This is a genomic window from Halovulum marinum (assembly GCF_009697225.1).
GTDB lineage: Bacteria > Pseudomonadota > Alphaproteobacteria > Rhodobacterales > Rhodobacteraceae > Halovulum > Halovulum marinum.
Window position 1 is genome coordinate 56017 of record NZ_WIND01000009.1, and the last position, 56153, is coordinate 112169.

General features: G+C 70.7%; 51 protein-coding genes, 1 tRNA gene and 1 riboswitch (2 of these 53 only partly in view). Of the genes, 26 read left to right on the plus strand and 26 right to left on the minus strand.

Translation table 11 applies throughout. The features are described 5' to 3' along the window. The 3 genes in view from GE300_RS12555 to GE300_RS12565 are tightly spaced (at most 10 nt apart) and all read right to left on the minus strand, a layout consistent with a single transcriptional unit that may run on beyond the window. Window positions 1–2699, minus strand: the 5' portion of a protein-coding gene (locus GE300_RS12555; protein ID WP_154446921.1) for an efflux RND transporter permease subunit. Its footprint begins 355 nt before the window's first position; the window shows 2699 of its 3054 coding nt (coding positions 1–2699); its start codon is at window positions 2697–2699; the stop codon falls past the left edge of the window. 10 nt (window positions 2700–2709) lie between these two features. After that, the gene (locus GE300_RS12560) at window positions 2710–3747 is read right to left on the minus strand and encodes an efflux RND transporter periplasmic adaptor subunit (protein WP_154446922.1); all 1038 of its coding nucleotides are present in this window, start codon (window positions 3745–3747) and stop codon (window positions 2710–2712) included. Continuing rightward, entirely contained in the window at window positions 3735–4217 is a 483-nt protein-coding gene (locus tag GE300_RS12565; protein ID WP_325063218.1) for a MarR family winged helix-turn-helix transcriptional regulator, read from the minus strand. The genes GE300_RS12560 and GE300_RS12565 overlap by 13 nt, the downstream gene beginning before the upstream one ends. Window positions 4218–4390: 173 nt before the next feature. Here GE300_RS12565 and GE300_RS12570 point away from each other — a divergent pair, with 173 nt between their 5' ends. Then, window positions 4391–5683: a nickel-dependent lactate racemase family protein gene (locus GE300_RS12570; RefSeq protein ID WP_154446924.1), complete on the plus strand. Its 1293-nt coding sequence runs from the start codon at window positions 4391–4393 to the stop codon at window positions 5681–5683. Between the two features lie 118 nt (window positions 5684–5801). Continuing rightward, entirely contained in the window at window positions 5802–7286 is a 1485-nt protein-coding gene (locus GE300_RS12575) for an NAD-dependent succinate-semialdehyde dehydrogenase (protein WP_233416980.1), read from the plus strand. Between the two features lie 584 nt (window positions 7287–7870). Here GE300_RS12575 and GE300_RS12580 read toward each other — a convergent pair. From GE300_RS12580 to GE300_RS12590, 3 genes are all read right to left on the minus strand, one after another. Next, window positions 7871–8560 carry a helix-turn-helix domain-containing protein gene (locus GE300_RS12580; protein WP_154446925.1) on the minus strand — a complete coding sequence of 230 codons (690 nt, stop codon included), beginning with the start codon at window positions 8558–8560 and terminating at the stop codon, window positions 7871–7873. A 55-nt stretch (window positions 8561–8615) separates the two neighbouring features. Beyond that, window positions 8616–8930, minus strand: a complete 315-nt coding sequence (locus GE300_RS12585; protein WP_154446926.1) for a hypothetical protein — start codon at window positions 8928–8930, stop codon at window positions 8616–8618. 135 nt (window positions 8931–9065) lie between these two features. Further along, window positions 9066–9767 (minus strand): GntR family transcriptional regulator, encoded by a 702-nt coding sequence (locus tag GE300_RS12590; RefSeq protein ID WP_154446927.1) that lies wholly within the window; start codon window positions 9765–9767, stop codon window positions 9066–9068. Window positions 9768–9902: 135 nt separating this feature from the next. Here GE300_RS12590 and GE300_RS12595 point away from each other — a divergent pair, with 135 nt between their 5' ends. The 7 genes from GE300_RS12595 to GE300_RS12625 all read left to right on the plus strand — a co-directional run bounded on the left by GE300_RS12595 (window position 9903) and on the right by GE300_RS12625 (window position 17454). Beyond that, on the plus strand, window positions 9903–10190 hold the full coding sequence (locus GE300_RS12595) for a UxaA family hydrolase (protein WP_154446928.1): 288 nt from the start codon (window positions 9903–9905) through the stop codon (window positions 10188–10190). Between the two features lie 5 nt (window positions 10191–10195). Then, window positions 10196–11377, plus strand: coding sequence for a UxaA family hydrolase (locus GE300_RS12600; RefSeq protein WP_154446929.1), 1182 nt, complete (start codon window positions 10196–10198; stop codon window positions 11375–11377). Between the two features lie 3 nt (window positions 11378–11380). After that, window positions 11381–12310 (plus strand): hydroxyacid dehydrogenase, encoded by a 930-nt coding sequence (locus tag GE300_RS12605; RefSeq protein WP_154446930.1) that lies wholly within the window; start codon window positions 11381–11383, stop codon window positions 12308–12310. Beyond that, window positions 12303–13316 (plus strand): Ldh family oxidoreductase, encoded by a 1014-nt coding sequence (locus tag GE300_RS12610; protein WP_154446931.1) that lies wholly within the window; start codon window positions 12303–12305, stop codon window positions 13314–13316. The genes GE300_RS12605 and GE300_RS12610 overlap by 8 nt, the downstream gene beginning before the upstream one ends. Before the next feature lie 84 nt (window positions 13317–13400). After that, a complete protein-coding gene (locus tag GE300_RS12615; RefSeq protein WP_154446932.1) occupies window positions 13401–14348 on the plus strand; it encodes a Bug family tripartite tricarboxylate transporter substrate binding protein in 948 nt (315 codons plus the stop codon). A 95-nt stretch (window positions 14349–14443) separates the two neighbouring features. Next, window positions 14444–16420 (plus strand): tripartite tricarboxylate transporter permease, encoded by a 1977-nt coding sequence (locus GE300_RS12620; RefSeq protein WP_154446933.1) that lies wholly within the window; start codon window positions 14444–14446, stop codon window positions 16418–16420. A gap of 17 nt (window positions 16421–16437) precedes the next feature. Further along, complete coding sequence (locus GE300_RS12625) at window positions 16438–17454, plus strand: YeiH family protein (protein WP_154446934.1); 1017 nt, start codon at window positions 16438–16440, stop codon at window positions 17452–17454. 49 nt (window positions 17455–17503) lie between these two features. On the opposite strand, the gene GE300_RS12630 is transcribed toward GE300_RS12625, so the two are convergent. The 8 genes from GE300_RS12630 to leuC all read right to left on the minus strand — a co-directional run bounded on the left by GE300_RS12630 (window position 17504) and on the right by leuC (window position 25492). Further along, window positions 17504–17580: transfer RNA gene (locus GE300_RS12630), tRNA-Pro, on the minus strand. A 15-nt stretch (window positions 17581–17595) separates the two neighbouring features. Continuing rightward, window positions 17596–18621, minus strand: coding sequence for a DMT family transporter (locus GE300_RS12635; protein ID WP_154446935.1), 1026 nt, complete (start codon window positions 18619–18621; stop codon window positions 17596–17598). Then, window positions 18593–19687: a 3-isopropylmalate dehydrogenase gene (gene leuB, locus GE300_RS12640; protein ID WP_154446936.1), complete on the minus strand. Its 1095-nt coding sequence runs from the start codon at window positions 19685–19687 to the stop codon at window positions 18593–18595. Before leuB ends, GE300_RS12635 begins: the two co-directional genes overlap by 29 nt. Window positions 19688–19972: 285 nt before the next feature. Then, window positions 19973–21109 carry an endonuclease/exonuclease/phosphatase family protein gene (locus GE300_RS12645; protein WP_154446937.1) on the minus strand — a complete coding sequence of 379 codons (1137 nt, stop codon included), beginning with the start codon at window positions 21107–21109 and terminating at the stop codon, window positions 19973–19975. Continuing rightward, window positions 21106–21906, minus strand: a complete 801-nt coding sequence (locus GE300_RS12650; protein ID WP_154446938.1) for a hypothetical protein — start codon at window positions 21904–21906, stop codon at window positions 21106–21108. Before GE300_RS12650 ends, GE300_RS12645 begins: the two co-directional genes overlap by 4 nt. Before the next feature lie 42 nt (window positions 21907–21948). Continuing rightward, window positions 21949–22554, minus strand: coding sequence for a 3-isopropylmalate dehydratase small subunit (leuD, locus tag GE300_RS12655; protein WP_154446939.1), 606 nt, complete (start codon window positions 22552–22554; stop codon window positions 21949–21951). A gap of 127 nt (window positions 22555–22681) precedes the next feature. Further along, window positions 22682–23983 carry an SAM-dependent methyltransferase gene (locus GE300_RS12660; RefSeq protein WP_154446940.1) on the minus strand — a complete coding sequence of 434 codons (1302 nt, stop codon included), beginning with the start codon at window positions 23981–23983 and terminating at the stop codon, window positions 22682–22684. 102 nt (window positions 23984–24085) lie between these two features. Next, the gene (gene leuC / locus GE300_RS12665) at window positions 24086–25492 is read right to left on the minus strand and encodes a 3-isopropylmalate dehydratase large subunit (protein WP_154446941.1); all 1407 of its coding nucleotides are present in this window, start codon (window positions 25490–25492) and stop codon (window positions 24086–24088) included. A gap of 277 nt (window positions 25493–25769) precedes the next feature. On the opposite strand from leuC, the gene GE300_RS12670 reads away from it, so the two are divergent. The 3 genes from GE300_RS12670 (at window position 25770) to GE300_RS12680 (ending at window position 29793) form a co-directional block, all read left to right on the plus strand. Next, window positions 25770–28088 (plus strand): mechanosensitive ion channel domain-containing protein, encoded by a 2319-nt coding sequence (locus GE300_RS12670; RefSeq protein WP_154446942.1) that lies wholly within the window; start codon window positions 25770–25772, stop codon window positions 28086–28088. 306 nt (window positions 28089–28394) lie between these two features. After that, window positions 28395–28925: an invasion associated locus B family protein gene (locus tag GE300_RS12675; RefSeq protein WP_154446943.1), complete on the plus strand. Its 531-nt coding sequence runs from the start codon at window positions 28395–28397 to the stop codon at window positions 28923–28925. A gap of 7 nt (window positions 28926–28932) precedes the next feature. Continuing rightward, a complete protein-coding gene (locus tag GE300_RS12680; RefSeq protein ID WP_154446944.1) occupies window positions 28933–29793 on the plus strand; it encodes a heme-dependent oxidative N-demethylase family protein in 861 nt (286 codons plus the stop codon). Here GE300_RS12680 and GE300_RS12685 read toward each other — a convergent pair. Genes GE300_RS12685 through GE300_RS12695 form a run of 3 tightly spaced genes read right to left on the minus strand, consistent with a single transcriptional unit; the run spans window position 29772 to window position 32609 of the window. Next, on the minus strand, window positions 29772–31091 hold the full coding sequence (locus tag GE300_RS12685) for a cobyrinate a,c-diamide synthase (protein WP_154446945.1): 1320 nt from the start codon (window positions 31089–31091) through the stop codon (window positions 29772–29774). The two genes, GE300_RS12680 and GE300_RS12685, sit on opposite strands and share 22 nt — an antisense overlap. Continuing rightward, a complete protein-coding gene (gene cobA / locus GE300_RS12690; protein WP_154446946.1) occupies window positions 31091–31954 on the minus strand; it encodes a uroporphyrinogen-III C-methyltransferase in 864 nt (287 codons plus the stop codon). The genes GE300_RS12685 and cobA overlap by 1 nt, the downstream gene beginning before the upstream one ends. Window positions 31955–32006: 52 nt before the next feature. Beyond that, on the minus strand, window positions 32007–32609 hold the full coding sequence (locus GE300_RS12695; protein WP_233416981.1) for a hypothetical protein: 603 nt from the start codon (window positions 32607–32609) through the stop codon (window positions 32007–32009). A gap of 98 nt (window positions 32610–32707) precedes the next feature. On the opposite strand from GE300_RS12695, the gene GE300_RS12700 reads away from it, so the two are divergent. The 8 genes from GE300_RS12700 to GE300_RS12735 all read left to right on the plus strand — a co-directional run bounded on the left by GE300_RS12700 (window position 32708) and on the right by GE300_RS12735 (window position 42773). Further along, window positions 32708–33772 carry a cobalt-precorrin-5B (C(1))-methyltransferase gene (locus GE300_RS12700; RefSeq protein ID WP_154446947.1) on the plus strand — a complete coding sequence of 355 codons (1065 nt, stop codon included), beginning with the start codon at window positions 32708–32710 and terminating at the stop codon, window positions 33770–33772. Beyond that, window positions 33769–34509, plus strand: a complete 741-nt coding sequence (locus tag GE300_RS12705) for a precorrin-6A/cobalt-precorrin-6A reductase (protein ID WP_325063219.1) — start codon at window positions 33769–33771, stop codon at window positions 34507–34509. Before GE300_RS12700 ends, GE300_RS12705 begins: the two co-directional genes overlap by 4 nt. Before the next feature lie 17 nt (window positions 34510–34526). Further along, window positions 34527–34764: riboswitch (cobalamin riboswitch) on the plus strand. Between the two features lie 31 nt (window positions 34765–34795). Beyond that, complete coding sequence (locus GE300_RS12710; protein ID WP_154446948.1) at window positions 34796–34966, plus strand: CbtB domain-containing protein; 171 nt, start codon at window positions 34796–34798, stop codon at window positions 34964–34966. 3 nt (window positions 34967–34969) lie between these two features. Further along, entirely contained in the window at window positions 34970–35668 is a 699-nt protein-coding gene (locus GE300_RS12715) for a CbtA family protein (protein ID WP_154446949.1), read from the plus strand. 109 nt (window positions 35669–35777) lie between these two features. After that, window positions 35778–36869 (plus strand): cobalamin biosynthesis protein CobW, encoded by a 1092-nt coding sequence (gene cobW / locus GE300_RS12720; RefSeq protein ID WP_154446950.1) that lies wholly within the window; start codon window positions 35778–35780, stop codon window positions 36867–36869. Next, entirely contained in the window at window positions 36869–40567 is a 3699-nt protein-coding gene (gene cobN, locus GE300_RS12725; protein ID WP_154446951.1) for a cobaltochelatase subunit CobN, read from the plus strand. The genes cobW and cobN overlap by 1 nt, the downstream gene beginning before the upstream one ends. An 18-nt stretch (window positions 40568–40585) precedes the next feature. Next, entirely contained in the window at window positions 40586–41194 is a 609-nt protein-coding gene (cobO, locus tag GE300_RS12730) for a cob(I)yrinic acid a,c-diamide adenosyltransferase (RefSeq protein WP_154446952.1), read from the plus strand. A 145-nt stretch (window positions 41195–41339) separates the two neighbouring features. Next, window positions 41340–42773 carry a cobyric acid synthase gene (locus GE300_RS12735; protein ID WP_154446990.1) on the plus strand — a complete coding sequence of 478 codons (1434 nt, stop codon included), beginning with the start codon at window positions 41340–41342 and terminating at the stop codon, window positions 42771–42773. A gap of 3 nt (window positions 42774–42776) precedes the next feature. On the opposite strand, the gene cobD is transcribed toward GE300_RS12735, so the two are convergent. Genes cobD through cobT form a run of 4 tightly spaced genes read right to left on the minus strand, consistent with a single transcriptional unit; the run spans window position 42777 to window position 46612 of the window. Next, the gene (gene cobD / locus GE300_RS12740) at window positions 42777–43739 is read right to left on the minus strand and encodes a threonine-phosphate decarboxylase CobD (RefSeq protein ID WP_154446953.1); all 963 of its coding nucleotides are present in this window, start codon (window positions 43737–43739) and stop codon (window positions 42777–42779) included. 11 nt (window positions 43740–43750) lie between these two features. After that, window positions 43751–44674, minus strand: coding sequence for an adenosylcobinamide-phosphate synthase CbiB (gene cbiB, locus GE300_RS12745; protein WP_154446991.1), 924 nt, complete (start codon window positions 44672–44674; stop codon window positions 43751–43753). Between the two features lie 11 nt (window positions 44675–44685). Beyond that, complete coding sequence (locus GE300_RS12750) at window positions 44686–45537, minus strand: propanediol utilization protein (protein ID WP_154446954.1); 852 nt, start codon at window positions 45535–45537, stop codon at window positions 44686–44688. Continuing rightward, a complete protein-coding gene (cobT, locus tag GE300_RS12755) occupies window positions 45512–46612 on the minus strand; it encodes a nicotinate-nucleotide--dimethylbenzimidazole phosphoribosyltransferase (RefSeq protein ID WP_233416982.1) in 1101 nt (366 codons plus the stop codon). The genes GE300_RS12750 and cobT overlap by 26 nt, the downstream gene beginning before the upstream one ends. Before the next feature lie 86 nt (window positions 46613–46698). Between cobT and cobU the strand changes: the two genes are divergently transcribed. Next, window positions 46699–47202: a bifunctional adenosylcobinamide kinase/adenosylcobinamide-phosphate guanylyltransferase gene (gene cobU / locus GE300_RS12760; protein WP_325063220.1), complete on the plus strand. Its 504-nt coding sequence runs from the start codon at window positions 46699–46701 to the stop codon at window positions 47200–47202. Here the strand turns inward: cobU and GE300_RS12765 are convergent. From GE300_RS12765 to GE300_RS12775, 3 genes are all read right to left on the minus strand, one after another. Further along, complete coding sequence (locus GE300_RS12765; protein ID WP_154446955.1) at window positions 47199–47591, minus strand: DUF1636 family protein; 393 nt, start codon at window positions 47589–47591, stop codon at window positions 47199–47201. The genes cobU and GE300_RS12765 overlap by 4 nt on opposite strands. 137 nt (window positions 47592–47728) lie before the next feature. Continuing rightward, window positions 47729–48832: a site-specific DNA-methyltransferase gene (locus GE300_RS12770; protein WP_154446956.1), complete on the minus strand. Its 1104-nt coding sequence runs from the start codon at window positions 48830–48832 to the stop codon at window positions 47729–47731. A 78-nt stretch (window positions 48833–48910) separates the two neighbouring features. After that, window positions 48911–49510, minus strand: a complete 600-nt coding sequence (locus GE300_RS12775; RefSeq protein WP_154446957.1) for a ribonuclease HII — start codon at window positions 49508–49510, stop codon at window positions 48911–48913. 108 nt (window positions 49511–49618) lie between these two features. On the opposite strand from GE300_RS12775, the gene GE300_RS12780 reads away from it, so the two are divergent. Then, a complete protein-coding gene (locus GE300_RS12780; protein WP_233416983.1) occupies window positions 49619–51082 on the plus strand; it encodes a M48 family metalloprotease in 1464 nt (487 codons plus the stop codon). Window positions 51083–51097: 15 nt separating this feature from the next. On the opposite strand, the gene ubiB is transcribed toward GE300_RS12780, so the two are convergent. Both ubiB and ubiE read right to left on the minus strand, forming a co-directional pair. Beyond that, a complete protein-coding gene (ubiB, locus tag GE300_RS12785) occupies window positions 51098–52624 on the minus strand; it encodes a 2-polyprenylphenol 6-hydroxylase (protein ID WP_154446959.1) in 1527 nt (508 codons plus the stop codon). 3 nt (window positions 52625–52627) lie between these two features. Then, on the minus strand, window positions 52628–53380 hold the full coding sequence (ubiE, locus tag GE300_RS12790; RefSeq protein ID WP_154446960.1) for a bifunctional demethylmenaquinone methyltransferase/2-methoxy-6-polyprenyl-1,4-benzoquinol methylase UbiE: 753 nt from the start codon (window positions 53378–53380) through the stop codon (window positions 52628–52630). 157 nt (window positions 53381–53537) lie between these two features. On the opposite strand from ubiE, the gene mutM reads away from it, so the two are divergent. From mutM to GE300_RS12810, 4 genes are all read left to right on the plus strand, one after another. Next, window positions 53538–54389, plus strand: coding sequence for a bifunctional DNA-formamidopyrimidine glycosylase/DNA-(apurinic or apyrimidinic site) lyase (gene mutM / locus GE300_RS12795; protein WP_154446961.1), 852 nt, complete (start codon window positions 53538–53540; stop codon window positions 54387–54389). A gap of 61 nt (window positions 54390–54450) precedes the next feature. Further along, entirely contained in the window at window positions 54451–55227 is a 777-nt protein-coding gene (locus tag GE300_RS12800) for an enoyl-CoA hydratase (RefSeq protein WP_154446962.1), read from the plus strand. Between the two features lie 80 nt (window positions 55228–55307). Beyond that, window positions 55308–55574, plus strand: coding sequence for a 30S ribosomal protein S20 (rpsT, locus tag GE300_RS12805; RefSeq protein WP_154446963.1), 267 nt, complete (start codon window positions 55308–55310; stop codon window positions 55572–55574). 358 nt (window positions 55575–55932) lie between these two features. Then, window positions 55933–56153: the beginning of a rhodanese-like domain-containing protein gene (locus GE300_RS12810; protein ID WP_154446964.1), read on the plus strand. 229 nt of this gene lie beyond the right edge of the window; only the first 221 of its 450 coding nucleotides appear in the window; it begins with the start codon at window positions 55933–55935; the stop codon falls past the right edge of the window.

Genomic DNA, 56153 nt, shown 5'->3' on the forward strand with positions numbered 1-56153 from the left:
GGCAGCCCGGTGCCCAGCAGCGCCAGCACGACGCCGTTGACCGACATCGGCACCAGCAGCCAGATAATGATCGGCTGGCGCAGCGCGTTGAACAGCAGCACCGAGATCAGCACCATCACCAGCAGGCTGATCGGCAGCTGCTGGCCCAGGCTTCGCTGCGCCTCGGTCGAGCTTTCGTACTCGCCGCCCCAGGCCATGCTGTAGCCCTCGGGGATCGGCATCGCCTCGACCGCGTTCCTGATCTGGGCGTGTACCTCGGCGGCGGTGCGGTCGCCGGGGATGTCCGCGCCGACGGTCAGCGTCGGCAGCCGGTTGCGCCGGTGATAGAGCGTGTCCTGCACCTCGAAGGCGAAGCCGTCGGTCACCTGGTCGATCGGCACCAGCAGGCCGCCGCTTTCGCTGTAGACCAGCTGGTCGTCCAGCTTCAGCCCCGAGTCGTCGGGCTGCTTCACGTAGATCGGGATCAGCCGTTCGCCCTCGCGGAACATGCCGGCGGACACGCCGTCGGTGGCGAAGCGCAACGCGTTGGCGATGTCGTCGCGGCTGATGCCGGCGCTTTGCGCCCGGTCGGTTGCGTAGACCGGCTTGAGCACCAGTTCGGGCTCGCGCCAGTTCTGGCGCAGGTCGATCAGCTCGTCGCTGGTCCGTTCCATCACCGCGATCGCCTGCTCGCCCAGCTGGCGCAGCACCGCCGGGTCGCTGCCGGCGAAACGCACCTCGATCGGATCGCCGCCGCCGGGGCCGAACACCAGCCGGCGGGTGCGGAACTCGGCCCCCGGCAGCGTCTCGCGCCCGAACCTCTCGAGCGCGTCCTGCAGCGGCGGGATATCGTCGATGGTCTGGGTGCGGATGATCAGGTGCCCGTAGCTGGGGTTCGGCTTCTGCGCCGCGTAGGTCAGCATGAAGCGCGTCGCGCCCTGGCCGACGAAGGTGGTGTAGGACACCACGTCGTCGCGCTGCGCCAGCCAGTCCTCGACCCGCGCCAGGTCCTCGGCGGTGGTGGCGATGTCGGTGCCCTGCGGCAGCTTGTAGTGCACGAAGAACAGCGGCGTGTTCGAGTCGGGAAAGAACTGCTGCCGGATCTGGCCGAAACCGACGAAACTGGCGGCGGTGATCGCCAGCAGCGCCAGCAGCACGATCCAGCGCGCCGCCAGCGCGCCGCGCAGCACCGAGGCGTAGGCGCGGAAGACCGGGCCGTCGTAGGCCCCGGCCCCCCGGCCGTCGCCGCGCTTGAAGAAATAGTGCCCCAGCAGCGGCGTGACGGTGATCGCCAGCACCCAGGACAGCAGCAGCGAGATGCCGATCACGGCGAACAGCGAGAACATGAACTCGCCGGTCGCGTCGGGGCTGAGGCCGATGCCGGCGAAGGCCATGATGCCGATCACCGTCGCGCCCAGCAGCGGGATCTGGGTCTTGCCCGCGGCCTCGTCCGCCGCCGCGCGCGACGATCGCCCGCCGCGCATCGAGATCTGCATCCCCTCGGCGACGACGATGGCGTTGTCGACCAGCATGCCCATGGCGATGATCAGCGCGCCCAGCGAGATGCGCTCCATCTCGATCGAGAACAGCGCCATGAAGAACAGCGTGCCGACCACGGTCAGCAGCAGCGTGCTGCCCACCACCACGGCGGCGCGCCAGCCCATGAACAGCGCCAGCACCGCGACGACGATGCCGACCGACATCGCCAGGTTGACCAGGAACGCGTTCGACGCCGCCTCCACCACGACGTGCTGCTGGTAGATCGGGTGCAGCTCGATCCCCTGCGGGATCGAGGGCATCAGCGCCGCCAGCTTGGCGTCGACGCGCTTGCCGACATCGACGATGTTCTCGCTGGACAGGCCGGCGATGCCCAGGGTGAACGCCTCCTGGCCGTTGAAGCGCACCATCATGTCCGGGTCCTCGACCCGGCCGCGGCGCACCCGGGCGACGTCTGCCAGGTTCAGCACCTCGCCCGAGACGCCAATCGCCAGCCCCGAGATCGCCGAGACGCTGTCCGAGCCGTCGGCACCCTGGAGGATGGTGCGGTTGCGCGCGCCGGTCAGCGAGCCGGCCGGCACCACCGAGTTCGCGGTGGCGATGGAGTTCACCATCGCCGCCGGCGCCACGTTCTGGTTCACGCTCAGCGCCAGTTCCGGCTCGACGAAGATCGCCTCCTCGGGCAGGCCGGCGGTCTCGACGTCGGCGACGCCGTCGACGGTCAGCAGCTCGCGCCGCAGCCAGTTCGCCAGCCGGTGCTTCTCGGCGTCGCTGTAGCCATCTGCGGTCACCGCGTAGTACAGGCCGAACACGTCGCCGAAGCCGTCGTTGACGAACGGCGCGCTGACGCCCTCGGGCAGGCCGCGGGCGGCGTCGCGGACCTTGGCGCGCAGCTTGGTCCACAGATCCGGCAGCTCGGTGCCGTCGTAGGTCGACTTGATCTCGACCTCGATCAGCGACTGGCCGGGGCGGTTGACCGAGGTGATCGTGTCCACCTCGCCCATCTGCTGGATGGCGGATTCCAGCGGCTCGGACACCTCGCGCGCCACCTGCGCGGCCGAGGCGCCGGGATAGCTGGTGGCGATGACGGCGTTCTTGATGGTAAACGCCGGGTCCTCCAGCCGGCCCAGCGCGTTGAAGCCCCAGATGCCGCCGAACAGGCTGGCGAGGATCAGCAGCCAGGTCAGCAGCGGCTTCTCGATTGACGCGCGCGCGATGTTCATCGGTCCGTCCTCAGTTCGGGAAGCCGGCGAAGCGCCGGACCGTCTGGCCGTCGTCCAGCGCGGCGGCGCCGGCGAGCACGATCTCCTCGCCGGCCTCGAGCCCGGCGCTGACCGCGACCTGGCCGTCGGCGGTGGGCCGGATCTCGACCGCGCGCCGCTCGACCGAACCGCGCCCGTCTTCATCGGGGTGGAACACCATGACGTGCGCGCCGCCGTCGGGCTGCGGCACCACGGCCGAGGGCGGCACCACGATCCGGGTGCCCGGCTCGCGCAGCGTCGCTGTCACCACCGCCGACGAGCCCGGCAGGATCGCCAGATCCTCGGGCGGGGTCATTCCCAGGGTCAGCGTGTAGGTCTGTCCGACCTGCGAGGCCTGGGCGTTGAACTCGCGGATCTCCAGCGGAAAGCTGCGCTCGGCGGCGGGGAAGCTGGCGGTCAGCGTCACGTCCGGGTCGCGGCCGGCGCGCTGGAACAGGATCTCGGGCACGTTGATGTCGATCCGCAGGTCCGACATGTCGTGCAGGCGCACCACCGGCGTTCCGGCCGCGATCGTCGAGAAGCTGGCGACGTTGCGGCTGGCGACCAGCGCGTCGAACGGCGCGGTCAGGGTGGCGTTCTCGAGATCGCGCTCGGCGCGGCGCACGGCGATGCGCGCCAGGTTTGCGGCGGTGCTGGCGTCGTCCACCGTCACCTCGCTCACCGCCGCGCCGCGCAGCTTGGTCAGCCGTTCCAGGTCGCGCTCGGCCTGATCGAGCTGAAGCCTGGCCTGGTCCAGCGCCAGCTCGAACGGCTCGGTATCGAGCCGCGCGATCAGCGCGCCGGCGGGCACATGCGCGCCCTCGACCACCGGCAGCTCGACGATCTGCCCCCCGACCTGGAACGCCATGTCCACCGTCTCGCGCGCCACCACATGGCCGAAGAACACCCGGCTGAGGCCGCTTTCCCCGGCCTGCACGGTCATCAGCTTGACCGGCCGGGGCGCCTCCTGCGCCGCGACCGGGACCGCGCCCAGCGACAGCAGGACGATCAGCGTGGTCAGGTGTCGCATAGTTTCAGCCCCTCGGGGTAGCCGTTTTCCAGAATGCGCGCCGTGGCCTGGCGCACCAGCGCGGCGAATTGCTCGATGTCCTGTTCGGACAACCCGGTGACCTCGCGCACCGTGGCGCCGGCCTCGCGCAGCATGCGCTCGCGCAGCGCGCGGCCGTCGTCCGTCAGCCGCAGCAGCCACGCGCGGCGGTCGTCCGGGTCACGCCCGCGCACCGCCAGGCCCTTGGCCTCGAGCGCGTCGGCGACCGCGGTCACCGTCGACGGCAGCGCCATCAGCTCGCGCGCCAGATCGCCCATCCGCTTCGGCGCGGGCAGCCGCACGATCAGGTGCTTTTCGGGCTTGCTCAGCTCGACGCCCAGGTCGACCTGGGCGATGCGCTCGCTCAGCCGGGCGTAGAGCAGGCTCACGCCCATGAAAAGCTGCACGTCGGGCGCGAAATCGAGAAGCTCGTCTGCGGGTCTGTCGGTCACGGTATCGTCTCTCCTGTCAGGTTGCTTCATTTATCGAAACTTTCATTGTGTCAACCAACCTCCCGCGACCGTGAACGGCGGACGGCGTTTCCCTTCGGCCGGGCACGGGGCTATAACCGGCGCGCACGGGGCCGGAACCGCCGCCCCGCCAGGACCGGACGGAGGGGGCGCGGATGCCGATCGAGATGCTGTATGGAAAGGGCCATCTTCGGCTGGAACTGCCGCAGGGCGCGGTCCCGCACCTGATCGAGAAGCCGCCGTTTCCGGCCACGGAGCCGCCTGCGCAGCAGATCGGCGCGGCCTTCGCCGCACCGGTCGCGGCCGCGCCGCTGGCGCGGCTGGCGCAGGGCCGGACCTCGGCCTGCATCCTGATCTGCGACATCACCCGGCCGGTGCCGAATCACCTGTTCCTGCGCCCGATGATCGAGACGATGATCGCCGGCGGCATCCCCGCCGGGCACATCACCGTGCTGGTCGCCACCGGCCTGCACCGGCCCAACGAGGGCGCGGAACTGGCCGCGCTGGTCGGCGATCCCTGGGTGCTGGAGACCGTCACCGTCGCCAATCACTTCGCGATGAACGACGACGACCACGTCGATCTGGGCACCACCACGGGTCGCGGCGTGCCGGTGAAGATCGACCGCCGCTTCGTCGAGGCCGACCTGCGCATCGCCACCGGCCTGGTCGAGCCGCATTTCATGGCCGGCTATTCCGGCGGCCGCAAGGTGATCGCCCCCGGCGTCGCCCATCACGAGACGATCCGCACCTTCCATTCCGCCCGCTTCATGGAAGACCCCAACGCCCGCGAGTGCAACCTGCACGCCAACCCGCTGCACGAGGAGCAGCTTGAGATCGTCCGCATGGTGGGCGAGGTCTATGCGCTGAACACGGTCATCGACGACCGCCGCAACCTGGTGTTCGCCAGCTTCGGCGAGATCGTCGAAAGCCATCTTGCCGCGGTAAAATTCGTCCGCGGCTTCACCGAGATCCCGGTCGGACGGACGTTCAGCACGGTGGTGACGTCCTCGGCCGGCTACCCGCTGGACCAGACCTACTACCAGACGGTGAAGGGCATGGTGACGCCGCTGGACATCCTGAAGCCGGGCGGCACGCTGATCATCGCCTCGCACTGCGGCGAGGGCATCGGCTCGGCGCATTTCCGCGCCGCGCAGCAGCGGCTGGTGGCGATGGGGCCAGACGCCTTCCGCGACAGCCTGCTGCAGAAGGCGCTGGCCGACGTGGACGAATGGCAGACCGAGATGCAGCTCAAGCCGATGCGCGCGGGCCGGATCCAGCTGTTCACCGAGGGGTTGAGCGCGGACGACCTGGCCGTGACCGGGGTGGAACCGATCACCGACCTGGCCGCCGCCATCGCCGCCAGCATCGCCGCGCATGGCGACCCGGACGTGGCCGTGATCCCCGAGGGGCCCTATGTGGTTCCCCTGTCGGCCGCGACCGCGGCCTGACCTCACGATTTTCGCGCGGACCGTTGAAGGATCCGCGCGCGCACCTTTCGTTGAAGGTGGAAGCAGCGCGCCGCCGGACCCCGGCGGCACCCCGCACAAGCACAGGAGGAGTATTCCCATGCCCGACGCAAGCACCCCGATGCCCGACCTGAACCTGAAGGATCCCGGCCTTCTGACCGACGCCAACATGATCGCCGGCGAATGGGTCCGCGCGCCCAAGGGCGGCGACGGCATCGACGTGACCAACCCCGCCGACCGCTCGGTCATCGCGCGGGTGCCGAAGGTCTCGGCCGAGCAGCTGAAAAAGGCCATCGCCGCCGCCAAGGCCGCCATGCCCGCCTGGGCCGCCCGCCCCGCCAAGGAGCGCGCCGCGCTGCTGCGCAAGTGGTACGAGCTGATCGTCGAGAACGCCGACGATCTTGCGAAGATCCTGACCGCCGAGCAGGGCAAGCCGCTGGCCGAGGCCAAGGGCGAGATCCTGTCGAACGCCGGCTACCTGGAATGGTTCGCGGAAGAAGCCAAGCGGCTGTACGGCGACGTGATCCCGACCCCCTCGACCGACCGGCGGATCCTGACCCTCAAGCAGCCGGTCGGCGTCTGCGCCGCGATCACGCCCTGGAACTTCCCCAACGGCATGATCACCCGCAAGGCCGGCCCGGCGCTGGCCGCCGGCTGCCCGATCATCGTCAAGCCGGCCTCGCAGACGCCGCTGTCGGCGCTGGCGCTGGCGGTGCTGGCCGAACGCGCGGGCATTCCGGGCGACATCTTCCAGGTGGTGACCGGCAAGGCGTCGGACATCGGCACCGAGTTCTGCACCAATCCGGACATCGCCAAGATCACCTTCACCGGCTCGACCGAAGTCGGCCGCAAGCTGCTGCGCGACAGCGCCGACCAGATCAAGAAGCTGTCGCTGGAACTGGGCGGCAACGCGCCGTTCATCGTGTTCGAGGATGCCGATCTGGATGCGGCGGTCGAGGGCGCGATGATGGCCAAGTTCCGCAACTCGGGCCAGACCTGCGTCTGCGCCAACCGCATCTACGTGCACGAGGCCGTGGTCGAGGAGTTCACGAAGAAGCTGACCGAGAAGGCGGCCGGGCTGAAGCTGGGCCGTGGCGAGGACGAGGGCACCCAGCAGGGCCCGCTGATCGACGATGCCGCGGTCGCGAAGATGGAGGAGCATCTGAAGGACGCGCTGGACAAGGGCGCGACGCTGCACACCGGCGGCGAGCGGTCGGAGCTGGGCGGCACCTGGTTCAAGCCGACGGTGATCTCGGGCGTGACGCAACAGATGAAGCTGGCGCACGAGGAAACCTTCGCGCCGCTGGCCCCGGTGATCCCGTTCCGCGAGGAAGCCGAGGCGATCGCCATGGCCAACGACACCGAGTTCGGCCTGGCGGCGTATTTCTACACCCGCGACCTGGCCCGCACCTTCCGCGTGGCCGAGGCGCTGGAGTCGGGCATGGTCGGCATCAACACCGGCCTGATCGCTTCGGAAGTCGCGCCCTTCGGCGGCGTGAAGCAGTCCGGCCTGGGCCGCGAAGGTTCCAAGTACGGCATCGACGAGTATGTGGAGATCAAGTACCTGGCCGTGGCCGGGATGTGAGACGAGCACTAGTGTATGAAATCGGCCGCGCCTTCGGGGCGCGGCCATGAGTAGTTCGGTAACGCCGTCTGCTATGCGGGACTTTGCTGCTGTTCAACATGACGGAGGCAATGACCGCTTCCAACCCAAAGCGCTCAATGGTTCATGCCGCAGGACCAGCCACTGAAAGCTCTTCGCGGTTGATCGAGCAATCAATCTGCGAGAGCTTCGGAAATTCTCAATCCGCCTCTCACACATTGTGCCGATCAATTAGAGAAGAGCGATGACTCCCGGTTGTGCAATGGCAACCAATTGCCGCATGAAAATGGCCTGCGGAACGACGAGAGCTTCTGCTCCCGGGGTTCCACAGGCACCCACCCCATACCCCTTGGATAGGAGGAAGCGCGCGACCTGTCAGGAACGCGCCTTGCCCCTTCCGTTCGGACCTTCGAAATCGCGGCGGCGCAGGGGCGAAATGGCCCGCTGCGCGGCTTTGCCTTTCGGCGGCGACCCCTGACACGTTCAACCCTCCGGGTTGACGCCACATGCAGCCATTTTGGCGGTCATTGGGTGTTCGAGGAAGTTACTGGCACGTCTCGGAAAACTCAAGCTTGTTCAGCTTCGGACACTTCGTCGGACAGGGTTTCGAGACCATCGACAACATAGCCATGTTTCATCAAGGCGAGCGTCGTCAGGAGTCCGAGGCGCTCCAATCCCAAATATTCAATTTTCCGATCCATTTTGCAGCAACTATAAAGGTTGATCGTCCATTCAAGAAGCTTTTCCTGATCCACGAGAAGCGCGTTACCCTTTTCCGGCAAGCACCATGGCATGTCTCTGCTGCGAAGATTGACCACATTGTACTTGTCTCGCGTTTTGGGCAGATGGCCCGAGGCACGTTCGATCACCAACGCGAAGCGACCTCTCATGACCTCCTGCACTGAAACGCGGACTGCTTTGTGAGGCTGTGCATTTGTCTCGCTTCCTTCAAAGGCTTCCCGCAAGAGGAGCCTTCCGTCGACCTTCAGGAACATCGAGGCGGAGGGGGAGCAACCACTCGGGATTTCTCGCTGATACAACTGGAAGGGTGGCCGCTCCATCCTGTCGCCGAATCGCTTCAGCAGCGGCTTTACCTGATCCAGCCGGGCTCGAGATACCCCTTTCTTCCAACGGCTGACCGTCGTCTGGTCAACCCGGCACAGCCTCCCGATCTCTACTTGGGTGAGGCCAGACTTGCTCGCGATATTTACCAGCCGCTGGGTCTGCTCGTATTCCGGCCCCTTGTGTTTCGGCATTCTTCCCTTCTTTCGGATATCTGAGGGTGGGACGCTGCGCGCCCCACCCGTATTCTCATGGTTTCTTCGGAGTGCCGGGACGCTGGTTCGGGTTCAATTGCTGGCCCCGATTGCCTTGGTTCTTCGCGTGGGTCTTGTTCTGCCCCGACGTCCCCTTGTTGGCATTTTTCATGTCGGCAGCGTGGTTCGGCTTTTTCATCATGCTCTCCATTGGCATCTGGTTGACGATGAAGACTTGATGGCTTTCCCAGGTCATAGATTGAACGCGTACGCGCTGCATAAAAGCGCATACTTCGGCATAATGGCAGTTTTTTGCAGTTTTAAGCTCATTTGGCGTGGACATTACCTGGACATACGAGTGTTCAAACATGCCTCTCGATCAGATGACGTTGCGCCATCATTTGGATGCGAGCGACCGCTTCCTGCGCAAAGCCACCTTCTGAGCATCCGGCACTTCGGGCTCAAGGCGGACACTTCCAGCTCCTTTTTGTTGCCACCTACCCCGTCAAGACAAAGACACCGCGTAAACCTGATCCTCAGTCACGCAGTGCGAGCGGCGTAGCTCCACGCACCGGTCCAGGACGTCGATGGCCTGGCGCTCGACGTGCAGGACCGGGGTGCCGGGGGCGATTTCCAGCGCCTTGGCGACCGGGGCGTCGGCCAGCGTGGCGCGGAGCGACTCCTCGGCGCGGGTGATGATGATGTGATAGGCCTGCTGGTAGAGTACGTAGAGCGTGTTCGGCAGCGGCGCGCGCTCGAACAGGCCGGGGAACAGACGGGCCGGGACGACCGAGACCTCGTGCGCGACGCGGCGGCCGTTCAGGCTGCGGACGCGCTCGACCTCCACCACCTCATCGGGCTCCCCGAACAGCGCCGCGGCCTCGGCGGGGGTGGCGGGGCGGCGGGCGACGTGTTCGGCGACCAACTCGGGGCGGACCTGGGCGCCGTCGGGGTTGCGCAGCCGGAAGAAGTTGAACAGCGAGGTTTCCGGCGTGCGCACGGTGACGAAGGTGCCGCGGCCCTGGACGCGCTGCACCAGCTGGCGGCCCTCCAGCTCGATCAGCGCCTTGCGCGCGGTGCCCTGGCTGACGCCAAGCTCGGCGCCGAGCTGGGTCTCGCTGGGCAGCATCGCCCCGGGGGGCAGCGCACCGGAGGCGATTCGCTCGACGATCGTGTCGATCACGACGCGGTAGAGTGGCCGCTCCATCGGCTTCCCCTTGTTTTCATGGCTTCTGGCACGCGGACCGGCCGCGCCACAAGTCTTATACAATATCTCTTGTATAAGACATAGGATGCATGTTAGCCAGTCGCCAACATCCAGCACGTAGAGGAGGAGACTGCCTTGGGCATTCCACAACTTCTGGTCCATGACCACGAGGACAATGTCGGCGTCGTCGTCGTCGAAGACCTGAAAGCCGGCACCGAGATGCTGTGCGTCGTCACGCACGACAACTCGGACTTCAGGCTGACCGCGAAAGCGGACATCCCGATCGGCCACAAGGTCGCGCTGAAGGACCTGGCCGAGGGCGACACCGTCATCAAGTACGGCGAGGACATCGGCCGCATGACCGGTTCCGCCGAAAAGGGCGGCCACGTGCATACCCAGAATTGCAAAACGAAGCGGTGGTAACAGACATGGCACTTGATTTCAGCACAGCGACCGTCAACGCCTGGCGCCGCGAGAACGGCCGCGTCGGGGTCCGCAACCACGTCCTGATCCTGCCCGTGGACGACATCTCGAACGCCGCCTGCGAGGCGGTGGCGAACAACGTCAAGGGCACGCTGGTGATCCCGCACGCCTACGGCCGCCTGCAGTTCGGCGAGGACCTGGAGCTGCACTTCCGCACCATCATCGGCACCGGCGCGAACCCGAACGTCGCCGCCGTGGTCGTGATCGGCATCGAGCCGGAATGGACCAAGATCATCGTCGACGGCATCGCCAAGACCGGCAAGCCGGTCCAGGGCTTCTCGATCGAGCAGAAGGGCGACCTGGAGACGATCCGCCAGGCCAGCTGGAAGGCGAAGGAATTCGTCCACTGGGCGACCGAGCTGCAGAAGGAAGAGTGCCCGGTCTCGGACCTGTGGGTCTCGACCAAGTGCGGCGAGAGCGACACGACCACCGGCCTGAGCTCGTGCCCGACGGTCGGCAACATGTACGACAAGCTGCTGCCGCACGGCATCTATGGCTGCTTCGGCGAGACCTCGGAGATCACCGGGGCCGAGCACATCTGCGAGAAGCGCGCCGCCACCCCCGAGGCCGCTGCCAAGTTCAAGAAGATCTGGCAGGCCTACACCGATGACGTGATCGAGGCGTTCAAGACCAACGATCTGTCGGACAGCCAGCCCACCAAGGGCAACATCCTGGGCGGCCTGACCACGATCGAGGAAAAGGCGCTGGGCAACCTGGAGAAGATCGGCAAGACCTCGACCTACATCGACGCGATGGGGCCGGCCGTGGCGCCCGAGAAGGGGCCCGGCCTGTATTTCATGGACACCTCGTCGGCGGCGGCGGAATGCGTCACGCTGATGGCGGCTGCCGGGTACGTCATCCACACCTTCCCCACCGGGCAGGGCAACGTGGTCGGCAACCCGATCGTTCCGGTGATCAAGATCTCGGGCAACCCGCGCACCCTGCGCACCATGTCCGAGCACATCGACGTCGACGTGACCGGCGTTCTGACCCGCGAGATGACCATCGACCATGCCGGCGACGCGCTGATCGAGATGATCATGCGTACCGCCAACGGTCGCCACACCGCCGCCGAGGCGCTGGGGCACCGGGAGTTCTCGATGACGAAACTGTATCGGTCCGCCTGATCGATGAAGATCGTCATCTCGGAATTCATGGACGAGACGGCGCTGGAGGAATTCGGCGCCGGGGACCGGGTGCAGTATGCACCCGGTCTTGTCGATGACCGCCCCGCCCTGCTGCAGGCGGTCGCCGACGCGGATGCGCTGATCGTGCGCAACCGGACGCAGGTGAACACGGAACTGCTGGAGGCCGCCCCCGGACTGCGCGTCGTCGGCCGTCTGGGCGTGGGGCTGGACAACATCGACCTGGACGCCTGCAAGACGCGCGGCATCGCGGTCTGCCCGGCGACCGGCGCGAACACGCTGTCGGTGGCCGAATACGTCATCGCCGTCACGCTGTCGCTGCTGCGCCGGGCCTATGCCGCGAACGCGGCGATGATCGCGGGGGACTGGCCGCGCAACACCCTGATCGGCGGCGAGGCCTCGGGCCGCTGCATCGGCCTTTGGGGTTACGGCGGCATCGCCCGCGCGGTGGCCGATCGCGCCCGCGCGCTGGGCATGAGCGTTGCCGCGATGGACCCGTACCTGCCTGCCGACGACCCGGCGTGGGCCGGGATCGCGCGCTGCGAAACCCCCGCCGATCTGCTGGACCGCGCCGACGTGCTGTCGCTGCACGTGCCGCTGACCGACGAGACCCGCAACATGATCGACGCCGACGCCATCGCGCGGATGCGGCCGGGCGCGATCCTGATCAACACCGCCCGCGGCGGCATCGTCGACGAGGCGGCGCTGGTGATGGCGCTGGTGTCCGGAAAGCTCGGCGGCGCCGCGCTGGACGTCTTCGCCACCGAGCCGCTGACCGCCGCCGCCGGCTCGATGTTCGACGGCGTGCCGAACCTGATCCTGACGCCGCACATCGCCGGGGTGACCGACGAGGGCAACGTCCGCGTCTCGTCGGTCACGGTCGAGAACGTCAAACGGGAGCTGTCGCATGGCTGACGCAATCCGCCTGCCCATTGCCGAGGCCGAGGATCTGGTCGCCCTCGCGCTGCGGGCGAACGCGGTCTCGCCGGCCAACGCCGCCACCGTCGCCCGCGCCCTGGTCGCGGCCGAGGTCGACGGCCAGGGCGGCCACGGCTTCAGCCGGGTGGCGTCGTATGCGGCGCAGGCGCGCTCCGGCAAGGTGGACGGCAATGCCACGCCGACGGTCGAACGGGCCGCCGCCGCGCTGCTGACCGTCGATGCCGGCCACGGCTTCGCCTTCCCCGCCATCGACGCCGCGATCGAGCAACTCGCGCGTCTGACCCCGGAAACCGGCATCGCCGGCGCCGCGGTCCGCCGCTCGCACCATTGCGGCCAGCTGGGCGCCCATGTCGAGCGGCTGGCCGGGCACGGGCTGGCGGCGCTGATGGTCGGCAACTCGCCCAAGGCGATGGCGCCCTGGGGCGGCGCGTCCGCGCTGCTGGGCACCAACCCGATCGCCTTCGCCGCGCCGCGCGGCGCCGGCGAGGCGCCGCTGGTGATCGACCTGTCGCTGTCCAAGGTGGCGCGCGGCAAGGTTCTGGCCGCCGCCAAGGCCGGCAGGCCGATCCCCGAGGGCTGGGCGCTGGATGCGGACGGCCATCCGACCACCGACCCGCAGGCGGCACTCAGGGGCACGATGATCCCGATGGGCGACGCCAAGGGCGCGGCGCTGGCACTGGTGGTCGAGATCCTGTCGGCGACGCTGACCGCCGCGAACCATTCGCACGAGGCCAGCTCGTTCTTCGACGCCGAGGGCGATCCGCCCGGCGTCGGCCAGCTGATCGTCGCCTTCGACGTCTCGCGCGCCAGCGGCGGCAGCTTCGCGGGCCGGATCGAGCAGCTGCTGGGCGAGATCGCGGCGCAGGGCGGCGCGCGCATTCCCGGCACCCGCCGGCTGGCGGCGCGCGCGGCCTGCCGGCGCGACGGCGTCGCGGTGCCCGCACATCTGCTGGCGGAAATCACCGCGCTCGGCGACAACTGAGACAGACACCCGCCCGGTTCGGCAGGACCAGGGCGGGTCCATCAACAACGACTGCCGCAGACATCATTTTCAGTGGAGGAAACCATGTTCAGAACCACGATCGCCGCACTTGCCGTCAGCCTGATCGGCGCGGCCGCCCAGGCGCAGGACTTCCCCTCGGGGGCGGTCGACTACGTCATCCCGTTCGGCCCCGGCGGCGAGTCGGACATCACCGCACGCTTCCAGCAGCCGTTCTTCAAGGACAAGTTCGGCGAGGACCTGGTCGTGTCCTACAAGCCCGGCGGCGGCGGCGCGGTCGGCTGGTCGCAGCTGAACTCGATGCCCGGCGACGGCTCGGCGATCATGGGCGTGAACCTGCCGCACATCATCGTCAAGCCGAAGCAGGGCAATGTCGGCTTCCAGACCGAGGACATCGTCACCGTCCACATGTTCCACTACACCCCCGACGCCATCGTGGTGACGGCGGACAGCCCCTACCAGACGCTCGACGACCTGATCGCCGACGCCAAGGCGAACCCGCGCGCCGTGACCCTGTCGGGCTCGGGCAAGGGCACGGCGAACCACCTGGCGCAGGTGATCTTCGACGAACTGGCCGGGATCGAGACCACCTATGTCTCGTTCCAGGGCACCGGCGCATCGACCACCGCCAACCTGGGCGAGCAGGTCAAGGCGCAGTGGGGCTATACCACCGTCGGCGCGGCGCAGGGCGACAAGGTGCGGATGCTGGCCGTGGCGATGGAGGAACGCCACCCGGCCTTCCCCGACGTGCCGACCTTCCGCGAGCTGGGCTACGACATGGTCTCGGGCGCCTATCGCGGCGTCGCGGTGCCGAAATCCACCCCCGAGGAGATCCGCCAGCAGGTTGCCGAGGCGATCTCGGAGATCAACGCCGACCCCGAGTTCCAGAAGAAGATGCTCGACGGCGGCTTCGCGCTGGTCAACCTGCCCTACGGGCCGGAGCTGGACGCGTTCATGGCCGAAAAGACCGAAGAGTACCTGGCGGCCGCCGAATCGGCCGGGGTGCTGAACTGACTACCGCGCCTGGGGCCGGCGCACGCGCTGCGCCGGCCCCTTTTCGTGCCCGGCCGGCGGTCCGGGCCTGACCGATTGGGGCAGAGGGTCTCGGAATGCTCGACTATCTGGTTTCGGCGTTTTCGCCGCTGAACATCGTGCTGGCGCTGCTGGGGGTGGCGGCGGGCACCGTGATCGGCTCGATCCCCGGGCTGACCGCGACGATGGCGGTGGCGGTGCTGGTGCCGATCACCTTCTCGATGGCGCCGGAAAGCGCGCTGATCCTGCTGGGCGCGATCTATACCGGTGCGATCTACGGCGGCGCCTATGCGGCGATCCTGCTGAACACGCCCGGCACGCCCTCGGCCATCGGCACCACCTTCGACGGCTATCCCATGGCCAAGCGCGGCGACGGCGACCTGGCCGTGTCGATCGCCTGCCTGTCCTCGGTCGCGGGCGGGCTGGTCGGCGCGCTGGCGCTGCTGCTGCTGGCCCCGCCGCTGGCCGAGGCCGCGCTGGCCTTCGGCCCGGTGGAATACTTCTGGCTGGCGATCTTCGGCCTGTCGCTGATCGCGGCGCTGTCCACCGGGGATTTCCTGAAGGGCATGATCGGCGCCGCCTTCGGCCTGCTGCTAGCCACCATCGGCATTTCCGAGACCAGCGCCGAGGTGCGCTTCACCTTCGGCTCGAACACGCTGCTGGGCGGGATCGAGATCGTCTCGGCGCTGATCGGACTCTACTGCATCCCGGTGCTGATCAATCTGGTCGCCACCCCCGACCGGCACCTGGACGCACCGGCCGAGACCACGGGCTTCCGCCTGCCCGAGGCGTTCGCCGTGATGCTGCGCAACAAGTTCAACCTGGTGCGAAGCTCGGTGATCGGCACGCTGGTCGGCGCGCTGCCGGGCGCCGGCGGCTCGATCGCCGGGCTGGTCGCCTATTCCGAGGCCCGCCGCACCGGCCGCGACGCGCCCCCTTATGGCGAGGGCAACCCCGGCGGCATCGTCGCCACCGAATCGGCCAACAACGCCACCGTGGGCGGCGGCTTCATCCCGACCCTGGTGCTGGGCATTCCCGGCACCCCGCCCGACGCGGTGATCCTGGGCGCGTTGCTGGTGCAGGGCGTGCGCACCGGTCCGTCGCTGTTCTCGGACGGCTCGAACATCGTCTACACCTTCATCTTCGGCCTGTTCCTGGCGACGATCCTGATGCTGCCGGTGGGCCTGCTGATCGGCCGCTTCGCCTACGGCGCGATCTCGCGCGCGCCGAAGGCGGCGCTGGTGCCGGTGGTGGCGTTCATGACCGTGATCGGCGCGTTCGCGATCCGCAACTCGCTGGCCGACGTCGGCATCATGATCATTCTCGGCGTGGTCGGCTGGCTGGCGACGCGCCGGGGCTTCTCGGTCTCGCCGATCGTGCTGGGGCTGATCCTGGGCCGGATCGCCGAGCAGGGCTTCGTGCAAAGCTGGACCATCGGCTCGGCGATCGGCAACGTCTGGGCGCAGTTCTTCGGCCGGCCGCTGTCGATGGTGATCATCGCGCTGACGCTGCTCAGCTTCCTCTACCCGTTCATGCCGCAGCTGCGCGTCTATCTCGCGCGCCGGAACGGCACCGCCCCGGCGAAGGAGACGGCGCCTCGCGCCCCCGGCCGCGCGATCGGGCTGGAACTGGTCGCGCTGGGCGTCTTCGCCGCCATCGCCCTGCTGGTGATCGTCCAGTCCACCACGCTGAACCCCGAAGCGGCCGTATTCCCCCGCACCGTCGCCATCGGCATGCTGGCGCTGTGCGCGCTGGCCGTGGCGCTGACCCTGCGGACCGGCCGCGCCACCCTGCCGGGCGAGATGCAGGGCATGGCCCGCCGCGCCACCGTGCCGGTCGCCATGCTGGTGGCGGTCGCGCTGATCCCGGTGCTCGGGTTCATGGTCGGCGGGCTGCTGATGGCCGCGGTGCTGATGCTGGCTGCGCAGCACGAACGCCTGTCCGCCGCCGGATGGGCCGCGCTGGCCGCCGGCGTCGGGCTGACGGTGGCGCTGTTCACCGTCGGCTTCCGCTCGGCGCTGAGCGTTCCGCTGCCCACCGGCGCGTTGTTCTGATCCGTGGAAAGGACCCCATGACACCGACGACAACCGCCGCCGCCAGCGCCGCCGCGCGGCTCTGGCCGGGCCTGCTGGTCTGCGGGCTGATCGCGCTGGCCGCGCAGTTCCTGTCCGACCACTACGGCGCGCCGGCGATGCTGATGGCGCTGCTGCTGGGCCTGTCGATGCACTTCCTGGTCGAGGACGGCCAGCGCAGCGCGCCCGGCATCACCTTCGCCTCGAAGACGGTGCTGCGGCTTGGCGTGGCGCTGCTGGGCGCGCGGATCAGCTTCGAGGTGTTCGCGGAACTGGGCTGGGGCGTGATCGCGCTGATCGTCGGCGCCCTGCTGGCGACGGTGGTCGTCGGCTTTGTCGGTGCGCGCTCGCTGGGCCGGGGCTGGCGGCTGGCGGTCCTGACCAGCGGCTCGGTGGCGATCTGCGGGGCGTCCGCCGCCATGGCGATCGCCGCGGTGCTGCCGCGCAACGAGTTCTCCGAGCGCAATCTCAGCTTCACCGTCTTCGGCGTCACGCTGCTGTCCACCGTCGCCATGGTCGCCTACCCGATCGTCGCGCAGGCGCTGGGGCTGTCGGACATCGCGGCGGGCGTGTTCCTGGGCGGCACGATCCACGACGTGGCGCAGGTGGTCGGCGCGGGCTTCTCGGTTTCGGATACGGTGGGCGAGACCTCGACCACGGTGAAGCTGATCCGGGTGTCGATGCTGGCGCCGTTCGTGCTGATCCTGACGCTGGTGATGCGCCGTGCCGGGCTGGCCGAGGTCACCGGTGGCAAGGCGCCGCCGATCGTGCCCGGCTTCGTGCTGGCGTTCCTGGTGCTGGCGATCGCGAACTCGGTCGGGCTGGTGCCCGCTGCCGTTCAGTCGGTGCTGTGGGCGCTGTCGAAATGGGCGATGCTGACCGCGATCGCCGCCGTCGGCGTGAAGACCGAACTGAAGCGCATCGCCCAGATCCCGCCGCAGTCGGTCGTGCTGATCCTGGCCGAGACGCTGTTCATCGCCGGCTTCGTGCTGCTGGGCGCGCTCTGGCTGTTCTGAGACGCAGCAGGGAATGAAAAAGGCGCCCCGGAGGGCGCCTTTTCTCATCTGGTCGGAGTGGCGAGATTCGAACTCACGACCCCTGCCTCCCGAAGACAGTGCTCTACCAGGCTGAGCTACACTCCGACCGTGGCAGGTCGATTATACGTCCGGCGGCGGGTTTGCAAGGGGGGATTCAGGCCCCCGGCGCCGTCCCAGCAGGATGCCGATCCGCGGCAGGGTCCCGGTGTCCTGGCGCAGGTGCAGCGTGCGCAGCACCGGCCGGGTGAACGAGGCTTTCGGCCTGCCCTCGCGCCAGAGGATGTAGATGCCGCTGCCGATGATGATCGCCGCGCCCAGCACCACGTTCGCCTCGGGGCGCTCGTCGAAGAAGATCGCGCCGTAGGCGCTGGCCCACAGGATCTGGCTGTACTGCATCGGCGCGACCACCCCCGCCTCGCTGCGGCGGTAGGCATGGATGATCAGCACCGTGCCCAGCGCCCCCATCACCGCCACCGCCGCGACCATGCCCAGGTCCAGCGCCGGCATCGGCCGGTAGACGAAGGGCAGCGCCGCGCCCATGACCACGAAGTTCGCCGCCATCGGGTACAGCAGCAGCACCACGCCGCGCTCGCCGTTGCCCAGGCGGCGCACGATCAGCGCGGCCAGCGCGCTGCCGGTCGCCGCGGTCAGCGCGGCAAGGTGGCCCAGCGACAGCGGGTTGGCGCCCGGCTGCAGCACCACCATCACCCCGATGAAGCCGGCGATGACGGCGATCACCCGGCGCAGGCGGATCGTCTCGCCCAGCATCGGCACCGCCAGCAGGGTGATGATCAGCGGAGCCGCGAACAGGATCGCGTAGGTCTGCGCCAGTGGCAACACCGAGAAGGCGTAGAACGCGCACAGCCCGGTGACGACGGTCGCCGCCGTGCGCAGCACGGTCCAGCCCGGATGCCTCGGGCGCAGGTTGGCGTCGGTGCGGTCCCCCAGAAGGGCGATGGTGACCACCGGAAAGCCGAACAGCACCGAAAAGAAGATTATCTGGACCGGCGAATAGGTCGCGCCCAGCGTCTTCACCAGCACGTCGTGCGTGGCGAAGACGCCGAACGCCAGCAGCGCGATCACCGCGCCGGCGTGGCCACCCTTCAGCACGCCCGCGTCAGGCGTCGAGCGCGGCGACGATCGCATCGCCCATCTCGGAGGTCGAGACCGGCGCGCGGCCTTCCTCGCCGATCAGGTCGGCGGTGCGCAGGCCCTGCGCCAGCACGGTGTTGATCGCGGCTTCGAGCCTGTCGGCCTCGGCGCCCATGTCGAAGGAATAGCGCAGCGCCATGGCGAAGCTGAGGATGCAGGCGATCGGGTTCGCCTTGCCCTGCCCGGCGATGTCCGGGGCCGAGCCGTGCACCGGCTCGTACAGCGCCTTGGGCCGGCCGTTCGCCATCGGCGCGCCGAGGCTGGCCGAGGGCAGCATGCCCAGGCTGCCGGTCAGCATCGCCGCCAGATCGGACAGCAGGTCGCCGAACAGGTTGTCGGTCACGATCACGTCGAACTGCTTCGGCCAGCGGGTCAGCTGCATCGCGCCGGCGTCGGCATACATGTGCGAAAGCTCGACGTCCGGATACGCGGTGTCGCCGATCTTCTGCACCACCTCGCGCCACAGCACGCCCGATTCCATCACGTTGGCCTTTTCCATCGAACACAGCTTGTTGCTGCGCTTGCGCGCCATCTCGAAGCCGGAGCGGGCGACGCGCTCGATCTCGGATTCGGTGTAACGCTGGGTGTTGATGCCGACGCGCTCGTTGCCTTCGTTGATGATCCCGCGCGGCTCGCCGAAATAGACGCCGCTGGTCAGTTCGCGGATGATCATGATGTCCAGACCCGCCACCACGTCCTTCTTCAGCGACGAAAAGTCGGCCAGCGCGTCGAAGCACTGCGCCGGGCGCAGGTTGGCGTAGAGGTCCATTTCCTTGCGCAGGCGCAGCAGGCCGCGCTCGGGCTTCACCGAGAAGTCGAGCGCGTCGTACTTCGGGCCGCCCACCGCGCCCAGCAGGACGGCGTCGACCTCCTGCGCACGGGCCATGGTGTCGTCGTGCAGCGGCGTGCCGTGCTTGTCGTAGGCGCAGCCGCCGACCAGATCCTCGGATACCTCGAAGTCCTGTCCCCGCGCGTTGAACCAGTCGATGACCTTGCGCACCTCGGCCATCACTTCGGGGCCGATGCCGTCGCCGGGCAGGATGAGAAGGGTCTTGGTCATGGAGCGGCTCCCGCTGAATGTGATCAGCTTCGCGTAGCCATTTGTGCGGGGGTGGTCAAGGAAGCGTCCCCTGCGTCAGGTGCGGACGCAGAGGCCGGCCATTCCGCGCTCCGGCCGGCCGGGCAGAGCGGTTGCGCTGCGCCTCGCGCCGGGTCGCGGGCCGAAGATGCGCGATCTTCGGGGTCACGCCGCACCCCCGGCTGTCCACCTGTTCCAAAGGCCGGTGCCGATGTTCCGCCCCGACCCCGACGACGCGGCGTCCGGTCGCCTGCCGGCGGCCAGGGCTCAGGGCAACACCACGTCCACCCAGACCAGCCGGTGGTCCGAGGCCGCGGCCGCCGCGTCGTGATCCGCCTCGCCGGGGGCCGGCCAGAACACGCCGGCGTCCTCGACCGCAAGCGACGCCGCCGGCAGAACGTAGTCGACCCGCAGATTGCCCGGCCCGCGATCCTCGCGCCAGTCGGCTGTGTCCAGCGCCGCCGGGCCGGCATGCCGCCGGTTCGGCCCCGCCTGATCCGCGGCAGCGGCGACGCCGCCGGCACTGCGCGGGGCGGAATCCTGCACCGCCGGGTGATCGAGCAGCGCCCGGACCGCCGCGCGCCGGCCGTCGCCGTCGAACGGGTCGGCGTTCAGATCGCCCAGCAGCACGAACGGGGCGTCGGTCCGGCTGGCCTGCCGCCCCTGGTCGTCGGTCGGCGCCCAGCCGTCGAGATAGGCCAGCCAGAAGCCGATCTCGTCGCGGTTCCGCAGCCCGTTCAGGTCCTCGGGCCCGTCGAACACCGGCGGCGTCGGGTGCGACGCGAACAGGCGCAGCGGCCCGGCCGGAGTCTCGACCGCGACATCCCAGTGCGATTTCGACGACAGCCGCATCGCCGCCTGCGCCTCGGCCGAGGGAAACGGCTCGCCGCCTTCGGTCCGCGGCAGGGTCGCGCCGGGCAGGTCCGCCCAGCGCAGCGCCTGGAAGGTGCGGGTGCCGTCCGCGTCGATCGGGTGCCGCGACAGCACCGCCATCGCGTACTGGCCCGGATAGTTGCCGTAGCCGAAGGCGTCTCCGGGGCCGGTCGCCGCGCCGTCGCCGTCCAGGTCCAGCCCGCTGGGCAGCCCGGTGTTGGACGGCGCCGCGAACAGGTGCGGGTAGTCGATGCCGTCCGGACCCGTGGCCAGCAGATCGCGGAATGCGCGCAGCGCCGCCGCGCCGCCGTCATAGTCGAACTCGTTCACCAGCAGCACGTCGGGCCGGACGCGGCGGATCACCGTCGCCACCGCATCGATCTGCGCATCCCCCTTGCGCAGCTCCTTCAGCAGCACCCCCGGCCCCGAGCGGCTGAGCGCGGCGTTGTAGGTCGCGATCCGAAGCGTCTCGGCCCACGCGGGGCCGGCGACCAGCACCGCCGCCGCGACCAGTGCCGGCGCCCACCTCATATCGCGCGCGTGCGCCGCACGAGATAGGCCACCTTCAGCACCGCCGCGCCGCGGATCACCATCGAGCCGGCGCCGAACGCCCAGAACGTCAGGCCCCAGACGAATGGCTGGTAATTCGACAGCACCGACGGGTCGAACCAGCCGCCGGCCCGCGACAGCAGCACCGGCAGCAGGTACAGGAACGCCAGCCCCGCCAGCACGTTGACCATGCCGTCGCGGTTCAGGCGCCGCTCGACGTCGCGGCCGTAGCCGGGCTCGAAGGTCGGCAGGTTGATCCAGAGGTTGAAATCGCGCCGCCCGACCGGCCAGTGGAAGATCCAGAGCAGCGCCGCGAAGAACAGCATCGACGCGAAGGTGACGATGAAGCTGACCGCCGCGCCGCGCGTGATCAGCAACTCGAACGCCGGATCCTCGCCGGCGGCGATGGTGCTGCGGGCGATCCGCACCGGGCTGGCGGGGAAATCCAGCGCCGCGACCGCCCGGTCGGCGAACGCGAGCACCTCGGCCGAGAAATTGTCCTGCCCCTCGATCGCGCGCGCCAGGAACACGAGGCACAGCACCTGCACCGAGAACGCGATGAAGCGGACGCGGTTGTAGGGCGGCGCGAAGCGGAAATCGATCAGGCCGGGGTGGGTCGAGGCGTATTCGAAGACCGTGAATGCTGCCGCGATCCCGGCGACGATCAACGAGATTTCCTGGCTGGCGACGCTGGCCCCGGGCAGCAGGAACGCCGGCGCGACGATGATCAGCACGACCAGCAGCGCACGGGCGCCGGCGCCGAGCAGGCGCGCGATCATCCCGCCGCCCCTGCGCCGGAGGCGGTCAGGCAGCCGTCGGCGTCAGGCCCACGGCCGCTGTGCAGAATAGCTTTCCTCGAACCGGCCAATCGCAGTCTCGTTCTTTAATGTCAGCCCGATGTCGTCAAGGCCGTTCAAAAGGCACTCCTTCTTGAACGGATCCACGTCGAACGCGATCTTGCCGCCGTCGGGGCCAGAAATGGTCTGGTCTTCAAGGTTCACGGTCAGAACGGCGTTGGCGCCGCGTTCGGCGTCGTCCATCAGCTTGTCCACGTCTTCCTGGGGCAGAGTGATCGGAAGGATGCCGTTCTTGAAACAGTTGTTGTAAAAAATATCCGCGAATGAGGGCGCAATGACACAGCGGATGCCGAAGTCGAGCAGCGCCCAGGGTGCGTGTTCGCGGCTGGAGCCGCAGCCGAAATTGTCGCCGGCGACAAGGATCCGGGCATCGCGATAGGCAGGCTGGTTCAGCACGAAATCCGGCTTCTCGTTGCCGTCGTCGTCGAAACGCATCTCGTCGAACAGGTTCACGCCCAGGCCGGTGCGCTTGATCGTCTTCAGGAACTGCTTCGGAATGATCATGTCGGTATCGACGTTGACCATCGGCAGCGGTGCCGCGACGCCGGTCAGGGTGGTGAACTTGTCCATGTGCTGTCGTCCCTCGATCACTGTGGCCGCGCCGGGCGCCCGCGCCTGAAGCCTGCGCCCGGAACGGCGCCCGGTCCGGCCAATCCCGGCGGTTCTACCCCCGGGGCCAAACAGGCGCAAGCCACGCCTATTCCGCCGCCCGGCCCAGCGCCTGCGGCCCGGCGCGCCGGAACGCGGCGTCGGTCGAGGCCAGCAGCCGCTCGACCACCGCGGCCTCGCGCTCGCGGTAGCGTGCCTCGGCCTCCTCGAGGTAGTTGCGCGTGATCGGCACCGCGTCCCGGCTGCGCCCGAGCTGCATCTGGTAGACCAGGTTGTTGCCGTGCGAGAAGGTGTACTGGCACGCGGTCAGGTAGAAGTCCCACATCCGCGCGAACCGCTCGCCGTATTCATCGACCACCTCGTCGCGCACCACCTCGAAGTTCTCGCCCCACGCCCGCAGCGTGCGGGCGTAGTGGATCCGCAGCAGTTCGGTGTCGAGCGGCCACAGTCCGGATTTCTCGACCGCGGCGGCGGAGTCCGAGATCGCCGGAATGCTGCCGCCCGGAAAGATGTACTTGCGCAGGAACGGCGAGGTCTGCCGTGGCGCCATCCGCGCCGAAATCGAGTGGATCAGCGCCACACCGTCGGGCGTCAGCCGATCATGCACGACCTGGAAATACCGCTCCAGCGATGCCGGGCCGACATGTTCCAGCATGCCGACCGACACGATCCGGTCGAAGCTTTCGGTCACGTCGCGGTAGTCGCGCAATACAAAGCGGACCTTGCCGGACAGACTGGCCGCCTCGGCCCGGGCCTGGGCGACCGCCAGCTGTTCCTCGGCCAGGGTGATGCCGACCACCTCGACGTCCGCGACCGCCGCGAGATACAGCGCCATGCCGCCCCAGCCGCAGCCGATGTCCAGCACCCGCTGGCCCGGCGTCAGGTTCAGCTTGGCGGCGATGTGGCGCTTTTTCGCCGTCTGCGCCTGTTCCAGCGTGGCGTCGTCGTTCTCGAAATAGGCGCAGGAGTACTGCATGTCCCGGTCCAGCCAGCGGCGGTAGAAGGCGTTGCCGAGATCGTAGTGCCGCGCCGCGTTGCGCCGGGCCTCCCAGGGGGCGTTGACCTCCATCGTGCGGCGCAGCAGCCAGGCCAGCTTGGCCATCACCGGCCCGGGCTTCTTGTCGAAGGCGGCCTGGTTGGCGTGATAGATCTCGAACAGGTCCGAAAGCCGGCCCTGATCCAGCACCAGGCGGCCGTCCATGTAGGCTTCGGCGATGGCGAGTTCGGGGTCGCGCAGCACCTTGCGGTCGAACCCGGGCGCGGTCAGCCGCACGGTGATCGCCGGTCCGGCGATATCGCCGCTGAACACCTGACGGGAGCCGTCGGGACCGATCAGCGTGACGCTCCCGACCTTCACGGCCCTGTCGAGCAGCGTAGTGAAGAACCCCATCAGACACCCCCGGCACTTGACAAGCACCCGATATTACCAATCTCGCACGGTTTTTGAATACCCTTAAGGGGTTACCATGCGCGGGGTGGCGGGGTTCCGGCCTCAGCCGAACTCCCGCACGTCGGTCAGGCGGCCGGTGATCGCCGCCGCGGCGGCCATCGCCGGGCTCAGCAGGTGGGTGCGCCCGCCGCGGCCCTGGCGGCCCTCGAAGTTGCGGTTCGAGGTCGAGGCGCAGCGTTCGCCCGGCGCCAGCTGGTCGGGATTCATGCCCAGGCACATCGAGCAGCCGGCCATGCGCCACTCGAAGCCGGCCTCGATCAGCTTCTGCGCGATGCCCTCTTCCTCGGCCTGCGCCCGCACCAGGCCCGAGCCCGGCACGATCATCGCCCGCAGCCCGTCCTTGACCTTGTGGCCTTCCATGATCCGGGCGACCTCGCGCAGGTCTTCGATCCGGCCGTTGGTGCACGAGCCGATGAAGACGGTGTCGATGGCGACGTCCTGCAGGCGCGTGCCCGGGGTCAGGCCCATGTACTCCAGCGAGCGCTTCGCCGCCGCGACCTTGCCGCCGGCGAAGTCCTCGGGCTTCGGCACGACGCCGGTGATCGGCAGCACGTCCTCGGGGCTGGTGCCCCAGGTGACGACCGGCGCGATCTCGGCCGCGTCGATGATGATCTCCTTGTCCCAGTGCGCGCCGGGATCGGAGTGCAGCGTCTTCCAGTATTCGACCGCCAGTTCCCACTGGCCGCCCTTGGGCGCGTGCGCACGGCCCTTGACGTAGGCGAAGGTCTTCTCGTCCGGGGCGATCAGCCCGGCGCGCGCGCCGCCCTCGATCGCCATGTTGCAGACGGTCATGCGGCCTTCCATCGACAGGTTGCGGATCGCGTCGCCCATGTACTCGATGACATGGCCGTTGCCGCCGGCGGTGCCGGTCTTGCCGATGACGGTCAGGGTGATGTCCTTGGCGGTGACGCCCGGCGGCAGCGCCCCGCGGACCTCGACCTTCATGTTCTTCGACTTGCTCTGGATCAGCGTCTGCGTGGCCAGCACATGCTCGACCTCGGAGGTGCCGATGCCATGCGCCAGCGCGCCGAAGGCGCCGTGGGTGGCGGTGTGGCTGTCGCCGCAGACGATGGTGAAGCCGGGCTGGGTCCAGCCCTGCTCGGGGCCGACGATGTGCACGATGCCCTGGCGGACGTCGTCGACGTCGTACATCTCGATGCCGAAATCCCTGGCGTTCTGGCGCAGCGCCTCGACCTGGATGCGGCTCTGCTCGTCGCGGATGCCCTCGATCCGGGTCGGGTCGGTCGGCACGTTGTGGTCCGGCACCGCGATCGTCTTCTCGGGATGGCGGACGCCGCGGCCGGCCATGCGCAGACCCTCGAAGGCCTGCGGGCTGGTGACCTCGTGCACCAGGTGCCGGTCGATGTACAGCAGCCCGGTTCCGTCGGGCTCCTGGTGCACCAGGTGGGCGTCCCAGATCTTGTCGTAGAGGGTCTTGTGATCGGTCATGGCATTTCTCGCTGGCTGGTCTCGACGGGACAGGGAAAGGGGGCCCGGCGCCGCGCGCCGGACGGTCAGAGGCCGCCGAGCGGCCGGACGGTCAGCCCGTGGAACCGCCACGGCAGGCGGGCCCGGTCGTCCATGTCGAAGAACCGATGCATGGCGCATTCCTTACCCCCGGCGCGACGCCGGGGCAAGGGCGGAGCGGCCGGCGCACGCTTTGACTTGTGCCGCACCGGACGGTAGCTGTCTCGGACTGCACGGGTCGCAACAGAAGGACCACAGAATGCTGCTTCCGCTTCGCCTGACCGTGATCTGGCTGTGCCTGCTCGGCGCCCCGGCGCTGGCGCAGTTCACGCCGGCCGCCCCCGCCGAGACGGAAACCGCGACCGAACCTGCGACCGATTCCACGACCGCGCCGGCATCGACCGAGGCGCTGATCGAGCTGCTGCGCGACGACGCCGCGCGCGCGGCGCTGATCCGACAGCTCGAACAGGCCGCCGCAGGCGAGTCGGCGACCGCGGCCGATGCCGGCGCGGCCGCGGCGGACGGTCCCGCGCCGCTGACCCGGTCGCTGGGCCGCGAGATCTCGGAGCTGACGCAGGCCGGCCTTGCGCGGGTGACGGACACCCTCGCGCAGCTGTCCTCGCAGCTGTCGAACCTGCCGCAGACGCTGGGCCGGCTGGGCGAGGCGGCGGACCCGCAGGTGCTGGCCGACGCGCTGCGCGACCTGGCCTTCGTGATCGCGGTCACCGTCGCGGCGTTCGTGGCGCTGCGCTGGATCCTCGGCCGGCCGGCAGCCGCGCTGGCCCGCCGCGCCCAGGGCGCCGGCTGGTTCGAGACCGCGGCCTACCAGATCGGCTACAGCCTGCTGCACGCCGCCGCCGTGGTGCTGGCGTGGGCCGCGGGCTATGCGTTGACGATCAGCTTCTACGACGGCTTCGGCAGCATCCAGGTGCGCCAGTCGCTGTATCTGAACGCCTTCGTCGGCGTCGGGCTGGCCAAGGTCGCCGGCCGCGCGATCCTGTCGCCGAAGCACGGCTCGCTGCGGCTGATCTCGCTGTCGGACCCGGCCGCGCAGTCGATCTGGCGCTGGCTGAACACCGAGATCGTGCTGCTGGGCTACGGCATCATGCTGGCGGTGCCGATCGTCGCGCGCTCGGCCGGCTTCTTCGCCGGCGCCGCGCTCGAGATGGCGCTCGGCGCCATCGCGATCCTCTATACCGTGGTGCGGGTGGTCCGCGCGCGGCGGCCGGTCGCGAACTGGCTGTACGGCGGCACCAGGACCGACGACGCCGCGGTCGACACCGAAGCCGCGGCCCCCGACACCCCGGCCGAAAATTCGCGCCGCCCGGTGCTGGCCCGCTTCGCCGCGCTGTGGCACTGGCCGGTGCTGGGCTATCTGCTGGTGCTGCTGGTGCTGGTCCTCGCCCGCCCCGGCGGCGTGCTGGTGCCGCTGCTGAAGTCGTCGGCGCTGGTGCTGGCGACGGTGATCGGCGGGATGATGGCGATCGACCTGATGACCCGCTCGGCGCGCCGCGGCGTGCGCCTGGCGCCGTCGATCCAGCACCGGCTGCCGCTGCTCGAGAAGCGGCTGAACGGCTTGCTGCCGAAAATCCTGCTGGTGCTGCGGATCGCGGTCGCGCTGGTGGTGGTGGCGATCTCGCTGGACGTGGTCGGGCTGTGGGACATCAGCGGCTGGCTGAAGGACGACGTGGGGCTTGCGTTCACCTCGACCACCGTGTCGGTGCTGCTGATCCTGCTGTTCGCCGCGCTGGTCTGGCTGGCGCTGGCGTCCTGGGTCGAGTACCGGCTGAACCCGCTGGTCGGCAAGGTGCCGACCGCCCGCGAGACGACCCTGCTGACATTGCTGCGCAACGCCTCGGCGATCGCGCTGCTGATCCTGACGCTGATGTTCACGCTCAGCCAGATCGGGCTGGACATCGCGCCGCTGCTGGCCTCGGCCGGGGTGCTGGGCCTGGCGATCGGCTTCGGCGCGCAGAAGATGGTGCAGGACATCATCACCGGCATCTTCATCCAGTTCGAGAACGCGATGAACGTCGGCGACGTGGTCGGCGTCGCCGGCATCGTCGGCGTGGTCGAGAAGCTGACCGTGCGGTCGGTCAGCCTGCGCGACGTGCAGGGCGTGTTCCACATCATCCCGTTCTCGTCGGTGGACAGCGTCTCGAACCACATGAAGGAATTCTCGTACCACGTCGCCGACATGGGCATCGCCTATCGCGAGGACACGGCGCAGGCCAAGCAGGCGATGTTCGACGCCTTCGATCTGCTGCTGCAGGACGAGGAGCACCGGCCCAACATCCTGGGCGAGATGGAATGGTTCGGCCTGAACAGCTTCGGCGACAGCGCGGTGGTGCTGCGCTCGCGGATCAAGACCCTGCCCGGCAAGCAGTGGGCGATCGGCCGCGCCTACAACCAGCTGCTGAAGGAGATCTTCGACGAGCGCGGGATCGAGATCCCGTTCCCGCACCAGACGATCTATTTCGGCGAGGACCGGCAGGGCAACGCGCCGCCCCTGCACATCAGGGCAGACGCGCCGCTGCCGCTGGCCGACACCAGGTCGGACGGGTCCGCGGACGGATAGTCGCGGCGGCCCCGGCGCCCGCCGGGTGACCGATGCGGATGCCGTCATCCGGGGCGGCGCGCCGGAATTCGGCGAGCACGGCGAGGCACGACGTGCCCCCGGGCCCTTCCGATCCGGCCCCCCGGTCGGGAGCATGCGGCAGCATCGCGCCTCCGGCCGCGCCAGTTGCGCCGCCGATGTTGCGGATTTTCGCGCGGAGGGGCTGGAAACATGGGTCCGGTTGCGGATAATACGCGATCACAGGCATCGACGAATTCCCGGCCCGCACATCTCTGCCGGGACCGGGACAGAAGGAGGCACCGGCAGATGTTCCGAACGCTCGCACTTTGCGCCGCGCTGGCCGCGGCAACCCTATCCGCCCCGCTCGCGGCCCAGGAGAACGAAAGCGTAGCCGCTTTCCGGGACTGGAGCGTGTTCAACCCGGCGAACCCGCGCGAATGCTATATCGTCACGCCCCCCACCGCGACCGAGGCGCGGCGCGGCGGCAGCGTGGTGTCGGTGCGCCGGGGCGACATCCTGCTGTTCGTGACGATCCGCCCCGAGGCGGGCGTGCACAAGGAGATCAGCTTCACCGGCGGCTACCCGTTCCGTGACGGCAGCACGGTCGAGGTCGAGATCGGCGGCGAGAAATTCGCCATGGCGCCCGGCAACGGCGAAAGCCAGGAATGGGCCTGGCCGCCGTCGCCCGAGCGCGATGCCGCGCTGATCGAGGCGATGCGCGGCGGGACCACCGCCAAGGTCACCGCGGTCTCGTCCCGCGGCACCACCACCATCGACAGCTTCTCGCTGCTGGGCTTCACCGCCGCGCTGGAAGAGGCCGAGCGTCTCTGCAGCTGACAACGGCGTGGCCGACGCCGCCGACGCCGCCGATGTGGCCGATGTGACGGTCAGCCCGGCGCCGTACCTGCCCTTTGCCGATCCGCACAGGGGCAGCCCGCCCGGGCTGTTCGCGCTGCCGGCGGCGGACTGGACCGAAGCCGACAGCGCCTTCGCCGCGCAGATGGCATTGCGCGACCGGCTGATCGCCAGCCAGCCGCGGCGCGTCGCGCTTGCGCTGCCGCAGGCCGGCCCGGCGCTGGCCGAGCTGATCGCCGCACTGGCCGCGCACCTGTCCTGCCAGCCGGGTTACGCGCGGGCCGGCGACCTGCTGCGGCGGCCGGACCGCCAGCGGCTGCGGCTGGCGCCGACCGCGCAGGTGCTGGGGCGCCTGGCGCAGGAGGACTGGCTGATCCTGCAACAGCCGGACCCGGCCTCCGAGGCGGTGCTGACCGCCGGCGCGGTGTGCTTTCCTGCGCACTGGTGCCTTGCGGGCAAGATCGGCAAGCCGCTGACGCAGGTGCACGACCCGGTGCCCGGCTATGCCGACGCGCTGGCGGCACGGGTCAACCGGATCTTCGCCGCGCTGCACCCGGCGCGGCCGCTGCAGCGCCTGAACTGGTCGCTGGCAAGCGATGCGCAGCTGCATTGCCCGACTGCGCACGCCCGTCGCGACGGCGAGACCCCGGCGTTCCTGCGGGTCGAGCGCCAGACCCTGCGCCGCCTTCCCGCCAGCGGCGCCATCGCGTTCGGGATCAAGACCTACCTGACGCCGCTGGCCGACCTGCCGGCGGCCGCGCGCACGGCGCTGGCCGAGCGGGTCGCCGCGCTGCCCGACGAGATGGCCGGCTACAAGGGCGGTCGCGGCTACCTCTCCGCGCTGCGCTGACCCTCAGGCGCCGGACCGATCACATGCGCGAACGAGCCGCTGACCCGTCCCGCCACCAGCCCCAGCGCGCCCAGGTCCGCGCCGTCGGCGTCCTCGGCCCGGAACAGCCGCGCCGGACGGTCCGGCTCGTGCAGCACGGTGGCGTAGTGGAACTCGTGCCCCGCCAGCCGCCCCGGCCAGGGCGCGCCGGGTTCGGCGTGCAGCACCCGGTAGCCCAGCGTCATCGCGCGCCGGGCAAAGCTGGTGGCGTGCGGCAGCAGGCCCAGCATCGCGTGCCGCGCGCCGTCCGCGTCCTCCAGCCCGTCTCCCAGCACCATGTAGCCGCCGCACTCGCCGTAGATCCGGGCGCCGCGCGCGGCGGCGGCGGCCATGCCATGGCGGAAGCCCGCCGCCTCGGCCAGGCGGCCCGCGTGCAGCTCGGGGTAGCCGCCCGGCAGGAACACCGCGTCGGCCTCCGGCGCCGGTCCCGCGCCGGCCAGCGGCGAGAACGGCAGCACCTCGGCCCCCGCCGCGCACCAGTCGTCCAGCATGTGCGGATAGGCGAAGGCAAAGGCGACGTCCCGGGCCACCGCGATTCGCTGGCCCAGCGGCGGCAGCGCCGGCGCCCTGCCGCCGGCCGGCAGCGGCCGCGCCGCCGCCTGCACCGCGTCCAGATCGACGCCCCGCGCGATGGCGTCCGCCGCCGTGTCGATCAGCGTCGCCAGCGCCGCGTGCTCGGCGGCCTGCACCAGGCCCAGGTGCCGTTCGGGCAGCGCCAGCGCCGCCGCGCGCGGCAGATGCCCCAGCACCGGCAGGCCCGCACGCCGCATCCCCGCCTCCAGCAGGACGGCATGGCGGTCCGAGCCGACCCGGTTCAGGATCACCCCCGCCAGCGGCAGATCCGGGCGCAGCGCCCGCAGACCCGCCGGGGCCAGCGCCGCCGAGGCCCCGGTCCGGGCGGCATCGATGACCAGCACCAGCGGCAGGCCCAGCGCCTGCGCCAGGTCCGCGACCGAGCCCCGCGCCGCCCTGCCGGCGCCGTCCAGCACGCCCACCGCCCCCTCGACCAGCAGCAGGTCGGCCCCGGTCGCCGCCGCCCGCGCGCGCAGCGCATCCGGCGTCATCGCCCAGGCGTCCAGGTTCACCGAGACGCGGCCGCAGGCGGCGAGGTGAAAGCCGGGGTCGATGTAGTCCGGGCCGCTCTTGGCGCCGGCCACCGCCACGCCGCGCCGCGCCAGCGCCCGCAGCAGGCCCAGGGTCACGGTGGTCTTGCCCGCGCCCGATCCCGGCGCGGCGATGACCAGCCCGCGCGCGGCCATCAGGCCCGGTCCGCGTCCCGGCCGCGCACGCCCAGCGGGTCCAGGTCGCGCGGCGGCTGGCCGCGCAGCTGCGCCGCCCAGTCCAGGCACTGCCGCATCAACGCCACCCGGCCGATGACGACCACGGCGGGCGGCTCCATCCCGGCGGCCTCGACATCCGCGGCGGCGCGCGCCAGCGTCGTTTCCAGCACCCGCTGCTGCGGCAGCGTGGCGCTGGTGATCACCGCCACCGGCTCGTCCGCCGCGCGGCCGCCGGCGACCAGCGCGCCCGCGATGTGGCCGAGGTGCTTGATCGCCATGTAGAGCACCATCACCTGCGCGCCCTTCGCCAGCGCCGCCCAGTCCAGCGCCGAGGGCGCCAGCCCGGACCGGTCGTGCCCGGTGATGAAGGTGACCGACTGGTTGACGTCGCGGTGCGTCGCCGGAATCCCGGCATAGGCCAGCCCGCCGATGCCGGCGGTGATGCCGGGCGTGACCCGGAACGGCACGCCCGCCTCGGCCAGGGTCTGCGCCTCTTCGCCACCGCGCCCGAAGACGAACGGATCGCCGCCCTTCAGCCGCAGCACGCGCTTGCCTTCGCGCGCCAGCTCGATCAGGCGCAGCGAGATCGCGCGCTGCTGCGGCGACGGCTTGCCGCCGCGCTTGCCGGCATATTCGACCGCCGCGCCGGGCCGGCGCCAGTCCAGGATGCGCGGCTCGACCAGCGCGTCGTAGACGATCACGTCGGCCTGCCGCAGCGCGTTCAGCCCGTGCAGCGTCATCAGCCCCGGATCGCCGGGACCGGCGCCCACCATCCAGACCAGGCCGGGCGGGAACGCGGGCCAGGCATCGTCCAGGGGCGGGGGCGGCAGATCGGGGCTCATGCGCCCCTTCTAGACCGGCGCGCGCCGGGGTGCGAGCGCCCTTTGCGCCGTTTCAGGCGATGCGGACGACGCGGGCGCGCTGCAGCAGCGGATACTCGGCGACGAAGCCGGCGATGGCCTCGCGCATCGCCTCGAAGCTGTCGCCGTAGAAATACAGCGCCGTCTCGCGCGAGCCCTCCCAATGGCCGCGCTTGCCGCCGATCCCGGTCATCAGCCGGTCGCACTCGTCGATGACGTGGTTGATGTCGGCCGCGGCGTAGACCTCGGCCGGCAGGTCGGTGCCGTTGACGAACAGCCCCAGCCCCTCGAGCCGGCCTATGGGCATGTCCTCGCGGCCCTCGACGATCAGCTTCGAGCCCCTGGGCGCGCCCAGCCCGTCCAGGATCTGCGCGATCTGCGTCAGCGTCGCGTCGGAATCGTCGGTGGCGAGGATCTCGAGGTCGCAGTACTCGATGCCGTCGGGCTCCTCGGCCAGCTGGATGCCGCCGCCGGTGACCTGGCCCAGACCGCGCTGGCGCAGCTCGCCATCCAGCGGGTCCTCGTAGAACGTGCCGCGGTCGAGCGGCTGCACGCGCGCGTTCAGCTGCGCGATCACCATCACCCCCTGCGGCGCCGCGTTCTCGTCCTCGCGCTTGCCGCCGAACAGTCCGAACATCAGCCGCTCCCAGATATGATCCTGCGCCTCATTTCTAGCACAGGATGTGGTGGAAATCCGCATGGTTTCTGGCGGCGTGCGGGCTTATCCTGCGCGGCATGGACCGCAAGCCCGCCTCCGATCTGCGCACCGGCTTCACCACCGGCGCCTGCGCCACCGCCGCCGCCAAGGCCGCGGCCGGCGCGCTGCTGGGGGCGGGGTTTTCCAATCCGGTGCGGATCACCCTGCCGCGCGGGCAGACGCCCGATTTCGAGCTGGTCGAGACCGCGGCCGGCGACAGCTGGGCCAGCGCCGCGGTGCGCAAGGACGCGGGCGACGACCCGGACGTGACCCATGGCGCGCTGATTCGCGCCACCGTCCGCCGCGGCCCGCCCGGCGTGACCTTTCGCGCCGGCGCGGGCGTCGGTACGGTCACCCGCCCCGGCCTGCCGATCCCGCCCGGCGAGCCGGCGATCAACCCGGTGCCGCGACAGATGATCCGCGACGCGCTGCAGGAGGTCGCCACCACCCACGGCGCGCTGCTGGCGTTCGAGGTCGAGATCTCGGTTCCCGGAGGCGCCGAACTGGCCGCCCGCACCTGGAACCCGCGGCTGGGAATCGTCGGCGGGATCTCGATCCTCGGCACCACCGGCATCGTGCGGCCGTTCTCCTGCGCCGCCTGGATCGCGTCGATCCACCGCGGCATCGACGTGGCCCGCGCCGCGGGGCTGGCGCACGCGGTGGGCGCGACCGGCGCCACCTCGGAACAGGTGGCGCAGGCACACTACGCCCTGCCCGATCACGCGATGCTGGACATGGGCGATTTCGCCGGCGGCATGCTGAAGTACCTGGCGCGGCACCCGCTGCCGCGGGTGACCGTCGCCGGCGGCTTCGGCAAGCTGGTCAAGCTGAGCCAGGGTGCGCTGGACCTGCACTCGGCGCGCAGCCAGGTGGATTTCGCCGCTCTCGGCCGGCTTGCCGCGCAGGTCGGTGCAGACGGTGCGGCGATCGCCGCCGCGAACACCGCGCAGCAGGCGCTGGAAATCGCCGGCCCGGCGCTGGCCGAGGCGGTCGCGCGGCGGGCGCAGCAGGTCGCGCGCGACACGCTGCGCGGCGCCGAGGTTCGTCTGGGCGTTCTGATCGTCGACCGCCGAGGCCAAATCGTCGCCGAGACCGCGACGTGAGGCACAAGCCGCCGCACGTCCTGCTGCTGGCCGGCACCGCCGAGGCGCGGGCGCTGTCGCATCTGCTGGCGGGCGAGGTGCGGCTGACAACCTCGCTGGCGGGGGTGACGGCGCGCCCCGCGGTCTACGGCGGCGGTCTGCGCACCGGCGGCTTCGGCGGGGCGGAGGGACTGGCGGCGTACCTGCGACAGGCCGGCGTCGATGCGCTGATCGACGCGACCCACCCGTTCGCCGCCACCATGCACCGCCACGCAGCCGAGGCGGCGGCGCGCGCGGCGCGGCCGCTGCTGCGGCTCGACCGCCCCGCCTGGCCGCCGCGCCCCGACTGGACCGATGTCGCCGATCTGCCGGCCGCGATCGACCGCCTGCCGCCGGGGGCGACGGCGTTCCTTGCCACCGGGCGCAGTGCGGCCGGCCGCCTGCCGCCGCGCACCGACGTCCGGCTGATCCTGCGCGTCCTCGAGCCGCCCGCCGATCCGGCGCCGGGGCTGGACGTGATGCGCGCCCCGCCCGCCGCCGACGCCGACGCCGAGGCGGCGCTGTTCGCGCGCCTGGGCGTGACGCATCTGGTCTGCAAGAACTCCGGCGGCGCGGGCGCGGCGAAGCTGGACGCCGCCGCCCGTCTGCGGCTGCCGGTGCTGATGATCCCGCGCCCCGCGCCGGTCGCCGGCGTGCCCGCCGTGGCCGATGCGCCCGCCGCGCTCGCCTGGGTCCGGGCGCTGGCCGGCGCGGCTTGACAGCCGCCGCCGCCCCGCCGACACTGCCGCCCTGAGGTTCCCGACGTGCCCGCCCAAGCGTGCCTAGGGATCAAAAGGGAATGCCGACCGGACCGACCCACCCAGGGGGCCCGGGAACGCAGCCGCCCCCGCGACTGTCAGCGGCGAGCCGGCATCCACCCATGCCACTGGACCCCCGTCGCGCACGGGACCGGGAAGGCGGATGCAGGGCGACGACCCGCGAGCCAGGAGACCTGCCTCGACGTGAAACCGCCATGCCGTCGGTGGGACGGCGAAGGAGCAAGACATGACCACCCAGACCCGCGCCGCCGCGCGCCCGATCTCTCCGGTTCTTCCGATCCTGAGCATCGCCATCCTCGGCTTCGGCATCCTGTTCGTGGCCGGCCACGCGCAGTCGAACGTGCTGCACGACGCGGCGCACGACATGCGGCACGCCACCGGCCTTCCCTGCCACTGACCCATGTTCCAGAGATTGCTGACCAGCGGCCTGTTCGCTGGGTTTGCGGCGGGCCTGATCGCGGGCGCGTTGCAATTCGTGTTCGTGCAGCCGGTGCTGCTGCACGCGGAGCTTTACGAGAGCGGGCAACTGACCCATTTCGGCGCCGGCGCGCAACCCGGCGTCGCCGCGCTGCTGCCCCCGGTCGACTGGACGCGTAGCGGGCTGACGGTGCTGTTCACCGCGCTGCTGTATACCGGTTACGCGCTGCTGCTGGTCGCGGGCTTCGCCCTGGCCGAGACCCGCGGCGCCCGGATCGACGCGCGCGCAGGGGCGCTGTGGGGGCTGGCGGGGTTCGTCGCCTTCCACCTCGCCCCGGCCGCGGGGCTGCCGCCCGAACTGCCGGGCATGGCCGCCGCCGACATCCGGGCGCGGCAGCTGTGGTGGCTGTTCTGCCTCGTCGCCACCGGCGCCGGCCTGTGGCTGCTGCTGCTGGAGCGGCTTCGGGCGGGGTGGATCATCGGTGTCGCGCTGCTGGCGGCGCCGCACCTGGTCGGCGCGCCGCACCCCGAAGCCTTCTCCGGTCCGGCCCCGCCCGAACTGGCCAGCCTGTTCGCCGGCCGCACCCTGGCGGTCGGGCTGGCCTCGTGGGTGGTGCTGGGCCTGCTGGCCGGGCACTTCTGGGTCCGCGAGCAAGCCGCCGGGACCGAGGCACCCGCCTGAGCGCCTGCCGGGGTGGCGACAGCTTCCCCGGCGCACCTGCACAGCTGCATGGGCGCGGCGACGGGCGGACCGCTCCGCGCCGCGCCGCCGCCCGCAAAGGACAACAGACATGCCCGCGAAGATCCCCGCCACCGTCATCACCGGCTTCCTCGGCGCCGGAAAGACCACGCTGATCCGCCACCTGCTGACCCACGCCGGCGGCCGGCGGATCGCGCTGATCATCAACGAGTTCGGCGACCTCGGTGTCGACGGCGGCATCCTGAAGGGCTGCGGCATCGAAAGCTGCTCGGACGACGACGTGGTCGAGCTGTCGAACGGCTGCATCTGCTGCACCGTCGCCGAGGATTTCGTGCCGACCTTGCAATCCCTGCTGGCCCGCGACACGCCGCCCGAGCACATCGTGATCGAGACCTCGGGCCTTGCCCTGCCGCAGCCGCTGGTCCGCGCCTTCGGCTGGCCCGAGATCCGCACCCGCGTCACCGTCGACGGCGTGGTGACGGTCGTCGACGGCCCGGCCGTGGCCGCGGGCCGGTTCGCCGCCGACACCCAGGCCGTGGACCGGCAGCGCGCCGCGGACGACAACATCGATCACGAAACCCCGCTGTCAGAGCTGTTCGAGGACCAGATCGCCTGCGCCGACATGATCCTGGTGAACAAGTCCGACCTGCTGGGCGAGGGCGCGGCGCAGGCGCTGGCCGACCGGCTGGCCGCCGAGGCACGCCCCGGCGTCCGCGTCCTGCGCGCGGCGCACGGTGCGATCGATCCGGCGATCCTGCTGGGCCTCGGCATCGGCGCCGAGGACGACCTCGAGGCCCGCGCCGAGGTGCATCACCATCATCACCACGACGATGATGACCACGAAGACGGGGGCCTCGACCATCACCACCACCATGACCACGACGATTTCGAAAGCTTCGTGGTCGAGCTGCCCGAACTGACCGACCCGGCGGCGTTCCCGGCCCGCGTCTCGCAGGTTATCGCGCAGCACGACATCCTGCGTCTCAAGGGGTTTGCCGCCGTTCAGGGCAAACCGATGCGGCAGGTGATCCAGGCCGTCGGCCCGCGCATCGACATCCATTTCGACCGGCCCTTCGGCGCGGACGAGCCGCGCGTCACCCGGCTTGTCGTGATCGGCGAAGCGGGCCTCGACCGCGACGCCATCGCCACGGCGCTTGCCGCCGCGCCCGCACCGGCGGCCTGATGCACCTGCTGGCCGCACAGCCCGGCGCGATCTCGGACGGGTCCGAGCCGGTCGATCCCGGCCAGACCCCGGCGGACGTGCTGTTCCTCTCGGCCGCCGATACCGAGCTTGCGGCGCTGTCCGAGGCCCGCGCGCTGCTGGGCGACGAGGCCCCCGGCCTGCGGCTGACGCAACTGGGCTGGCTGGCGCACCCGTTCTCGGTCGATCTGTACCTCGAGCAGACGGCGACCAGATCCCGGCTGGTGGTCGCCCGCATCCTGGGCGGCGCGGCCTACTGGCAGTACGGCGTCGAGCAGTTCGCCATCCGCCTGTCCGAGGCCGGCGTCGCCTTCGCCGCCCTGCCCGGCGACGACAAGCCGGACGAGGAGCTGTTCTCGCTCTCCACCGTCTCGCGCGCCGACTGGCAGGCGCTGCTGGCCTATTGCGTCGAGGGCGGCCCGCCCAACGCCGCGAACCTGCTGCGCCTGACCCGGCACATGCTGGACGGCACCGAGCGCCCGCCCGAGGCCGCGCCGCTGCTGCGCGCCGGGCTCTACTGGCCGGGCGAAACCGCGACGACGATGGAGTCCCTGCGCGCGCACTGGACCGATGGCGCGCCCATTGCCGCGATCACCTTCTACCGCGCGCTGCTGCAGGGCGCGGGGCTGCACCCGGTCAACCGGCTGGTGCAGGCGCTGCTGCGGCGCGGGCTGAACCCGCTGCCGGTCTTCGTCGCCTCGCTCAAGGACCCGGTGTCGGCGGCGACGCTGGAGAAACTGTTCCAGCAGGCGCCGCCGGACGTGGTGCTGAACGCCACCAGCTTTGCCGTCGGCAGCCCCGAGGCGGGGGTCGGGCCGCGCGAGCCGACGCCGCTGGACAAGCCGGGCCGCCCGGTGATCCAGACGATCCTCTCGGCCAGCGCCGAGGAGGCATGGGAGCAGTCGGTGCGCGGCCTTACCGCGCGCGACATCGCCATGAACGTGGCATTGCCCGAGGTTGACGGCCGCATCCTGTCCCGCGCGATCAGCTTCAAGACGCAGGCCTACCGCGACGAGGCCACCGAATGCGCCATCGCCAGCTACCGCGCGCGCGGCGACCGGGTCACCTTTGCCGCCGACCTGGCCGCGAACTGGGCCAAGCTGGGTCGCACCGCCCCGGCGCAGCGCAAGGTGGCGCTGGTGCTGGCGAACTACCCGAACAAGGACGGACGCTTGGCGAACGGTGTCGGCCTCGACACCCCCGCCGCGACGGTCGAAACGCTGAAGGCGCTGGGCCGGGCCGGGTATGACGTGCAGGACGCGCCCACCGATCCGCAGGCGCTGATGCAGGCGATCCTTGCAGGCCCGACGAACTGGCTGACCGACCGCGCCGCGCGCGGCGGTGGCGTGCGGCTGCCGCTGGCGGACTACCGCGCCTTCCACGACCGTCTGCCGTGGGAGTTGCGCCAGAAGATCGAGGACCGCTGGGGCGCGCCCGAGGCCGATCCCTTCCTCGACAACCACAGCTTTGCCTTGTCGATCCTGACCTTCGGCAATGTCGTCGTCGGCGTGCAGCCCGCGCGCGGCTACAACATCGACCCGGAGGCGACGTATCACGCCCCCGACCTGCCCCCCCCGCACAATTACCTGGCCTTCTATGCCTGGCTGCGGCAGGAGTTCGGCGCCCACGCCATCGTGCACATGGGCAAGCATGGCAACCTGGAATGGCTGCCGGGCAAGGCCGTGGCCCTGTCCGAGGAATGCTTCCCCGAGGCGGTGCTGGGCGCCATGCCCCACATCTATCCGTTCATCGTCAACGATCCGGGCGAGGGCACGCAGGCCAAGCGGCGCGCGCAGGCGGTGATCGTCGATCACCTGACGCCGCCGCTGACCCGCGCCGAAAGCTACGGCCCGCTGCGAGACCTGGAGGCGCTGGTGGACGAATACTACGAGGCATCCGGCCTCGACCCGCGCCGCATCGGCCACCTGCGCGACCAGATCCTGGACCTGATGGCGACCACCGGTCTCGATACCGACGCCGGGGTGCGCGAGGGCGACGATTCCGACAGCCGCTTGCAGAAGCTGGATGCCTACCTGTGCGAGCTGAAGGAAAGCCAGATCCGCGACGGGCTGCACATCTTCGGCCGCGCGCCCGAGGGCCGGCTGGCGCGCGATCTGATCGTTGCGCTGACCCGCATCCCGCGCGGCGACGGCAAGGGCGGCGACGCCTCGCTGCCCCGCGCGCTGGTGGCGGACCTGGGTCTGGGCAAGTTCGACCCGCTGGATTGCGACCTGGGCCAGCCCTGGACCGGCCCCCGCCCCGAAGTTCTGGCGGATCTGACCGAAGACCCCTGGCGCAGCAACGGCGACGCGGTCGAGCGGCTGGAGCTGCTGGCCTCGGCGCTGGTCGAGGGCGCTCCTGCCCCCGGACCCGCCTCGGCAGCGGTGCTGGAGCAGATCCGGACCACGATCCGCCCCGCCGTGACCGGCACCGGCAGCGCCGAAATGGGCGGCCTGCTGACAGCGCTGGATGGCCGCTTCCTGCCCCCCGGCCCCTCGGGGGCACCGACGCGCGGGCGGCTGGACGTGCTGCCCACGGGGCGCAATTTCTACAGCGTCGACAGCCGCGCGATCCCGACCCGCGCCGCCTGGGCGCTGGGCTGGAAATCAGCCAACCTGCTGATCGACCGGCATTTGCAGGAGCACGGCGACTGGCCGCGCGCGATGGCGCTGACCGCCTGGGGCACGTCGAACATGCGCACCGGCGGCGACGACATCGCGCAAGCCCTGGCGCTGATGGGCGTGAAGCCGCAATGGGACGCGGCCAGCCGCCGGGTGACGGGCTTCGAGATCCTGCCGCTGTCGGTGCTGGGCCGCCCCCGCGTGGACGTGACGCTGCGCGTTTCCGGCTTCTTCCGCGACGCCTTCCCGGCGCAGGTCGATCTTGTCGCCAGCGCGGCGAAGGCGGTGCTGGAGCTGGACGAACCCGAGGCCGAGAACCCCGGCGCCGCCCGCTTCCGCGCCGAGGGCGCAACGGACCAGGCGGCGTTCCGCGTGTTCGGCTCCAGACCCGGCGCCTATGGCGCGGGGCTGCAGGCGATGATCGACGAACGGCTGTGGGAGAACCGGGGCGATCTGGCCGACGCCTACCTGACCTGGGGCAGCTATGCCTATGGCGCGGGCACCGACGGGGCGCCGGCGCGGCCGGCGCTGGAAACCCGCCTGACCCAGACCGAGGCGGTGGTGCAGAACCAGGACAACCGCGAGCACGACCTGCTGGACAGCGACGACTACTACCAGTTCGAGGGCGGGCTGGCGGCCACGGTGGAAACCCTGCGCGGACAGGCCCCGACGGTCTATCACAACGACCACTCCCGCCCCGAACGCCCGGTGATCCGCACGCTGGACGAAGAAATCGGCCGCGTGGTCCGCTCCCGCGCCGCCAATCCCAAGTGGATCGAGGGCGTGAAGCGCCACGGCTACAAGGGCGCGTTCGAGATCGCGGCGACGGTGGACTACCTGTTCGCCTTCTCGGCCACCACCGGCGCGGTGAAGGACCACCATTTCGACCTGGTCTACGACGCCTATCTCGAGGACGACGCCACCCGCGATTTCCTGGCGGAGGCCAATGCCCCCGCCCTGCGCGAGATCGCCGAGCGATTCCAGGAGGCGATCGACCGCGGCCTCTGGTCGCCGCGCTCGAACTCGGCCCGCGCGCGCCTTGCCGACCTGCACGCCTGAGCCCTCAAGGAGGACGCCATGACCGACGACACCGACCGCCACGCCGCCAAGATGGCCAAGAAAAAAGCCGCCCGCGACAAGATCATGGCTACCAAGACCGAGGAGAAGGGCCTGATCATCGTCCATACCGGCAAGGGCAAGGGCAAGTCCTCGGCCGCGTTCGGCATGATCTTCCGCTGCATCGCCCACCAGATGCCCTGTGCCGTGGTGCAGTTCATCAAGGGCGGCATGAGCACCGGCGAGCGCGACCTGATCCTGTCGCGGTTCTCGGACGCCTGCCAGTTCCACACCATGGGCGAGGGCTTCACCTGGGAGACGCAGGACAAGTCCCGCGACATCGAGATGGCTGCGGCGGCCTGGGAAAAGGCGAAGGAACTGATCCGCGACCCCGAGATCCGCATGGTGCTGCTGGACGAGATCAACATCGCCCTGCGCTACGACTACCTGGACGTCGAGGAGGTGGTGGCGTTCCTGAAGTCCGAGAAACCGCCGATGACCCACGTCGTGCTGACCGGCCGCAACGCCAGGGAACCGCTGATCGAGGCGGCGGACCTGGTGACCGAGATGGAACTGGTCAAGCACCCGTTCCGCTCCGGGGTGAAGGCGCAGAAAGGCGTGGAGTTCTGACCATGCTCCGGCGATGCGGGGCCGGCGCAGGCGCTCCGAGGGTGCGGATCCGCACCCTCGCCTCCGGCCCGTCCGGGCCGGAGGGGCCGGGCCTGCCCGGCCGAGCGCGGTTGCTCCCGGTGGGGCAGTCGTGACCAATGCCCTGATGTTGCAGGGCGCCGGCTCGAACGTCGGCAAGTCGCTGCTGGTCGCCGGTTTGTGCCGTGCGGCGCGGAACCGGGGGCTTTCGGTTCGGCCGTTCAAGCCGCAGAACATGTCGAACAACGCCGCGGTGACGCAGGATGGCGGCGAGATCGGCCGGGCGCAGGCGCTGCAGGCGCTGGCCTGCGGGGTCGCGCCGCACACCGACATGAACCCCGTCCTGCTGAAGCCGGAAACCGACACCGGCGTGCAGGTCGTCGTCAACGGCCGACGCCTGAACACGGTTCGGGCGCGGGACTACGCGGCGCTGAAGCCGCAGCTCTTGCGCACGGTCACCGACAGTTTCCGACGGCTGCGCGCAAGCGCCGATCTGGTGCTGGTCGAAGGCGCGGGCAGCCCGGCCGAGGTCAACCTGCGCGAGGGCGACATCGCCAACATGGGCTTTGCGCGGGCCTCGGGCACGCCCGTGGTGCTGGTCGGCGATATCGACCGCGGCGGGGTGATCGCCCAGATCGTCGGCACCCGGGCAGTGCTCGATCCGGGCGACGCGGCGATGATCCGCGGTTTCGTGATCAACAAGTTCCGGGGCGACCCTGCCCTGTTCGCCGACGGCTACGACCTTATCGCCGCCCGCACCGGTTGGCCCGGCTTCGGCGTCGTGCCCTGGTTCCGCCATGCCCACAGGCTGCCCGCCGAGGATGCGCTGGACGTGACCGGCGGCGGCACGGGGGCGCTGAGGATTGCCTGCCCGCTGCTGTCGCGGATCGCCAATTTCGACGATCTCGACCCGCTGAAGCAGGAACCGGGCGTCACCCTTGCAATGGTTCGCCCCGGCGCGCCGCTGCCCGGCGACGCCGACCTGGTGATCCTGCCCGGCACCAAGTCCACGCGCGGCGATCTGGCGATGCTGCGGGCCGAGGGCTGGGATGTGGACCTGATCGCCCATCAGAGGCGCGGCGGGCGCATCCTGGGGCTTTGCGGCGGTTACCAGATGCTCGGTCGCCGCATTGCCGACCCTGAGGGGATCGAGGGCCCGGCCGGCGAGACCGAGGGCCTCGGCCTGCTGGATGTCGAGACCGTCATGACGGGCGACAAGCGGCTGACCCGGGTCGCCGCGCAGCACGCCGCCACCGGGCTGGAGGTGCGCGGCTACGAGATCCACATCGGCCGCACCGACGGCCCCGACCGCACCCGGCCCTTCGCGCGGGTCGGCGGCCAGCCCGAGGGCGCTTGCTCGGCCGACGGGCGCGTGGCCGGCACCTATCTGCACGGGCTGTTCGCGCAGGACGGCTTCCGCGCCGCCTGGCTGCGCGGGCTGGGCGCCGCGTCCGGCACGCTGTCCTATGCCGCCACCGTCGAGCAGACGCTGGACGATCTCGCCGCGCATCTGGAGGCGCACATGGACGTGGACCGGCTGCTGGCGCTGGCGCGCGGCTGAGGCTCAGCGCAGCGCCTCCGCCAGCCGCCGCCACTCGTGCTCGGGGCCGGGCAGGCCCAGGCGCAGCCATTCGGGGCGGGCGGCGAAGGCCCGGCTCCAGATCCGGTGCCGCGCCAGCCGGGCGCGCGCCGCCTGGCCGTCGCCGACATCGTAGAGCCGGAACTGCGTGGTGCCGCCCGCCAGCCGCCAGCCGGCGCCGGTCGCCAGCGCGTCCAGCCGCTCCGCCCCCGCCGCCAGCCGGTCGACCGCCCGCGAGCGCCAGCCGCTGTCGGCCAGCGCCTGCGCCCCGGCCGCCAGCGCCGGGCCGCTCGCCGCCCACGGCCCCGCCAGCGCCCGCATCCGCGCGATGTCCGCCTCGGCGCCGAACGCGAACCCCAGCCGCAGCCCGGCCTGGCCGTAGAACTTGCCGAACGACCGCAGCACCAGCACGCCCTCGGGCGGCAGGTCTGGCAGCAGCGACAGCTGCGGTTCGGGATCGGCAAAGCTTTCGTCGACCACCAGCAGCCCGACCTGCGCCGCCAGCGCGCGCAGCGCCGCGGGGTCGTGCGCCCGCCCGTCGGGATTGTTCGGGTTCACCACCACCGCCACGTCGGCGCCGGCCAGGTCCTCCGGCGCCGCCGGGGTCTCGACGTGCCAACCGGCAGCGTCCAGCGCCCCGGCATGCTCGTTGTAGGTCGGCGACAGCACGCGGGCGAGGCCGCGCGGCCGCAGCAGCGGCACCAGCTGGATCGCCGCCTGCGCCCCCGCCAGCGCAAGACCCGGCGCATCGGTTCGGTAGGCGCTGCGCGCCGCCGCCATCGCGGCCTCGGTCAGCGCGCGGGTGGGCAGCGCCCGCGTCACCGCCTCGGGCAGATCGGGCATCGGCCAGGGCTGGCGGTTGATGCCGGTCGACAGATCGATCCAGTCGGCCGGATCGCCGCCGTACCTTGCCGCCGCCGCGTCCAGATCGCCGCCATGTTCGCGCATCCCGCCCCCCATCAGATCACGGCGACCAGACCGGTCGCAACCGCCGCCACCGCCACCATGCGGAGATAGAGCCGCAGCCCCGCACCGATCGCGCCGGCGTCCGGATCCGGCGCGCCGGCGTTGACCCAGGGCTGTGCCTCGGCCCCGGTTGCGTAGACGCGCGGCCCGGACAGCCGCACCCCCAGCGCGTGCGCCAGCGCCGCCTCGGGCCAGCCGGCGTTGGGCGAGCGATGCAGCGGCGCGTCCGGCCGCGCGCCGCGCAGCACCGCCGCCGGACGCCCCGAGGCGAGCGCGAAGCACAGCGCCGTCAGCCGCGCCGGTACCCAGTTCGCCGCATCGTCCAGCCGCGCCGCCACCCGCCCGAAGGCGTCATGGCGCGCGGTGCGATAGCCGATCATGCTGTCGAGCGTGTTGACCGCCTTGTAGCCCGCGATCCCGGGCAGACCGAGCAGCACGCCCCAGAACAGCGGCGCGATCACCCCGTCCGAGGCATTCTCGCCCAGACTTTCCAGCGCCGCGCGGGCGATGCCGGGTGCGTCCAGCGATGCCGGATCGCGGCCGACGATCATCGACACCGCCAGCCGCGCGCCCGGCAGATCGCCGCGCGCCAGCGGCCGGGCGACCCGGGCAACATGATCGTGCAGGCTGCGACCGGCCAGCAGCGGCGCGGCCAGCACCCCGGTCAGCGCCACGCCGGCCCAGCCGCCGGGCAGCGCCGCAGTCACCAGCGCGGCCGGCAGCACGGCGGCGGCCAGCACCACGGCCACCGCGGCGGCGCCGCGCAGAACACGGGCGCGTGCCGGCGCGGCATCGTCGTTCCAGGCGCGGTCCAGCCGGGCGATCAGCGCGCCGATCCACGTCACCGGGTGCCCGATCCGGCGGTACAGCGCCGCAGGCCAGCCAAAGATGGCGTCGAGGCCCAGCGCCAGCAGCATCGCCAGCGCCGTCACATTGCCCCCGGCGAGGTGAAGCGGACGACGCCCGCCAGCCCCGCGGCGCGCAAGGCCTCCACCGCCGCCGCCGGCGCGCCGCCGGGCGCGAACAGAAGCCCGCGCGCCGAGCCGGTGTGCGCGGCGACAACGCCCAGCGCGCCGTGCTTGCGTGCGGCCCGCAGCAGCGGCGCCGGATCGGGTCCGCCGTGCAGCGCGTGGTTGCGCCGGGCGGATTCGGTCGCGATCGCCGCCAGCCGGGCGCGGTCGCCGCGCGCGGCGCGCCAGTCCCCGAGCAGGTCCGCGATCTCGGCGAACGCGGCATCTTCCGGGTCGGTCGGAACCGGCGGGCCATGAAAGCCGCCAACGACCTCGAACGCCGGCACCGGCGGCAGATCGGCAACGACGCGGCCCCGGCGCGAGGCCCACAGCACCTGTCCCGGCTCGGGCAGCATCAGCGGATCGCTCGCGCCTTCCAGTTGCCGGCAGAGTTCGGCCGCCTCGGGGCCGGCGGGCAGGCCCAGCGCCTGCGCCACGGCCAGCAGCGCCGCGGTCGAGGCACCGGCGCCGGCGCCGGGCGGCATGTCGGCCTGCAGCCGCAGGCGACCGCCGCCGGCGCGCCCGGCAAGAGCGAACAGCCGCCGCAGCGCCGGGCCCGGCACCAGCCCGGGGGGCTGCTCGACCCGCAGATCGCCGCCCCCCGGCCGCCAGTCGGCGCGCACCGCAAGCGCCGGGCAGGGCAGCGTGATCAGCACCACCTCGCCGTGCAGGCGGCCCTGCAGCAGTTCGCCGAAATGGCCGGCGACGCGGGCCTGCCCGCCACCCGGACCCGGGATGGCCCCCTCAGAGGCCGCGGCTGACGCCGGCATCGTCGAAGCTGGCCATGTCGGTCAGCATGGCGGCCGCCGCGCGCACCAGCGGCCAGGCCAGCAGCGCGCCGGTGCCCTCGCCCAGGCGCATGCCCAGGCTCAGCAGCGGCTCGGCGCGCAGATGCGCCAGCACCGCGCGGTGCCCGGCCTCGGCCGAGGCATGGGCGAACACCATCGCGCCGCGCAGCTTTGGCGCTTCGGTCAGCACCACCAGCGCGGCGGCCGAGGCGATGAAGCCGTCGACGATGACCAGCCGGCGGGCGCGCGCCGCGGCCGCCATCGCGCCCGCCATCATCGCGATCTCGAACCCGCCGTATTCGGCCAGCGCATCGGCGGGGGTCAGCGCGCCGGTGCGGCCGGCGGCGCGCTGCAGCACCTCGGTCTTGCGGCGCAGCCCGCCGTCGTCCAGCCCGGTGCCGCGCCCTGTCAGCTCGGCCACCGGGCGGCCGGTGATCTTGTGCGCCACCAGTGTCGCCGCGGCGGTGTTGGCGATGCCCATCTCGCCGAAGCAGACCGCGTCGGCGTGGCCATCGGCGCCCAGCGCGGCGCCGGCCGCGCGCGCCCTTTCGCACTGCGCCGCCGTCATCGCCGGCCCGTGCGCGCTGTTCGCCGTGCCCGGCGCGATCTTGCGCACGATCAGTTCCGGGTGGGCAAGCTCGGCGGCGACGCCGGCATCGACCACGCGCAGGGCGACGCCGGCGGTGCGCGCGAACACGTTCGCCGCCGCGCCGCCGCCGAGGAAGTTCAGCACCATCTGCGCCGTCACCGCCTGCGGAAACGCCGACACGCCCTCGGCGGCGATGCCGTGATCGCCGGCGAAGATCGTCAATTGCGCCCGCTCCATGCGCGGCGTCAGCGTGCCCTGCAGCAGGGCGATCTGCGCGGCCAGATCCTCGATCCGGCCCAGCGAGCCGGGCGGCTTGGTCTTGGTGTCGATGGCATGGCGGATCCGCGCGGCCAGGTCCGGGGCCGGGTCCGGGGCCAGTTCCAAGGTCGAGTTCGGGACCATTTCCGGGGCCAATTCCGGGGCCATGTCAGAGGCCAGGTCGGAGGCAGCGTCGGGGGTCTGGGTCATTCGGCACCGCTGATTATTCGGGTGCCCCTGCCTAGCCGCTGGCATAGGCTGCGCGCAAGGATGTTGCGACAGGCAGGAGGCATCGGGTGCTGACACTGGTTCTGGGCGGCGCACGCTCGGGCAAGACCGCGGTCGCCGAGGCGCTGGCCGAGGCGGCGGCGGGCGCGCGCGTCTACCTGGCGACCGGGCAGGCGCTCGACGCCGAGATGGCCGCGCGCATCGCCCGCCACCGCGCCACCCGCGGCGACGGCTGGCGCACCGTCGAAGAGCCGCTGGACGTGGCGCGCGCCCTGGGTCGGAGCCGGCCGGGCGAGGCGGTGCTGCTCGACTGCCTGACGCTGTGGCTGTCGAACCTGATGCATCACGACCGCGATATCGCCGCCGAGACCGCGGCGCTGCTCGACGCCGCGCGTGCCTGCCCCGCGCCGGTGGTGATGGTGTCGAACGAAGTCGGCATGGGGCTGGTGCCCGAAACCCCGCTGGGCCGCGCGTTCCGCGATGCGCAGGGGCGGCTGAACCAGCAGGTCGCGGCGCAGGCCGACCGCGTCGCCTTCGTCGCCGCCGGGCTGCCGCTGTGGCTCAAGGGCTAGAGCGCGGGCGGCATCGCCAGCGGCGGCACCCGGGCGGTGAAATGGCCCTTCACCCCCTGCGGCCACTGCCGGTACGGCACCGCGCCGGTCGGACTTTCGGCATGCAGCGCGGCATAGCCGACCAGCGCCTCGGCCGCCTCGGGCCCGGGGGCGAAGCGGCCCAGAACATAGGTCATCTTGCCCTCGGCCGAGACCGCGACGTTGCAGCCGTGCTCGCAGCCCATCAGGCATGCGGTGCCGCGCACGTCGACACCGGGCACGCCGCGCGCCGCGCGCGCGACCAGCGCCAGCATTTCCTCGCCGCAGGGCGCGCGGTCGCGGTCCTCGCGCAGCGCAGGCTGGCGGCAGGTGGTGCAGACGGTGATCGTGGTCGGCGGCGCATCGGTCATGGCCGCAGCCCTAGCGCGGGCCGCGCCCGGATGCCAGACCCGGCCGCCCGGAGGGACCGCCCGCCGATAAAAAAAGCGCCGGGCTCGGGGCCCGGCGCCAGGTGCGTGCCGTCAGGCACTGGCGGTCGTCTCGGACGTCAGGCGGACATTTCCGCGCGGATCTGCTGCCGCAGGACGTCGATGGGAATCGCCTGGCCGTCGCGCTTGAACGACCAGTAGGTCCAGCCGTTGCACGAGGGCAGCCCCTCGAGAGCGGCGGCGACCTGGTGGATCGAGCCCCTGGTCTCGGCCGAGACCAGCGAGCCGTCGGCGCGCACCTTCGCGGTGCGGCGGCCGTTCAGCGACACCAGCACCTCGCCCGGCGCCAGCAGGCCGCGCTCGACCAGCTGGCCGAAGGGCACGCGCGGCTCGGCGCGGCGGCTGGCGGTGGTCTTCAGCGACTCGGCGTCGGCCCTGGGCACGCCGGCGATGCGCTTGCGGGCCAGCGTGGCATAGGCCTCGTCGCGCTCCAGCCCGATCCAGCGGCGCCCGAGCCGGCGCGCGACGGCGCCGGTGGTGCCGGTGCCGAAGAACGGGTCCAGGATCACGTCACCGGGCTTGCTGGTGGCGACAAGGACCCGGTGCAGCAGCGCCTCGGGTTTCTGCGTCGGGTGCGCCTTCTCGCCGCTCTCGGTCTTCAGCCGCTCGCCGCCGTTGCAGATCGGCAACAGCCAGTCCGAGCGCATCTGCACGCCGTCGTTCAGCTGCTTCAGCGCCTCGTAGTTGAACGTGTACTTCGCGCCGTCGCTTTTCCCGGCCCAGATCAGCGTCTCGTGCGCGTTGGTCAGGCGCTTGCCGCGAAAGTTCGGCATCGGGTTGGTCTTGCGCCAGACGACGTCGTTCAGAATCCAGAACCCGCTGTCCTGCAGCGCCGAGCCGACGCGGAAAATGTTGTGGTATGAACCGATTACCCAGATCGCACCGTCGGGTTTCAGCACCCGGCGCGCCGCCGTCAGCCAGGCGCGGGTGAAGGCGTCATAGGTCTCGAACGAGGCGAAGCGGTCCCAGTCGTTGTCCACCCCGTCGACGCGCGAATTGTCGGGGCGGTGCAGTTCGCCCTTGAGCTGCAGGTTGTAGGGCGGGTCGGCAAAGATCAGGTCGACCGAGCCCTCGGGCAAGCCGTTCATCAGTTCGATGCAGTCGCCGACAAGGACGGTGTCGAGCGGCAGGTCGGCGGCGGCCTGGGCGGTTTTCTGGGTCATCTTGAAAGTCCGGCTTGCGGGAATGTCTGTCCCCTCAAAGATGATTCAAATGCCGAATCAGGTCAATTTCTAATTGAATCAGAGGGTTACAAAATCTTCTTGGCACAAGATTTTGTGCACCGGCTTGAACGAGCGCCTATGGTGTGGGGTAACACCTAGGCTTTGCAGCGCTTCGAAATGGGCTTTCACCCCGTATCCGACGTTGGTGTCCCAGCCATAGCCCGGATACTGTTGCGCCAAGGCAACCATGATCCGGTCCCTTGTGACCTTTGCGACAATGGACGCCGCCGCGATGGCAGGCTCGGTTCCGTCGCCGCCGACGATCGCCTGGCCCGGGCATGGCAGACCGCCGGGAACGCCGTTGCCGTCGATCAACGCGCGGCGCGGCGGGACCGGCAGCGCCGCAACCGCCCGCCGCATCGCCAGGTAGGACGCCTGCAGGATGTTGATGCGGTCGATCTCGCGCACCGACGCGGCGCCGATCCCGATCTGCGCGCAGCCGCGCAGCGCGAGAAACAGCGCCTCGCGCCGCCTGGCGGTCAGCTTCTTGGAATCGTCGATCCCCTCGGGCACGGCGGCCGGGTCCAGGATCACCGCGGCCGCGACCACCGGGCCCGCCCACGGGCCGCGCCCGGCCTCGTCGATGCCGCAGACGGGATGCATGCCGCGCGCGGTCATCGGCGCACGACCTCGAAATTGCCACGAAATCCGTGCATGATCGCATGGTTCGTAAAGCGTTTCCGGTCTAGCGTGGAGGCGACACAAGTCCTGTCGCGTGAGTGCATGATGTTCCGCCCCGTCCCGATCCTCGCCCTGCTGTCGTTCGCCCTGCTGTCGTTCGCCCTGCTGACCTTCACCGGGCCTGCCGCCGGGTTCACCTCGGCCGAGCGCGACGCCGGCGCGCGTGCGCACGAGGGGGTCGTGATCCGGCACGGCGGCGCCTATTACTTCCCCGCGCTGTCCGAGTATGTCAATCAGGTCGGCGCCCGTCTCGCGGACCAGACCGAAGAGCCGCCCGAGGCCTGGACCTTCACCATTCTCGACACCGCCACGGCGACTGCCTTCGCCCGGCCCGGCGGCTATGTCTACGTCAGCCGCGGACTGCTGGCGCTGGCCAATTCCGAGGCCGAACTGGCGGCCGCGCTGGCGCAGCCGATGGCGCATCTTCTGACCGGCGCGCTGCGCCCGGCGGCGGCGGGGCCGATGCGGCCCGACACGGTGCTGGCGCCCGACGCGCTGCTGGACGGGCTGACCGGGATCGCGGACGAGGGCGTCGCACCGGCGCCGCCGCCGCGCCGCGACGCAGGCACGCCGCCGCCGCCGGACACCGAAGCCGAAGTCGCGGCCGCCAAGCGCGGCGTGGCGATGCTTGCGGCGGCGGGCTATCCGACCCGGGCGGCGGCCGAACTTGCGGTGCGCCTGCAGACCCACGACGCGCTGGCGCGCCGGCTGGACCAGACCAGCCGCGTCGCGATGCTGGGCGCGACGCCCGAGCAGCGCGACCTGATCGCCGCGGCGATCGCCGAAGCGGTGCGCGCGCAGCCCGGCGCGCCCGAGGCCGACGCCGGCGAAGCCGACTTCAAGCTGATGCTGCAGGGTCTGCTCTACGGCGACAGCCCGGCGCAGGGGCTGGTACGCGAGGGCGCGTTCGTTCATCCGATGCTGCGTTTCGCCTTCGACCTGCCCGAAGGGTTTACCGTGCAGTTCGACGCCGCCACGCTGACCGCCCGCGCGCCGGGCGGCGCGGTGATGATCCTCGACACCACCGAACGCGTCGGCAGCCGGCTGGAAAGCTATGTCCGCGACGACTGGGCGCCGGCGCTGACGCGGCAGGTGTCGTCCGGCTACATCTACGACCTGCAGAGCCTGGAGATCGGCGGCTTCGAGGCCGCGAGCGCGTTCCAGCCCTATGCCGACGAGGACGGCGCCAAGGTCGCGCAGCTGTTCGTCATCCGCACCGACCAGCGGGTCTACCGGTTCCGCGGCATCGCGCCGGCCGAGGACATCTCGGCCAGCCTGGCGATGGAGGACGCGGTGCGCAGCTTCCGCCGCCTGCCCGCGACCGAGGCGGTGCGCTATCCGCCGTACTGGGTGCAGATCCATCAGGTCCGCCGCGGCGAGACGATGAACCTGTTCGCGGCGGCGGTGCCATTGCGGCAGGGCGCCGAAAGCCGGTTCCGCGACCTGAACGGCTATTACGGCGACCGCGTGCCGGTGATCGGCGATCTGGTCAAGCTGGTGATGGAATAGCCCGCCGCGCCGCGGTCAGATGATCTCGGCCAGCGCCACCACCGCCAGCGCGCCGCTGGCGCCGGTCAGCAGCCAGCCCCACCACGGCATGCCGCGGTCGCCGCGCGGCGGCGCGTCGTTCGCCGCCTGCATCAGCGCGCGCTCGGCCATCGACGGCAGCAGCGGGCCGAAACGCGACAGCACCTTCACCGTGGTCGCAAGATCGTTCAGCACCGCCCGCGGCCCGAGGTTGTCGCGGATGTAGTCCTCGACCACCGGTTTGGCCGCCTCCCACATGTTCAGCGCCGGGTTCAGCGACCGGGCGACGCCCTCGACCACCACCATCGTGCGCTGCAGCAGGATCAGCTCGGTCCGGGTTTCCATACCGAAGCGCTCGGTCACGTCGAACAGGTGCGCCAGCAGCCGCGCCATCGAGATGTGGCTCGCGTCCTGCCCGAAGATCGGCTCGCCGACCGAGCGCAGCGCCTGCGCGAAGGCGTCGACATCCTGCGTGCGGGGGACATAGCCGGCCTCGAAATGCACCTCGGCGACGCGGCGGTAGTCGCGGCGCAGGAAACCGATCAGGATCTCGGAATAGACCCGGCGGGTGTAGGCGTCGATCCGGCCCATGATGCCGAAGTCCAGCGCCACGATGTCGCCGTTCGGCGCCAGCTTCAGGTTGCCCTGGTGCATGTCGGCGTGGAAGAAACCGTCGCGCAGCGCGACCTTGAGAAAGGTCTGGATCACGCGCAGCGACAGCTCGTTCAGATCGGCGCCGCGCGCCGCCAGCGCCGGCACGTCGCCGAACTTGGTGCCCTCGGCCCATTCCAGCGTCAGCACCCGGCGGCCGGACTGCGGCCAGATCACCTCGGGCACCGAGAAGCCGGCGTCGTTCGCGGTGTTGGCGCGGAACTCGTCGGCAGCCGAGGCTTCCATCCGCAGGTCCAGCTCGCCCAGCACCACGCTTTCGAAGTGTCCGATCACCACCGTCGGCTTCAGCCGGCGCGACCGCGGGGCGAGGATCTCGATCAGCCGGGCGGCCAGATAGAAGGCGTCGACGTCGCGCAGGAACGCCCGCTCGATGCCGGGCCGCAGCACCTTGACCGCGACCTCGCGGCCGTTCTCGCGCAGCCGCGCGCGGTGCACCTGCGCCAGCGAGGCGGCGGCGACCGGCCCGGAGAAGTCGTCGAACACCGCGTCCACCGGCAGGCCCAGCTCGCGCGCGATCGAGACGCGGGCGACCTCGGTCGGGAATTCCGGCAGATCGTCCTGCAGCTGCTTCAGCTCGGCCGCCAGTTCGTCGCCGACCACATCGGGGCGGGTGGACATCAGCTGGCCGAACTTGATGTAGGCCGGCCCCAGCGCGGTCAGCGCCCGGCTGATCGGCGGCAGCGACGGATCGCCCCTGTGCCCCAGCCAGGCGAACGGCCAGCCCAGAACGCGGGCGGCGATCCGCAGGTGGCGCGGCGCCTGCATCGCCTCCAGCGCCTCGCGCATGGCGCCGGTGCGCTCGAAGGTGGCGCCGGTCCGGATCAGGCGCCAGAGATTGTGCGGTCCACGCATGCGCTACAGCTTCCAGCCCGAATGCAGCGCGGCGATCCCCAGCGACAGGTTGCGCCAGCGCACCTGGCCGAAGCCGGCGGCGCGGATCATCTCGGCGAACGGCTCCTGCGCGGGAAAACGGCGGATCGATTCGACCAGGTACTGATAGCTGTCCCGGTCGCCCGCGATCGCCTGGCCCATCGGCGGGATGACGTTGAAGGAGTAGCGGTCGTACAGCCACTGCATCCCCGGGTTCGGCAGCTGGCTGAACTCCAGCACCATCAGCCGCCCGCCGGGGCGCAGCACGCGGAACGCCTCGGACAGCGCGTCGCCGATCCGGGTCACGTTCCGGATCCCGAAGCTGATCGTGTAGCAGTCGAAGGCGTTGTCCGGGAACGGCAGCGCCATGGCGTCGCCGGCGACCCAGTCCAGATGCGCCGACAGGTGCTCGGCCTCGGCGCGCTGGCGGCCCGCGGCCAGCATTCCCTCGGTCATGTCCAGCACCGTCGCGTGCCCGGTGCCGTGGGTGCGCGACAGATAGCGGAAGGCGATGTCGCCGGTGCCCCCGGCCACGTCCAGCAGCCGCGTGTTCCGGCGCGGCGCCAGCCAGTCCAGCATCGCGTCCTTCCAGACCCGGTGGATGCCCAGGCTCATCACGTCGTTCATCACGTCGTAGCGCGACGCGACCGAGGTGAAGACCCCGTGCACGCGGCCGGCCTTCTCGTCTTCCGGGATCTGCTGGAACCCGAAGTGCGTGGTCTTTGCGTCCGCTGCCATGTTCCCGAAACCGCTGTGCCTGATTGCGCGCCAGTTAATACGTCCCGGCCAGGTAGTACAATTCCGCCCGTGCGTCGCGCGGGGCGTCAGATTGACACCGCCCCCGCCGTTGCCTATCGCCGCGAGGGCCGTCACCGCGCAGAAGGAGCGCCGCGAGATGCCCGAACTGCCCGAGGTCGAGACCGTCCGCCGCGGGCTGGAGCCGGCGATGGCCGGCGCGCGCATCCTGCGGGCGCAGGTGCGCCGGCCCGACCTGCGCTGGCCCCTGCCCGCGCGCATGTCCGAACGGCTGACCGGGGCGCGGGTGCTGCGCCTGGGCCGCCGCTCCAAGTACATCCTGGCCGATCTGGACACCGGCGAGACGCTGATCGTCCACCTCGGCATGTCGGGACGGATGCTGGTCGAGGGCGCCGCGCCGGGCGATTTCCACCACCAGCGCGCCGCGCCGCGGGCGCACGACCACGTCATCCTCGACATGGAGGGCGGCGCGCGGATCACCTTCAACGACGCGCGCCGGTTCGGGGCGATGGACCTGGCGCCGACCGCCGCCGCCGAGACGCACTGGCTGCTGGCGCGGCTGGGCCCCGAGCCGCTGGGCAACGCCTTTACCGCCGACTACCTGGCGGCGCGGCTGGCCGGGCGGCGCACGCCGATCAAGGCCGCGCTGCTGGACCAGAGGATCGTCGCGGGACTGGGGAACATCTATGTCTCGGAGGCGTTGTGGCAGGCCGGGATTCATCCGCGCAGACCGGCCGGGAACGTCTCGGCCGCGCGGCTGGCGGTGCTGGTGCCGGCGATCCGCGCGGTGCTGACCGCCGCGATCGAGGCCGGCGGCTCGTCGCTGCGCGACTACCGCCAGGCGGACGGAGAGCTGGGCTATTTCCAGCACAGCTTCGCCGCCTACGACCGCGAGGGGCAGCCCTGCCGCCGCGACGGCTGCACCGGCACGATTCGCCGGATCGTCCAGTCGGGACGGTCCAGCTACTACTGCAGCGCCTGCCAGAGATAGGGTTGCGCCCGACCGGCTTCGTGGTACCTGTGGCGAGGTTGTCAGGGCGATGGAGACGCCAATGGGTTACGAAACCATCCGGGTAGAGGTCGAGGATCACGTCGGTATCGTCCGGCTCGACCGGCCCGACGCGATGAACGCGCTGAACAGCCAGCTTCTGGACGAGCTTGGCAAGGCGCTGTGCTCGCTCGACCAGAACGATACCGTGCGCGCCATCATCCTGACCGGCTCGGACAAGGCGTTCGCCGCCGGCGCCGACATCAAGGAAATGGCCGACAAGTCGTTCGTCGACATGTTTTCCGAAGACTACTTCTCGGCCGGGACCGAACGCTTCCTGCGGGTGCGCAAGCCGATCATCGCCGCCGTCGCGGGCTACGCGCTGGGCGGCGGCTGCGAGCTGGCGATGATGTGCGACTTCATCCTGTGCGCCGACAACGCCAAGTTCGGCCAGCCCGAGATCAACCTGGGCGTCGTCGCCGGAATCGGCGGCACCCAGCGCCTGACCCGCTTCGTCGGCAAGTCGAAGTCGATGGAGATGCACCTGACCGGCCGGATGATGGACGCCGCCGAGGCCGAGCGCTCGGGGCTGGTCAGCCGCGTCGTGCCCGCCAAGGAGCTGATGGCCGAGGCGCTGAAGACCGCCGCGAAGATCGCCGAGAAGTCGCCGCTGACGGCGATGGCGGTGAAGGAGGCGGTGAACCGCTCCTACGAGACGACCCTGCGCGAGGGCGTGCTGTTCGAGCGGCGCCTGTTCAACGCGCTGTTCGCCACCGAGGACCAGAAGGAGGGCATGGCCGCCTTCGCCGAAAAACGCACGCCGCAGTTCCGCGGCAAATGACCTTCGGGCGTTGACACCCCGATCCGTTGTGGATATGTCCGCGCCCTGACCCGAGAAACACAGTTTTTGGAATCTGATACATGGCCAACTCGCCAGGAGCCAAGAAGCGCGTCCGCCAGCTCGCCCGGCGGACCATGATCAACAAGTCGCGCCGCTCGCGGATGCGCACGTTCATCCGCCGTGTCGAGGAAGCGATCGCTTCCGGCGACTCGGACAAGGCGCGCGACGCGCTGAAGAATGCCCAGCCCGAGATCATGCGCTCGGTCACCAAGGGCATCCTGCACAAGAACACCGCCTCGCGGAAGATCAGCCGCCTGTCGGCCCGCGTGAAGGCGATCAACGCCTGAGACCACCCGGAGCTTGAACCGACTGCCCGCGTGCCCCCGGCGCGCGGGCAGTCGCGTTTCACCGATCCGTCACGCAACGTTCATGTTCAGGTTTTGATCCCGTTGCCCGAATCTGCACCGCTGCATAACGTGACGGCCACGCTCCGGCCCCAACGCCGAGCTTCACGCTGACCGCAGTTGTGCTATCGACCCGAAGCAGGTTTCGGGGCGCGCACTGCTGCGTTTTGTTAACGATTTCTTGTGTTGCAGCGAATCTGTAGTTGTCAGCCCAATCCGGCGTCAATGACTTCTTCGTGTTGAAAGGACCCGCTGGCCGCGCTTACTGTCCGGCCAGCGTCAGACAAGGACAGGGATACTCATGAGCGATTCTCCGGGCATGGCCGTCGACGTGATGTCACCCGACGAGGTGTGGACGGCCCTGGAAACCGACGGCACGGCGCAGCTTGTCGACGTGCGGACCCGCCCGGAGTGGAGTTTTGTCGGCGTGCCCGACCTGTCGGCGCTCGGCCGGCAGGTGGTTCTGGCCGAATGGCGGCGCTTCCCGGACATGCAGGTGGCGCCCGATTTCGCCGAATCGAT

What these genes read in the sequence shown, in the direction of transcription:
- GE300_RS12645 (WP_154446937.1), bottom strand. Translation starts at nt 21,109, where the DNA reads ATGAGGTGGGCGCCGGCACTGGTCGCGGCGGCGGTGCTGGTCGCCGGC.
- GE300_RS12605 (WP_154446930.1), top strand. Translation starts at nt 11,381, where the DNA reads ATGAAGATCGTCATCTCGGAATTCATGGACGAGACGGCGCTGGAGGAA.
- cobD (WP_154446953.1), bottom strand. Translation starts at nt 43,739, where the DNA reads ATGCGCGAACATGGCGGCGATCTGGACGCGGCGGCGGCAAGGTACGGC.
- cobN (WP_154446951.1), top strand. Translation starts at nt 36,869, where the DNA reads ATGCACCTGCTGGCCGCACAGCCCGGCGCGATCTCGGACGGGTCCGAG.
- GE300_RS12770 (WP_154446956.1), bottom strand. Translation starts at nt 48,832, where the DNA reads ATGACCCAGAAAACCGCCCAGGCCGCCGCCGACCTGCCGCTCGACACC.
- GE300_RS12615 (WP_154446932.1), top strand. Translation starts at nt 13,401, where the DNA reads ATGTTCAGAACCACGATCGCCGCACTTGCCGTCAGCCTGATCGGCGCG.
- GE300_RS12775 (WP_154446957.1), bottom strand. Translation starts at nt 49,510, where the DNA reads ATGACCGCGCGCGGCATGCATCCCGTCTGCGGCATCGACGAGGCCGGG.
- GE300_RS12670 (WP_154446942.1), top strand. Translation starts at nt 25,770, where the DNA reads ATGCTGCTTCCGCTTCGCCTGACCGTGATCTGGCTGTGCCTGCTCGGC.
- cbiB (WP_154446991.1), bottom strand. Translation starts at nt 44,674, where the DNA reads ATGCTGCTGGCGCTGGGCCTCGACGCCATCTTTGGCTGGCCTGCGGCG.
- cobT (WP_233416982.1), bottom strand. Translation starts at nt 46,612, where the DNA reads ATGACCCAGACCCCCGACGCTGCCTCCGACCTGGCCTCTGACATGGCC.
- rpsT (WP_154446963.1), top strand. Translation starts at nt 55,308, where the DNA reads ATGGCCAACTCGCCAGGAGCCAAGAAGCGCGTCCGCCAGCTCGCCCGG.
- GE300_RS12700 (WP_154446947.1), top strand. Translation starts at nt 32,708, where the DNA reads ATGGACCGCAAGCCCGCCTCCGATCTGCGCACCGGCTTCACCACCGGC.
- leuC (WP_154446941.1), bottom strand. Translation starts at nt 25,492, where the DNA reads ATGACCGATCACAAGACCCTCTACGACAAGATCTGGGACGCCCACCTG.
- mutM (WP_154446961.1), top strand. Translation starts at nt 53,538, where the DNA reads ATGCCCGAACTGCCCGAGGTCGAGACCGTCCGCCGCGGGCTGGAGCCG.
- GE300_RS12710 (WP_154446948.1), top strand. Translation starts at nt 34,796, where the DNA reads ATGACCACCCAGACCCGCGCCGCCGCGCGCCCGATCTCTCCGGTTCTT.
- GE300_RS12590 (WP_154446927.1), bottom strand. Translation starts at nt 9,767, where the DNA reads ATGGAGCGGCCACTCTACCGCGTCGTGATCGACACGATCGTCGAGCGA.
- leuD (WP_154446939.1), bottom strand. Translation starts at nt 22,554, where the DNA reads ATGGACAAGTTCACCACCCTGACCGGCGTCGCGGCACCGCTGCCGATG.
- ubiB (WP_154446959.1), bottom strand. Translation starts at nt 52,624, where the DNA reads ATGCGTGGACCGCACAATCTCTGGCGCCTGATCCGGACCGGCGCCACC.
- GE300_RS12625 (WP_154446934.1), top strand. Translation starts at nt 16,438, where the DNA reads ATGACACCGACGACAACCGCCGCCGCCAGCGCCGCCGCGCGGCTCTGG.
- GE300_RS12765 (WP_154446955.1), bottom strand. Translation starts at nt 47,591, where the DNA reads ATGACCGATGCGCCGCCGACCACGATCACCGTCTGCACCACCTGCCGC.
- GE300_RS12695 (WP_233416981.1), bottom strand. Translation starts at nt 32,609, where the DNA reads ATGTTCGGACTGTTCGGCGGCAAGCGCGAGGACGAGAACGCGGCGCCG.
- GE300_RS12610 (WP_154446931.1), top strand. Translation starts at nt 12,303, where the DNA reads ATGGCTGACGCAATCCGCCTGCCCATTGCCGAGGCCGAGGATCTGGTC.
- GE300_RS12800 (WP_154446962.1), top strand. Translation starts at nt 54,451, where the DNA reads ATGGGTTACGAAACCATCCGGGTAGAGGTCGAGGATCACGTCGGTATC.
- cobA (WP_154446946.1), bottom strand. Translation starts at nt 31,954, where the DNA reads ATGAGCCCCGATCTGCCGCCCCCGCCCCTGGACGATGCCTGGCCCGCG.
- GE300_RS12635 (WP_154446935.1), bottom strand. Translation starts at nt 18,621, where the DNA reads ATGCGATCGTCGCCGCGCTCGACGCCTGACGCGGGCGTGCTGAAGGGT.
- cobO (WP_154446952.1), top strand. Translation starts at nt 40,586, where the DNA reads ATGACCGACGACACCGACCGCCACGCCGCCAAGATGGCCAAGAAAAAA.
- GE300_RS12715 (WP_154446949.1), top strand. Translation starts at nt 34,970, where the DNA reads ATGTTCCAGAGATTGCTGACCAGCGGCCTGTTCGCTGGGTTTGCGGCG.
- GE300_RS12575 (WP_233416980.1), top strand. Translation starts at nt 5,802, where the DNA reads ATGCCCGACGCAAGCACCCCGATGCCCGACCTGAACCTGAAGGATCCC.
- GE300_RS12650 (WP_154446938.1), bottom strand. Translation starts at nt 21,906, where the DNA reads ATGATCGCGCGCCTGCTCGGCGCCGGCGCCCGTGCGCTGCTGGTCGTG.
- GE300_RS12580 (WP_154446925.1), bottom strand. Translation starts at nt 8,560, where the DNA reads ATGCCGAAACACAAGGGGCCGGAATACGAGCAGACCCAGCGGCTGGTA.
- GE300_RS12750 (WP_154446954.1), bottom strand. Translation starts at nt 45,537, where the DNA reads ATGCCGGCGTCAGCCGCGGCCTCTGAGGGGGCCATCCCGGGTCCGGGT.
- GE300_RS12780 (WP_233416983.1), top strand. Translation starts at nt 49,619, where the DNA reads ATGTTCCGCCCCGTCCCGATCCTCGCCCTGCTGTCGTTCGCCCTGCTG.
- GE300_RS12660 (WP_154446940.1), bottom strand. Translation starts at nt 23,983, where the DNA reads ATGGGGTTCTTCACTACGCTGCTCGACAGGGCCGTGAAGGTCGGGAGC.
- GE300_RS12620 (WP_154446933.1), top strand. Translation starts at nt 14,444, where the DNA reads ATGCTCGACTATCTGGTTTCGGCGTTTTCGCCGCTGAACATCGTGCTG.
- GE300_RS12585 (WP_154446926.1), bottom strand. Translation starts at nt 8,930, where the DNA reads ATGTTTGAACACTCGTATGTCCAGGTAATGTCCACGCCAAATGAGCTT.
- GE300_RS12675 (WP_154446943.1), top strand. Translation starts at nt 28,395, where the DNA reads ATGTTCCGAACGCTCGCACTTTGCGCCGCGCTGGCCGCGGCAACCCTA.
- GE300_RS12600 (WP_154446929.1), top strand. Translation starts at nt 10,196, where the DNA reads ATGGCACTTGATTTCAGCACAGCGACCGTCAACGCCTGGCGCCGCGAG.
- GE300_RS12570 (WP_154446924.1), top strand. Translation starts at nt 4,391, where the DNA reads ATGCCGATCGAGATGCTGTATGGAAAGGGCCATCTTCGGCTGGAACTG.
- cobW (WP_154446950.1), top strand. Translation starts at nt 35,778, where the DNA reads ATGCCCGCGAAGATCCCCGCCACCGTCATCACCGGCTTCCTCGGCGCC.
- GE300_RS12560 (WP_154446922.1), bottom strand. Translation starts at nt 3,747, where the DNA reads ATGCGACACCTGACCACGCTGATCGTCCTGCTGTCGCTGGGCGCGGTC.
- leuB (WP_154446936.1), bottom strand. Translation starts at nt 19,687, where the DNA reads ATGACCAAGACCCTTCTCATCCTGCCCGGCGACGGCATCGGCCCCGAA.
- GE300_RS12735 (WP_154446990.1), top strand. Translation starts at nt 41,340, where the DNA reads ATGTTGCAGGGCGCCGGCTCGAACGTCGGCAAGTCGCTGCTGGTCGCC.
- ubiE (WP_154446960.1), bottom strand. Translation starts at nt 53,380, where the DNA reads ATGGCAGCGGACGCAAAGACCACGCACTTCGGGTTCCAGCAGATCCCG.
- GE300_RS12685 (WP_154446945.1), bottom strand. Translation starts at nt 31,091, where the DNA reads ATGGCCGCGCGCGGGCTGGTCATCGCCGCGCCGGGATCGGGCGCGGGC.